Source organism: Klebsiella sp. SYXHC3 (assembly GCF_057196925.1).
In genome coordinates, this window is the sequence record NZ_JBXUNG010000001.1 from 568,883 (window position 1) to 626,553 (window position 57,671).

52 protein-coding genes (2 of these 52 running past the window's edge) are annotated in these 57,671 nt (G+C 55.6%); 17 read left to right on the plus strand and 35 right to left on the minus strand.

Annotated features, from left to right (window positions below; genetic code table 11):
• A protein-coding gene (locus AC2CGP_RS02785; protein ID WP_015366385.1) for an NAD(P)-dependent alcohol dehydrogenase crosses the window boundary here: on the plus strand, positions 1 to 814 show its 3' portion. It extends 275 nt beyond the left edge of the window; the window shows 814 of its 1,089 coding nt (coding positions 276–1,089); its start codon lies beyond the left edge, outside the window; the stop codon is at positions 812 to 814.
• 41 nt (positions 815 to 855) lie between these two features.
• On the opposite strand, the gene AC2CGP_RS02790 is transcribed toward AC2CGP_RS02785, so the two are convergent.
• Positions 856 to 1,629: an ABC transporter substrate-binding protein gene (locus AC2CGP_RS02790; RefSeq protein ID WP_015366384.1), complete on the minus strand. Its 774-nt coding sequence runs from the start codon at positions 1,627 to 1,629 to the stop codon at positions 856 to 858.
• An 11-nt stretch (positions 1,630 to 1,640) separates the two neighbouring features.
• Positions 1,641 to 2,810, minus strand: coding sequence for a pyridoxal phosphate-dependent aminotransferase (locus tag AC2CGP_RS02795; protein ID WP_015366383.1), 1,170 nt, complete (start codon positions 2,808 to 2,810; stop codon positions 1,641 to 1,643).
• A gap of 288 nt (positions 2,811 to 3,098) precedes the next feature.
• On the opposite strand from AC2CGP_RS02795, the gene AC2CGP_RS02800 reads away from it, so the two are divergent.
• Entirely contained in the window at positions 3,099 to 4,445 is a 1,347-nt protein-coding gene (locus AC2CGP_RS02800; protein WP_045366214.1) for an L-cystine transporter, read from the plus strand.
• 50 nt (positions 4,446 to 4,495) lie between these two features.
• On the opposite strand, the gene ycaC is transcribed toward AC2CGP_RS02800, so the two are convergent.
• A complete protein-coding gene (gene ycaC / locus AC2CGP_RS02805; RefSeq protein ID WP_015366381.1) occupies positions 4,496 to 5,119 on the minus strand; it encodes an isochorismate family cysteine hydrolase YcaC in 624 nt (207 codons plus the stop codon).
• A gap of 172 nt (positions 5,120 to 5,291) precedes the next feature.
• Here ycaC and AC2CGP_RS02810 point away from each other — a divergent pair, with 172 nt between their 5' ends.
• Positions 5,292 to 6,188 carry a LysR family transcriptional regulator gene (locus tag AC2CGP_RS02810; RefSeq protein WP_032723078.1) on the plus strand — a complete coding sequence of 299 codons (897 nt, stop codon included), beginning with the start codon at positions 5,292 to 5,294 and terminating at the stop codon, positions 6,186 to 6,188.
• Here AC2CGP_RS02810 and AC2CGP_RS02815 read toward each other — a convergent pair.
• Together AC2CGP_RS02815 and hglS are read right to left on the minus strand one after the other, a co-directional pair.
• A complete protein-coding gene (locus AC2CGP_RS02815) occupies positions 6,127 to 7,635 on the minus strand; it encodes a carboxylesterase/lipase family protein (RefSeq protein WP_045366217.1) in 1,509 nt (502 codons plus the stop codon). The two genes, AC2CGP_RS02810 and AC2CGP_RS02815, sit on opposite strands and share 62 nt — an antisense overlap.
• A gap of 42 nt (positions 7,636 to 7,677) precedes the next feature.
• Positions 7,678 to 9,021: a 2-oxoadipate dioxygenase/decarboxylase HglS gene (hglS, locus tag AC2CGP_RS02820; RefSeq protein WP_015705582.1), complete on the minus strand. Its 1,344-nt coding sequence runs from the start codon at positions 9,019 to 9,021 to the stop codon at positions 7,678 to 7,680.
• Between the two features lie 236 nt (positions 9,022 to 9,257).
• On the opposite strand from hglS, the gene pcaH reads away from it, so the two are divergent.
• From pcaH to AC2CGP_RS02850, 6 genes are all read left to right on the plus strand, one after another.
• Positions 9,258 to 9,998, plus strand: coding sequence for a protocatechuate 3,4-dioxygenase subunit beta (gene pcaH / locus AC2CGP_RS02825; RefSeq protein ID WP_020078656.1), 741 nt, complete (start codon positions 9,258 to 9,260; stop codon positions 9,996 to 9,998).
• A complete protein-coding gene (pcaG, locus tag AC2CGP_RS02830) occupies positions 9,995 to 10,615 on the plus strand; it encodes a protocatechuate 3,4-dioxygenase subunit alpha (protein WP_045366220.1) in 621 nt (206 codons plus the stop codon). The genes pcaH and pcaG overlap by 4 nt, the downstream gene beginning before the upstream one ends.
• A 176-nt stretch (positions 10,616 to 10,791) precedes the next feature.
• On the plus strand, positions 10,792 to 11,715 hold the full coding sequence (locus AC2CGP_RS02835; RefSeq protein ID WP_015366376.1) for a LysR substrate-binding domain-containing protein: 924 nt from the start codon (positions 10,792 to 10,794) through the stop codon (positions 11,713 to 11,715).
• 300 nt (positions 11,716 to 12,015) lie between these two features.
• The gene (locus tag AC2CGP_RS02840) at positions 12,016 to 14,388 is read left to right on the plus strand and encodes a glucose/quinate/shikimate family membrane-bound PQQ-dependent dehydrogenase (protein ID WP_047739691.1); all 2,373 of its coding nucleotides are present in this window, start codon (positions 12,016 to 12,018) and stop codon (positions 14,386 to 14,388) included.
• Positions 14,389 to 14,515: 127 nt separating this feature from the next.
• On the plus strand, positions 14,516 to 14,785 hold the full coding sequence (locus AC2CGP_RS02845) for a hypothetical protein (RefSeq protein WP_020078653.1): 270 nt from the start codon (positions 14,516 to 14,518) through the stop codon (positions 14,783 to 14,785).
• Between the two features lie 91 nt (positions 14,786 to 14,876).
• Complete coding sequence (locus tag AC2CGP_RS02850; RefSeq protein WP_015366372.1) at positions 14,877 to 15,155, plus strand: hypothetical protein; 279 nt, start codon at positions 14,877 to 14,879, stop codon at positions 15,153 to 15,155.
• A gap of 56 nt (positions 15,156 to 15,211) precedes the next feature.
• On the opposite strand, the gene AC2CGP_RS02855 is transcribed toward AC2CGP_RS02850, so the two are convergent.
• The 10 genes from AC2CGP_RS02855 to AC2CGP_RS02900 form a co-directional block, all read right to left on the minus strand.
• Positions 15,212 to 16,330 (minus strand): S-(hydroxymethyl)glutathione dehydrogenase/class III alcohol dehydrogenase, encoded by a 1,119-nt coding sequence (locus AC2CGP_RS02855; RefSeq protein WP_015366371.1) that lies wholly within the window; start codon positions 16,328 to 16,330, stop codon positions 15,212 to 15,214.
• Between the two features lie 23 nt (positions 16,331 to 16,353).
• On the minus strand, positions 16,354 to 16,629 hold the full coding sequence (locus AC2CGP_RS02860) for a metal/formaldehyde-sensitive transcriptional repressor (protein WP_015705585.1): 276 nt from the start codon (positions 16,627 to 16,629) through the stop codon (positions 16,354 to 16,356).
• Positions 16,630 to 16,733: 104 nt separating this feature from the next.
• Positions 16,734 to 17,207 carry a GNAT family N-acetyltransferase gene (locus tag AC2CGP_RS02865; protein ID WP_015705586.1) on the minus strand — a complete coding sequence of 158 codons (474 nt, stop codon included), beginning with the start codon at positions 17,205 to 17,207 and terminating at the stop codon, positions 16,734 to 16,736.
• A 19-nt stretch (positions 17,208 to 17,226) separates the two neighbouring features.
• Complete coding sequence (gene hpaX, locus AC2CGP_RS02870) at positions 17,227 to 18,609, minus strand: 4-hydroxyphenylacetate permease (RefSeq protein WP_015705587.1); 1,383 nt, start codon at positions 18,607 to 18,609, stop codon at positions 17,227 to 17,229.
• 284 nt (positions 18,610 to 18,893) lie between these two features.
• Entirely contained in the window at positions 18,894 to 19,421 is a 528-nt protein-coding gene (gene cybB / locus AC2CGP_RS02875; RefSeq protein ID WP_058676079.1) for a cytochrome b561, read from the minus strand.
• 142 nt (positions 19,422 to 19,563) lie between these two features.
• Positions 19,564 to 20,466: an endonuclease/exonuclease/phosphatase family protein gene (locus AC2CGP_RS02880; protein WP_015366366.1), complete on the minus strand. Its 903-nt coding sequence runs from the start codon at positions 20,464 to 20,466 to the stop codon at positions 19,564 to 19,566.
• Positions 20,467 to 20,734: 268 nt separating this feature from the next.
• Complete coding sequence (locus tag AC2CGP_RS02885) at positions 20,735 to 22,846, minus strand: peptidase domain-containing ABC transporter (RefSeq protein WP_015705588.1); 2,112 nt, start codon at positions 22,844 to 22,846, stop codon at positions 20,735 to 20,737.
• On the minus strand, positions 22,836 to 24,113 hold the full coding sequence (locus tag AC2CGP_RS02890) for an HlyD family secretion protein (RefSeq protein WP_484502247.1): 1,278 nt from the start codon (positions 24,111 to 24,113) through the stop codon (positions 22,836 to 22,838). Before AC2CGP_RS02890 ends, AC2CGP_RS02885 begins: the two co-directional genes overlap by 11 nt.
• 18 nt (positions 24,114 to 24,131) lie before the next feature.
• Positions 24,132 to 24,830 (minus strand): CPBP family glutamic-type intramembrane protease, encoded by a 699-nt coding sequence (locus AC2CGP_RS02895; protein ID WP_475702531.1) that lies wholly within the window; start codon positions 24,828 to 24,830, stop codon positions 24,132 to 24,134.
• Between the two features lie 177 nt (positions 24,831 to 25,007).
• Positions 25,008 to 25,325: a colicin V family bacteriocin gene (locus AC2CGP_RS02900; RefSeq protein WP_042894619.1), complete on the minus strand. Its 318-nt coding sequence runs from the start codon at positions 25,323 to 25,325 to the stop codon at positions 25,008 to 25,010.
• Positions 25,326 to 26,106: 781 nt separating this feature from the next.
• Here AC2CGP_RS02900 and gap point away from each other — a divergent pair.
• Positions 26,107 to 27,105: a type I glyceraldehyde-3-phosphate dehydrogenase gene (gap, locus tag AC2CGP_RS02905; protein WP_015366361.1), complete on the plus strand. Its 999-nt coding sequence runs from the start codon at positions 26,107 to 26,109 to the stop codon at positions 27,103 to 27,105.
• Between the two features lie 41 nt (positions 27,106 to 27,146).
• Here the strand turns inward: gap and AC2CGP_RS02910 are convergent, their stop codons facing one another.
• From AC2CGP_RS02910 to AC2CGP_RS02940, 7 genes are all read right to left on the minus strand, one after another.
• Positions 27,147 to 27,938: a YdcF family protein gene (locus AC2CGP_RS02910; protein ID WP_484502248.1), complete on the minus strand. Its 792-nt coding sequence runs from the start codon at positions 27,936 to 27,938 to the stop codon at positions 27,147 to 27,149.
• Positions 27,939 to 28,048: 110 nt separating this feature from the next.
• The gene (locus AC2CGP_RS02915) at positions 28,049 to 29,485 is read right to left on the minus strand and encodes an amino acid permease (RefSeq protein WP_045361054.1); all 1,437 of its coding nucleotides are present in this window, start codon (positions 29,483 to 29,485) and stop codon (positions 28,049 to 28,051) included.
• 10 nt (positions 29,486 to 29,495) lie between these two features.
• Positions 29,496 to 30,491: a succinylglutamate desuccinylase gene (gene astE, locus AC2CGP_RS02920; RefSeq protein ID WP_015366358.1), complete on the minus strand. Its 996-nt coding sequence runs from the start codon at positions 30,489 to 30,491 to the stop codon at positions 29,496 to 29,498.
• A 10-nt stretch (positions 30,492 to 30,501) separates the two neighbouring features.
• Positions 30,502 to 31,842, minus strand: coding sequence for an N-succinylarginine dihydrolase (gene astB / locus AC2CGP_RS02925; protein WP_047038387.1), 1,341 nt, complete (start codon positions 31,840 to 31,842; stop codon positions 30,502 to 30,504).
• Positions 31,843 to 31,864: 22 nt separating this feature from the next.
• Positions 31,865 to 33,331: a succinylglutamate-semialdehyde dehydrogenase gene (gene astD / locus AC2CGP_RS02930; protein WP_213759318.1), complete on the minus strand. Its 1,467-nt coding sequence runs from the start codon at positions 33,329 to 33,331 to the stop codon at positions 31,865 to 31,867.
• Positions 33,322 to 34,344: an arginine N-succinyltransferase gene (gene astA / locus AC2CGP_RS02935; RefSeq protein WP_161801935.1), complete on the minus strand. Its 1,023-nt coding sequence runs from the start codon at positions 34,342 to 34,344 to the stop codon at positions 33,322 to 33,324. Before astA ends, astD begins: the two co-directional genes overlap by 10 nt.
• An 18-nt stretch (positions 34,345 to 34,362) precedes the next feature.
• Entirely contained in the window at positions 34,363 to 35,568 is a 1,206-nt protein-coding gene (locus AC2CGP_RS02940; protein ID WP_042894614.1) for a bifunctional succinylornithine transaminase/acetylornithine transaminase, read from the minus strand.
• A 531-nt stretch (positions 35,569 to 36,099) separates the two neighbouring features.
• Between AC2CGP_RS02940 and AC2CGP_RS02945 the strand changes: the two genes are divergently transcribed.
• From AC2CGP_RS02945 to AC2CGP_RS02970, 6 genes are all read left to right on the plus strand, one after another.
• The gene (locus AC2CGP_RS02945; RefSeq protein ID WP_015366353.1) at positions 36,100 to 37,374 is read left to right on the plus strand and encodes a Glu/Leu/Phe/Val family dehydrogenase; all 1,275 of its coding nucleotides are present in this window, start codon (positions 36,100 to 36,102) and stop codon (positions 37,372 to 37,374) included.
• 184 nt (positions 37,375 to 37,558) lie between these two features.
• Positions 37,559 to 37,990 carry a MarR family winged helix-turn-helix transcriptional regulator gene (locus AC2CGP_RS02950; RefSeq protein ID WP_015366352.1) on the plus strand — a complete coding sequence of 144 codons (432 nt, stop codon included), beginning with the start codon at positions 37,559 to 37,561 and terminating at the stop codon, positions 37,988 to 37,990.
• Complete coding sequence (locus AC2CGP_RS02955; protein WP_015705599.1) at positions 37,990 to 39,642, plus strand: MFS transporter; 1,653 nt, start codon at positions 37,990 to 37,992, stop codon at positions 39,640 to 39,642. The genes AC2CGP_RS02950 and AC2CGP_RS02955 overlap by 1 nt, the downstream gene beginning before the upstream one ends.
• A gap of 27 nt (positions 39,643 to 39,669) precedes the next feature.
• Positions 39,670 to 40,755: an HlyD family secretion protein gene (locus AC2CGP_RS02960; RefSeq protein ID WP_015705600.1), complete on the plus strand. Its 1,086-nt coding sequence runs from the start codon at positions 39,670 to 39,672 to the stop codon at positions 40,753 to 40,755.
• On the plus strand, positions 40,752 to 42,137 hold the full coding sequence (locus tag AC2CGP_RS02965) for an efflux transporter outer membrane subunit (RefSeq protein ID WP_058676077.1): 1,386 nt from the start codon (positions 40,752 to 40,754) through the stop codon (positions 42,135 to 42,137). The genes AC2CGP_RS02960 and AC2CGP_RS02965 overlap by 4 nt, the downstream gene beginning before the upstream one ends.
• Positions 42,138 to 42,812, plus strand: a complete 675-nt coding sequence (locus AC2CGP_RS02970) for an O-methyltransferase (RefSeq protein ID WP_213759320.1) — start codon at positions 42,138 to 42,140, stop codon at positions 42,810 to 42,812.
• A 47-nt stretch (positions 42,813 to 42,859) separates the two neighbouring features.
• Here the strand turns inward: AC2CGP_RS02970 and hrpA are convergent, their stop codons facing one another.
• Entirely contained in the window at positions 42,860 to 46,762 is a 3,903-nt protein-coding gene (gene hrpA / locus AC2CGP_RS02975) for an ATP-dependent RNA helicase HrpA (protein ID WP_213759332.1), read from the minus strand.
• A 201-nt stretch (positions 46,763 to 46,963) separates the two neighbouring features.
• Here hrpA and azoR point away from each other — a divergent pair, with 201 nt between their 5' ends.
• Positions 46,964 to 47,569 (plus strand): FMN-dependent NADH-azoreductase, encoded by a 606-nt coding sequence (azoR, locus tag AC2CGP_RS02980; RefSeq protein ID WP_015366346.1) that lies wholly within the window; start codon positions 46,964 to 46,966, stop codon positions 47,567 to 47,569.
• Between the two features lie 36 nt (positions 47,570 to 47,605).
• Here azoR and AC2CGP_RS02985 read toward each other — a convergent pair whose 3' ends face one another.
• From AC2CGP_RS02985 to paaC, 12 genes are all read right to left on the minus strand, one after another.
• Positions 47,606 to 48,016 carry a GFA family protein gene (locus AC2CGP_RS02985; RefSeq protein WP_087867673.1) on the minus strand — a complete coding sequence of 137 codons (411 nt, stop codon included), beginning with the start codon at positions 48,014 to 48,016 and terminating at the stop codon, positions 47,606 to 47,608.
• Positions 48,017 to 48,031: 15 nt separating this feature from the next.
• Positions 48,032 to 48,622, minus strand: a complete 591-nt coding sequence (paaY, locus tag AC2CGP_RS02990; protein ID WP_032711763.1) for a phenylacetic acid degradation protein PaaY — start codon at positions 48,620 to 48,622, stop codon at positions 48,032 to 48,034.
• Positions 48,623 to 48,631: 9 nt separating this feature from the next.
• Complete coding sequence (paaX, locus tag AC2CGP_RS02995) at positions 48,632 to 49,558, minus strand: phenylacetic acid degradation operon negative regulatory protein PaaX (protein WP_026612287.1); 927 nt, start codon at positions 49,556 to 49,558, stop codon at positions 48,632 to 48,634.
• Positions 49,559 to 49,657: 99 nt separating this feature from the next.
• Complete coding sequence (gene paaK, locus AC2CGP_RS03000; protein ID WP_004224503.1) at positions 49,658 to 50,974, minus strand: phenylacetate--CoA ligase PaaK; 1,317 nt, start codon at positions 50,972 to 50,974, stop codon at positions 49,658 to 49,660.
• Positions 50,975 to 51,000: 26 nt separating this feature from the next.
• The gene (gene pcaF / locus AC2CGP_RS03005) at positions 51,001 to 52,206 is read right to left on the minus strand and encodes a 3-oxoadipyl-CoA thiolase (protein ID WP_015366342.1); all 1,206 of its coding nucleotides are present in this window, start codon (positions 52,204 to 52,206) and stop codon (positions 51,001 to 51,003) included.
• On the minus strand, positions 52,206 to 52,628 hold the full coding sequence (paaI, locus tag AC2CGP_RS03010; RefSeq protein ID WP_015366341.1) for a hydroxyphenylacetyl-CoA thioesterase PaaI: 423 nt from the start codon (positions 52,626 to 52,628) through the stop codon (positions 52,206 to 52,208). Before paaI ends, pcaF begins: the two co-directional genes overlap by 1 nt.
• Complete coding sequence (paaH, locus tag AC2CGP_RS03015; RefSeq protein ID WP_126028038.1) at positions 52,618 to 54,039, minus strand: 3-hydroxyacyl-CoA dehydrogenase PaaH; 1,422 nt, start codon at positions 54,037 to 54,039, stop codon at positions 52,618 to 52,620. Before paaH ends, paaI begins: the two co-directional genes overlap by 11 nt.
• A 3-nt stretch (positions 54,040 to 54,042) precedes the next feature.
• The gene (gene paaG / locus AC2CGP_RS03020; protein ID WP_015366339.1) at positions 54,043 to 54,831 is read right to left on the minus strand and encodes a 2-(1,2-epoxy-1,2-dihydrophenyl)acetyl-CoA isomerase PaaG; all 789 of its coding nucleotides are present in this window, start codon (positions 54,829 to 54,831) and stop codon (positions 54,043 to 54,045) included.
• Between the two features lie 2 nt (positions 54,832 to 54,833).
• A complete protein-coding gene (gene paaF, locus AC2CGP_RS03025; protein WP_015366338.1) occupies positions 54,834 to 55,601 on the minus strand; it encodes a 2,3-dehydroadipyl-CoA hydratase PaaF in 768 nt (255 codons plus the stop codon).
• Positions 55,598 to 56,668 carry a 1,2-phenylacetyl-CoA epoxidase subunit PaaE gene (gene paaE / locus AC2CGP_RS03030; protein WP_015366337.1) on the minus strand — a complete coding sequence of 357 codons (1,071 nt, stop codon included), beginning with the start codon at positions 56,666 to 56,668 and terminating at the stop codon, positions 55,598 to 55,600. The genes paaF and paaE overlap by 4 nt, the downstream gene beginning before the upstream one ends.
• 7 nt (positions 56,669 to 56,675) lie before the next feature.
• Entirely contained in the window at positions 56,676 to 57,173 is a 498-nt protein-coding gene (gene paaD / locus AC2CGP_RS03035) for a 1,2-phenylacetyl-CoA epoxidase subunit PaaD (RefSeq protein WP_004224495.1), read from the minus strand.
• An 11-nt stretch (positions 57,174 to 57,184) separates the two neighbouring features.
• Positions 57,185 to 57,671 carry the 3' portion of a 1,2-phenylacetyl-CoA epoxidase subunit PaaC gene (paaC, locus tag AC2CGP_RS03040; protein WP_015366335.1) on the minus strand. The gene runs 269 nt beyond the window's last position, so the window shows 487 of its 756 coding nt (coding positions 270–756); the start codon falls outside the window, past its right edge; it ends in the stop codon at positions 57,185 to 57,187.

Here is a 57,671-nt window from a genome sequence, read left to right on the forward strand (position 1 = left end):
CTGTGAAAACTGCCTCACCAACCATCCTTCCGCGTGCGAAAGTTTCAATGACTTAAACTTTGGTGGACGCTTAGACGATGGCACCACCCCTTATCGTCTGGATGATCAAGAATTATCCGTCTTCTTCGGCCAATCTTCGTTTAGTCAGTATGTGGTCACCAAAGCGACGAATGCTATTGTTGTCGACCGTGATGTCGAACTTTCGCTTCTTGGTCCGCTGGGTTGCGGAATTCAAACCGGGAGCGGCACGGTGTTAAATCGACTAAAACCGGTGGCCGGGGAATCGTTAGTGGTATTCGGCTGCGGCGCGGTTGGTTTAAGCGCCATTATGGCTGCAAAGCTCACCGGCTGTAGCCAAATCATCGCCGTCGATATTCACGCGAACCGCCTTGAGCTGGCACGTGAACTCGGCGCAACCCACGTGATCAATGGCAAACAGGAAGATAGCGTTGCGGTTATTCGCCAACTGACCGGTAAAGGGGCGCACTACGCCATCGAAACGACCGGCGTCGCCGCCATCGTTCTGCAGGCGATCCACGCGATTAAGCCGTTAGGCACGGTGGCGGTCGTCGGCTTTACCGGCGATATCACCTTTAATGTGCAAAACGATCTGATGGCGGAAGGTAAATCATTGATAGGGGTAATTGAAGGCGACGCCGTACCGCAGCTGTTTATCCCACAGCTGGTACAGTTTTATAAACAAGGGAAATTCCCCATTGATAAGCTTATCGAGTTCTATCCGCTCGAAGAGATTAATCAGGCTTTCGCAGATTCAGCTTCCGGTAAAGTCATCAAACCGGTGGTGCTGATGTAATGCGGGCGGCTCTTTGCGCAGCAAAGAGCCGCAAATAAAGATTATTTCACACTGACATCGATACCGGGGAAGTACTTCGCCGCCAGACGGGTGATAGTGCCGTCAGCGCGCACTTTATCAATTGCCGCGTCGAGCTGTTTTTTGGTCGCCTCATCGCCCTTGCGCAAGCCGTAGCCAATACCGCTGCCCAGAATCGTATCATCAGCCACCGGCTTACCGATAAAACCGAATCCTTTACCCTGCGGCTTACTGAGGAACCCGGCCTGCCCGGCCGCGGACATCACCAGCGAGGCGTCGATACGGCCGTTAAGCAGATCGGCCCATGCCATGTTCTGGTCTTTGTAGGAAACTACCGTGACGCCGTGTTTTTCCCAGTGTTCTTTGGCAAAGGTCTCCTGAATCGAGCCCTGTAGCACGCCGATGGTTTTGCCCTTCAGCCCCTCCGGCGTCGCCTGCATACCGCTGTCGGCCTTGCCCACCAGCTGTGAAGGAATACGGTAGATCGGCTGGGTGAAATCAATACTCTTGCGACGTTGCTCGGTAATGTTCATCGCCGAGTTAATCGCATCAAATTTCTTCGCCACCAGTCCCGGAATGAGCGCATCAAAGGAGGTTTCGACCCAGCTGCATTTCAACTGCGCGGCCTGACAAATCGCGTTGCCGAGATCAATATCAAAACCCTGCAGCTCTCCTGCCGGGTTGCGGCTTTCGAACGGCGGATATTCCGCTTCCACGCCGTAGCGCAACTCGCTGGCGGCAAAGCTTGATACGGTACACAGCATTCCCAAAGCTAGAGTTAGGGCTTTTATTTTCATCGTCTGGCTCCTTAACGCGGCTTAACGCGGCACAGCGCCTGCGCGCCAGCCCGCAATGTGGCTTCATCTTTGGCAAAAGAGAGCCGAATCAGTTTGTTATCAGTACCATCGGTATAAAATGCCGATAGCGGAATCGTGGCGACGCCGTATTCGGTAATCAGCCGCTTAACCATCTCGCTGTCATGCTCATCGCTGAAATGGCGATAGTCCGCCAGCATGAAGAAAGAGCCGGCGCTCGGCAATAAGCGGAACGGCGAGTCTTGCAGCAGTTGCTGGAGCAAATCACGCTTTTGCTGATAAAAAGCGGCCAGCGACAGCCATGAAGCCGGGTTCTGCATATGCTCTGCAAAAGCGTACTGCATCGGCGTATCGGCAGAAAACATGAGGAACTGATGTACCTTGCAGATCTCATCCATTAGCGCTGCTGGCGCCACGCAGTAGCCAACGCGCCAGCCGGTCACATGGTAGGTCTTGCCGAAGGAAGAGATAATCACGCTGCGTTCCGCCAGCTGCGGATGGGTCGCCATGCCGTGATGCTTTTCGCCGTCGAAGACTACGTGCTCGTAGACTTCGTCGGACAAAACCACAATATCGGTATTGCGGATCAGCATCGCCAGTTGATTAAGGTCATCGGCGGATAATACCTGGCCGCTTGGGTTATGTGGCGTATTAATGATGATCATCCGCGTCCGCGGGGTAATCGCGGCGCGTACCTCGTCCCAGTTAATAGCGAAATCCGGCACGGTTAGCTTAATCGCCACCGGGGTCGCGCCTTGCAGACGCACGATCGGCGCATAGCTATCAAACGATGGCTCAAAGTAAATCACCTCGTCGCCAGCATGTACCAGCCCGCCAATGGCGGAATAAATCCCCTGGCTGGCGCTGGCGGTGACCAACACTTCACTATCGACATCATATTGCGTGCCGTACAACGTGGCGATTTTATCAGCAATACGCTCCTTTAAGGCCCGCAGGCCGGTCATCGGCGCGTATTGGTTATGTCCGGCGGTCATCGCCTGCGTCACGCCGGCCACCAGCTGTGGGTCGCAGGCAAAGTTAGGCGCGCCCTGAGAAAGATTAATCGCGTTATGCTGCGCGGAGAGCTGACCGATAACGGTAAAAATCGTGGTGCCGACATCCGGCAATTTCGAGCGGGTGGTGACCGAAGCACTAAGAGCCATGATTAATCCTTTCTCGTTTTATTTGCATATCCATTCAAACTAAAGCGCCTTCAGGCGACAAGCGAATTGTTATCATAAGAGCTATGCATTTCGATCATGGCTCCCAGGGCTCCTGCTGAAATATGACAGGGCTAACACTCAGGACATAAACCACAATTTTTGTATGCCTTATGCTATTCAATTCTTTATAATCCCCATCGGTTCTAAGGCTACTCACCGTCTTAGAGAAATTTAGAATATATCTCTTTCCGGCATTTCAGGTGCTGAATGGGGCAAGAGGCAAATCTTATGTTTATTACGCCAGCGTATATCGCGTTATTTTTAATCGCATCATGGGGACTTTTTAAACTCGAGCAAAAAAGCCACTCGTTATCAAAAAGCGTTTTTATCGCCATCTTTCTCGGCGCCCTTCTCGGATTATCACTCCATTTCATTGCCAACGAACCGCGAAAAACGGTCATTGATTGGTACAGTATCGTCGGCAACGGCTATGTTAATTTGCTGAAACTTGTCGCGGTTCCGCTGATTTTCATTTCAATTCTGTCAGCGATTAATAAACTCGAAAATAGTGCCGGTATTGGCCGAATGTCCTTAACCATTGTTGCCTGCATGCTATGTCTGGTGATGGTGGCAGGCTGGGTCGGACTGTTTACCGCTGATTTACTCGGCCTTAACGCCAGCGCTTTTAGCCATATGCAATCGACGCTGACCGCCGAAGACGTCAGCAAAACCGCAGCCGTTTCGTTACCCCAACTGGTCACTTCGCTGATCCCGACAAATATTTTTCTCGACCTGACCGGCGCGCGCAGCGTATCGGTTATCGGCATCGTCATTTTCACCCTGCTGGCCGGAGTCGCATTATTGAAGGTGAAAAAAGAGGCGCCGGAGGAAGGTCAAAAATTAAGTAGTGGGATTAACGCGATTCAAATTTGGGTGATGAAGATGGTGCGTATCGTGATAGCGCTGACGCCATACGGCGTCCTCGCATTAATGGCAAAAGTCTTTTCGACCTATCAGCTAGCGCAATTCACCAGCCTGCTTGGCTTTATCGCCGCCTGTTATCTGGCAGTCGCCATGATGTTTATCGTGCATGCGATTCTGCTGACTATTAGCGGTCAAAATCCTCTGCGCTACTTTAAAACGGTGTGGCCGGTGCTTACCTTCGCTTTTGTTTCCCGCAGCAGCGCGGCTTCGATTCCATTAGCCATTACCGCACAGGAAAAATTCGGCGTGCCGAATACCATCGCCAATATTGCCGCCTCTTTTGGTTCCAGTATGGGGCAAAACGGCTGCGCCGGGATCTATCCGGCTATCATGGTGGCCATGATTGCGCCAACGCTGGGTATCGACCCACTGTCCTTCTCGTTTTTAGCCAGCTTACTTCCTGCTATCGCGCTGGGCTCAATTGGCGTCGCAGGCGTCGGCGGCGGTGGGACATTTGCGGCGTTGATTGTCCTGTCTACGCTCAACTTCCCGGTGGCGCTGGTCGGCATTTTTATCGCCATCGAGCCAATTGTCGATATGGCGCGTACCGCGCTGAATGTGAATGGGTCGATGATGTCGGGCGTACTGGCATCGCGGCTATTGAAACATCAAAATGCAAAGTCGCACCATGTCGCCTCAATAAGTGAATAATTCCGTCTGATTGAAACGGCGGCCAGGCCTGAAAACTGGCCGCCAGCTGTTTATTTCTTGCTCAGCAGGTTAAAGCTGGTCATCAGGTTACGGTAATCCGGAATGTGGTTGGAGAACAGGGTGCCCAATCCTTCAATATCATTGCGCCAGTCGCGGTGCAGCTCACAGGCCACGCCAAACCACGACATTAACTGCACGCCCGCTTGCGACATACGATCCCACGCCGCATCACGGGTGATCGGGTTAAAGGTACCGGACGCATCGGTCACCACAAAGACGTCGAATCCCTCTTCAATCGCCGACAGCGCCGGGAAGGCCACGCACACTTCAGTGACGACACCGGCAATAATCAGCTGTTTCTTACCGGTGGCTTTTACCGCGTTAACGAAATCTTCGTTATCCCAGGCGTTAATATTGCCGGGACGAGCTATATAAGGGGCGTCGGGGAACTGTTCTTTTAGTTCCGGCACCAGCGGGCCGTTAGGGCCATTCTCAAAACTGGTGGTCAGAATAGTCGGTAGTTTAAAGTATTTAGCCAGATCGCTGAGGGCAAGGACGTTGTTCTTGAATTTATCCGGCTCGATATCACGAACCAGTGAGAGCAAGCCGGTCTGATGGTCAACCAGTAATACTGCCGCATCATTTTTATCCAGACGAACGTAAGGTTTAGACATGGTGGCTCCTTTTATACACATCAACTAATCGGTGAGAAACGTTGTATCAACGAGATTAATAATAGTGTAAGCAGCGGATGACGATTAGATGGCAAAAACGGAACGCATCGTCCCAATTTCGCAACGAGGCGTGGCATACTGCCCATGATCAAAATGCATAGCTGGAGCCAACATGTCGCGTAGCGCCCTGCCTTTTCATACCGTAGAAACGTTTCTGATAACCGCGAGGCATCTCAACCTAACCCATGCCGCACAGGAGCTATGCCTGACGCAGGGGGCGGTCAGCCGGCAGATCGCCGCGCTGGAAAACTGGTTCGGCTTCCCGCTATTTGAACGCCACGCCCGGGGCCTGCGACTGTCGCCGCAGGGCAGCGCGCTTTATCCTGAGCTGCAGTCGGCATTCGGCCGCCTGATAACGGTGGCCGAGCAGGCGCGCCAGCAGCAAACCGTCGTGCGCCTGAAAGCGCCTACCTGCGCGATCCGCTGGCTGGTGCCGAAACTGCTGGAGATAGAACGACGTTATCCGGAATTGCAGGTGGCGTTGACCACCACCACCGAGCATAGCGTCAACTTTAAGACTGAACCCTACGACGCGGCGATTATCTTCGGCACCCATCAAAGCGCCGGCGACTTGCTGTTTGAGGAGGCCCTCACGCCGGTGGCCAGTCCCGATACGCCGTGCGATCCCCAGCTATCAGGCACTACATTTCTCCATCCGACACGCGATAAAACCGACTGGCTGCTGTGGCTTGCGCACTTCCCGCATGAAACTGCGCTAAAAATGCATAAAAACCAATATTTCGACACCATGGATCTGGCGATCACCGCCGCGATGCAGGGGCTCGGCGTGGCCATGGCGGACGAAACACTGGTTGCCGGGGATCTGCGAACCGGGCGACTATGTCGCCCCTTCTCGCTTAGCGTCAAAACCGGCGCCAGCTACCGGCTGGTTGTTCGCCGCTCGCAAAGCAAGGCCGACGGGCTGGCGCGCTTTCGCGCCGCGCTGGTTAATCCAGCGTCACATGATGCTTCATCACCCGACGAAACAGCGCCAGCCGCGCGCGCATAAAGCGGTTCTCGACTTTAAAGCCCGCGCGCTTGTTGAGGCCGATACGCAATAAACGGTCCCGTCCGCGCTGGCAGGCAGGCCAGCGCACCGGGCCGGTTAACTCACTGCACTGATTGCCCGCCTGACGGGCAAAATTAGCCCAGTAGTCGGCGACCTGCGCGGCGAAGGCTTGATCCGCTTCACTGGCATACTGACATACCGGCTCGGCGCGGGTCAGGTTGTCAAAAACGTAAACCACTTCGTTGCCATGCCAGGCGCCATGGAGATAAGTTTCATGTTCCGCTTCGGCCACATAGTCAAACCAGTAGCGCCAGCACGGTTGCCCGAGACGCTGCTGCGCCTGCATGACAACATACCCCAAAGTCGTGAACGCCATATCGCGACACACTTCCCGCCCTAACGCCTCATCGCCTTTAACGCCGGGATACAGTAGTTTAATCAGCCCAAGGCCAAAACGGCGTTCGCGACGCAGTTTTTGAATCTGACCGGCAATATCGACGCCAAATACCGCCATCACGCTGGCCTCATCGCTATTGGAGCCAATCATCACCGGCATCGCATGCTGACGGCCCTTAAAGAACGTGTCGAGCATGGGCTCCGGCAGCACCGCATCGCCGACAATCGGCGCCGGGCCGATATTCAGCGGCGCAGTCAGCGCCCAAAAGGCATCAGCGGGGATTGCCCGCAGCTGTTCCGCACTGGCATCGGCAAGAGAAAAATGTTCCGCCAGCAGCTTTCCCTTGGCCAGCGCCTTTTCCCGCGGTAAATCCGGTAAGGTATAACCGCTTTGCACGATCGCTTTATGGAACAATCCCTTCGCTTTCGGCGACGCCATTAACGACAGGACGCTGCGCGCCCCCGCGGATTCGCCGAACAAGGTGACATTGGCGGCATCGCCGCCGAAGGCGTGGATATTATCCTGCACCCAGCGCAGCGCGGCTATCTGATCGAGCAGTGCAAAATTATACAACCGTTCGCCCTCTTCGCCTTCCAACGCTGGATGGGCGAAAAAGCCGAGGTGTCCAAGACGATAGTTCACGGTGACCACCACCACCTCGCGGCTGGCCAACGCGCTACCGTCGTAGGGCGGCAGACTGCCGGCGCCGATGGTGTAGCCGCCGCCGTGCAGCCAGACCATCACCGGGAGCGGCTGCGAACGGGCGGCGGGCGCCCACACGTTGAGATAGAGACAGTCTTCGGAAAAACGGCCAGGATCGCCGCCGCCCAGTTCACGACAATATTCGATATCCTGCCAGCTGGCGGCGGAAAAGGTATCGGCCTGACGCACGCCCTGCCAGCGCTCTGGAGGCTGCGGGGAACGCCAACGCAGCTCGCCCACCGGCGGCTGCGCGTAAGGAATACCGCGCCAGATATGGATCCCCTGTTCACGGGTGCCGGATAACGTGCCCTGCCGCGTTTTTACCAGCGGCGTAGATGAATTCTGCATAACAACGTCCTTTTGCAAGTTATGCCATGCAGAGTACCGATTTTAGAGCAGACCGCAACGGCGTTTACTCCGCTCCTCCGCCTGTTGGTATAACTCGAACTCATCGAGGACCTCGCAGCCTAACGCCGCTTCAAAAGCTTCACGGCTGGCGTTACCGTGACTGCGGGCCTGCGTTTCGTTGCCCAGATTCGATTGGAAGATCCCCGCCGCGCTCACCGGTAAAAAATCTTCATAAACAATCGGCTGCGCGACTACCCAACCACGTTCGATCAGCGGTTGCGGATCGTCGCCGGGGCCAAAAGCATGGCGATGCGCTTCCCCCGCAGGCGTCAGGCGATAGCGAAACCACGCCAGCCCCTGCTGACGCAGCAGAAATTCGCTGTCAGGAAATTCGCTAAAGACCTCCTGCAAATGGCGCTGATGGTTAAGGTTGTCTTTACCGACCCCGGCCTCATTCAGTAAGCGGTCATAGAGCGCTCGTCCTTTCGGCGTCAACGCGACGCCGCGTTGCTCAATTTCGCCAAAGCGCGCGCTGTGTGTGCCTTTATGTTCACCAGCAAACATCACCGGTTCTTCCAGCGCTTTAAAACTGGTTTGCCGCAGTAAAATCGGCACCTCGCGGCGCGGCGGCCCCTCAATGAGCGCTTTCGGTTCGATACCGCATTGCGGCATCAGCGCCTGAACCCGATCGATATCAAGAGTGCGCGGCGTCAGATGGTTAATGTGGCAACCAGGGAAACAGACCACATCGGCAATCAACCGGTGCTCATTATGCAGCGCGTGATAGGTTTGCTCGTCAACGGTGGCATGACGGTGCCAACGGAAAGTTTCCAACGCTTCGGTGACGAATTCACGCGCTTCTGCAGCCGTGAATTCTCCTCGATCTTCGTGTAACGCAATGAGTTCACGGCAGCGAGGCGTAAAGATATCGCGACGGGCGAGAATATCCGCCGCTCGCTGGCGCAGCGCCTCGTTGCCGATCAGTTCAAGGCGCAGCAATGAGGTGAAAACGCGAAACGGGTTACGCGCCAGCGCCGCGTCATCGACCGGGCGAAATGCGGTGGAGTGAACCGGTACCCCAGCCTGCGACAGATCGTAATAGCTAACGGGATACATCCCCATAATGGCAAACATGCGACGCAGGGTCGCCAGTTCTTCCGCCGTTCCCACGCGGATCGCGCCGTGGCGCTCAACGTTCAGCCGTGCCAGCTCGTCGGCATTAGCCAATTGTTCATGTAATTTCGGGTTATGTTCCAGGACCGCCAGATTCACATCCGCCACCAACTCCAGGAGGGTTCCATATTGCGGAACTTCCTGCTGGTACATTGCCGACATAGCCTGTGAAAAGTTCTCCCGAATCTCATCAGCCGTGATGGTGTTCGCCATGATGTCTTACCTCCAGTGAATACTTCCTGGAGTGTAGGAAAGCGCGTTAAGAGTGGCGGGAAGAATTTACAAACTGTGATGCGGATAACCTGCTACCGCGTTTCGCCTGCACAAATCATAACCAAGGGTTATGAAAGATTAGATTTAATTTCACTTTAAATTAACAAAGCATTTACAGAGACTGTTTCTGGCGACATTACAACAACATGCCTCTCTTCCGATTAATGGAGTACCCTATGAATAATAAATGGTCACCGCGCGAGGTTGTACATCGCGATTACAATAGCCATCCGCCGGCGCTGGCGCCGGGATATAAAACTAGTGTGCTGCGCTCGCCGCGTAATGCCCTCATCTCCCTGCAAAATTCACTTTCTGAAATTACCGGTCCGGTGTTCAGCAGCGACGACCTTGGCCCGCTGGATAACGATCTCATCCTCAACTACGCCAAAGACGGCCTGCCGATTGGCGAGCGAATTATTGTTCACGGTTACGTGCGCGACGGCTTTGGCCGACCAATGAAAAATACGCTGGTGGAAGTGTGGCAGGCCAATGCCGGCGGCCGCTACCGTCATAAGAAAGACCAGTATCTGGCACCGATTGACCCCAACTTCGGCGGCTGTGGACGGGTGCTGACCGATGAAAACGGTTATTACTGTTTTCGCACAATCAAACCCGGCCCCTATCCGTGGCGTAATCAGGTTAGCGACTGGCGCCCGGCGCATATTCACTTTTCGCTCTCCGGCGATGCCTGGGCGCAGCGGCTGATTACCCAAATGTACTTTGAAGGCGATCCGCTTATTAAACAGTGTCCGATTGTCAGAACCATCAATAACGATGATGCCGTGCGTACCCTGATTGCCGAGCTGGATACCCACGCCGCCGTGCCGCTCGACAGCCTGGCCTATCGTTTTGATCTTGTGCTGCGCGGGCATCGCGCCACGCTGTTCGAAAATCGTACTCAGGGGGCCGCCCAATGAAAGACTATTTAGCTGAAACCGCCTCGCAGACTGCCGGGCCTTATGTGCATATTGGTCTGGCGCCGGACGCTGCAGGGTTTCATATTTTCGAAAAAAACTTCGGCCCCAACTTAGTGAGCGCGGAAACCAAAGGCCAACGTATTACGATTGAAGGCCGGGTTTTCGATGGTTCCGGAACGCCGGTACGCGACGTGCTGCTGGAACTCTGGCAAGCTAACGCCGACGGGCGTTATAACCATCCCGACGACCGTCAGCAGAGTAAGGCTCTGGACCCGAACTTCCGCGGCTGGGGGCGCACGTGTTCAGACTTTGCATCCGGCGTCTGGCGCTTTCAAACCATCAAACCCGGCGCGGTCGTCGGCCGTGATGGACGCATGATGGCGCCGCACCTCAATCTGTGGGTGGTGGCGCGGGGTATCAACATCGGCCTGAATACGCGGATGTATTTTGCTGATGAGCAGGCGGCAAATGAACAGGATCCGGTATTGAATCTGATTGAATGGGAAGTTCGCCGCCAGACGCTTATCGCGCAACGTGAAGTGCGTGGAGATGAAGTCGTCTACCGCTTTGATATTTATTTACAGGGCGATAAAGAGACCGTGTTCTTCGATATTTAATTTCCCACCAAAACATCCCTTTTTTCCAGCCCCGCCGAGTGCGGGGCTTTTTATCGCGCCTGACAGAAATGACTTGTAAGACAATAAGATCAAATGTTAATAATATTTTGCTAACTAGTTATCAAAATTAAACAACTTCGCTTGCTACCGAGACAGCTCTGTTTTTAACATCGATTATGGAAAAAAATGGTCTCTTCAGTCAGCGCATTCGCTTGCGCCATTTACATACTTTCGTCGCCGTCGCACAACAGGGAACCCTGGGGCGGGCGGCAGAAACCCTGAATCTTAGCCAACCTGCGCTATCAAAAACGCTCAACGAGCTGGAGCAGTTGACCGGTACCCGTCTCTTTGAGCGCGGGCGGCTTGGCGCGCAGTTGACGCTGGTTGGCGAACAGTTTCTTACCCACGCGGTTAAGGTGCTGGATGCCCTCAATACCGCAGGCCAGGCTCTCAATCGTAAAGAAGGCATGAATAGCGATGTGGTGCGGATTGGCGCCCTGCCAACCGCGGCGCTCGGTATTTTACCTACGGTGATTGGTCAATTTCATAAACAGCAAAAAGACATCACCTTACAGGTCGCCACCATGAATAACACCATGCTGCTGGCGGGGCTAAAATCCGGCGATGTCGATATTGGTATCGGGCGCATGTCTGATCCGGAACTGATGAGCGGCCTCAACTATGAACTGCTGTTTCTTGAATCGCTAAAGCTGGTCGTCCGCCCCGGCCACCCGCTGCTGCAGGAGACGGTAACGCTCAGCCGGGTGATGGAATGGCCGGTGGTGGTCTCACCGAAAGGGACAATTCCGCGGCAGAACGCGGAAACGCTACTGCAAAGCCAGGGTTGTAAAATTCCCCCCGGCTGTATTGAAACGCTGTCGGCCTCGCTTTCACGCCAGCTCACCGTCGATTACGACTATGTCTGGTTCGTCCCTTCCGGCGCGGTGAAAGACGACCTGCGTCGCGGTTTGTTAACCTCATTACCTATCGCCACCGAAGGCGCCGGCGAGCCGATCGGTATTCTTACCCGGGTGGACGCCAGCCTGTCGCAGGGGGCGCAAACTCTACTGAGCGCGATACGCAAATCCATGCCAGGCTGACTCTCAGTGGCCGTTACCCCGAATCAGCACATTGAGGTAACGGCACCGCTACGTTCATTCTTCTGCCACTTAATATATACATCGCGCTAATCAATTAGTGCGAAATCATTCATTAACATTTGCACTCATTTCATTAACAGATTTATCATAGCCATGATTTCACCATTTGGTTCATGTGAAATGAATTCATCTTTTGAAATCACATTTATGAAGCTTTAAACAGCTTCACTCAAAAGCAATTTCAATTTGCACTTGATTCATTTGGTACACGCCTGGCAAGGGGTGGTATAAGGAGACAACATGGCTACGGGCAACGTGCCGCGCGGATTCCCCCGGATCCTGCAGTGGCTACTCGCCGGACTGATGTTAATCATCGGTCTGGCAATCGGCATTTTAGGCGCCAAACTGGCAAGCGTCGGCGGCACCTGGTATTTCGCCATTATGGGACTGGTGATGGTTATCGCCTCCCTGCTTATTTTCCGCAATCGGCGCGGCGGCATCGTTCTTTATGCCGTCGCCTTCGCGGCTTCCATTGTTTGGGCTATCAGCGACGCCGGCTGGACCTACTGGCCGCTGTTCTCACGCCTGTTTGCGCTTGGCGTTCTGGCTTTTCTGTGCGCCATTGTTTGGCCTTTTCTTTCCAGCGCACCGGCAAAAAAAGGCGCGGCCTTCGCCCTCGCGGGCGTGCTGGCCGTGGCACTGCTGGTCAGTTTTGGTTGGATGTTTAAATCCCAGCCGCTGGTCAGCGCCAGCGAAGCGGTGCCGGTAAAACCGGTACAGCCAGGGGAAGAACAAAAGAACTGGCAGCACTGGGGTAATACCACTCACGGCGACCGTTTCGCCGCGTTGGATCAGATCAATAAAAACAATATCAACCAGCTACAGGTTGCCTGGATTGCCCATACCGGCGATATTCCGCAGAGTAACGGTTCCGGTGCGGAAGACCAGAATACGCCGCTACAGATTGGCGATACGCTGTATGTATGTACGCCATATAGCAAAGTCCTGGCGCTGGATGTCGATAGCGGCAAAGAAAAATGGCGCTATGACTCAAAAGCGACGGCGCCGAACTGGCAACGTTGCCGCGGTTTAGGCTACTACGAAGATAGCCAGGCACAGGCTAATGCCGTGGCCGGGACTCAGCCTGCCGCCTGTGCCCGCCGCCTGTTCCTGCCGACTACCGATGCGCGCCTGATCGCAATCGATGCCGATACCGGTAAAGCCTGTGAAGCATTTGGTGAACACGGTACCGTCGATCTCAGCGTCGGCATGGGGGAAATCAAACCTGGTTATTATCAGCAGACCTCTACCCCGCTGGTGGCCGGTAACCTTGTTGTCGTTGGTGGTCGCATCGCGGATAACTACTCCACCGGTGAACCGCCGGGTGTAGTTCGCGCTTTTGACGTGCATACCGGTAAACTGGCCTGGGCCTGGGATCCGGGTAACCCGCAGCTGACCGGCGTACCGCCGGAAGGACAAACCTACACGCGCGGGACGCCGAACGTTTGGTCCGCGATGTCCTACGATGCCAAACTGAATCTCATTTATCTGCCAACCGGTAACGCCACGCCAGATTTCTTCGGCGGCGAACGTACGGCGCTGGATGATAAATACAGCTCATCAATCGTTGCGGTCGATGCCGCCACCGGTAAAGTGCGTTGGCATTTCCAGACCACCCATCACGATCTGTGGGATTTCGACCTGCCTTCGCAACCACTGCTGTACGATCTGCCGGACGGTAAAGGCGGTACGACGCCGGTACTGGTGCAAACCAGCAAGCAGGGCATGATCTTCATGCTTAACCGCGCGACGGGTGAACCGGTGGCGAAAGTGGAAGAACGCCCTGTCCCGGCCGGCAACGTCAAAGGTGAACGCTACTCGCCGACGCAGCCCTACTCCGTCGGCATGCCGATGATCGGCAACGAAACGTTGAAAGAATCGGATATGTGGGGCGCCACCCCGGTTGACCTGCTGCTGTGCCGTATTCAGTTCAAAGAGATGCGCCATCAGGGGGTCTTTACACCGCCGGGTGAAGACCGCTCCTTGCAGTATCCGGGCTCGCTTGGCGGAATGAACTGGGGCAGCGTGTCGGTCGATCCGAATAACGGCCTGATGTTCGTCAATGACATGCGCCTTGGACTGGCTAACTACATGGTACCGCGAGCGAAAGTGGCTAAAGATGCCAGCGGTATCGAAATGGGTATCGTGCCGATGGAAGGTACGCCGTATGGCGCGATGCGCGAACGTTTCCTGTCGCCGCTGGGTATCCCCTGCCAGAAGCCGCCGTTCGGCACCATGTCGGCGGTTGATCTGAAAAGCGGTAAGCTGGTCTGGCAGGTTCCGGTAGGTACGGTAGAAGATACCGGTCCGCTGGGTATCCGCATGCATATGCCGATCCCTATCGGCATGCCAACGCTGGGAGCTTCGCTGTCTACCCAGTCTGGCCTGCTGTTCTTCGCCGGCACCCAGGATTTCTATCTGCGCGCCTTTGATACCGCCAACGGCAAAGAGATTTGGAAATCTCGCCTGCCGGTGGGCAGCCAATCCGGCCCGATGACCTACGTTTCACCGAAAACCGGTAAGCAGTACATCATTATCAACGCTGGCGGCGCGCGCCAGTCTCCGGACCGCGGCGATTACATCATCGCCTACGCGTTACCCGATAAAAAATAAAACCAGGGCCCCGTTCAGGGGCCTTTTTTTCTTCACCGCTTTCAGATTCCATTTAGGTGCCGATCCGCACGCCTTTGTTACACTAGCGTCTTATATTTCCGGCTCGATAATCAGGGAAGAAGCCATAATGTCTTTAATGAAAGGCGCTGCCGCGTTGATTTTTCTCCTGTTGCTGCAAGGTTGTACGCATCACCAGCCTCAGCAACTTTATCGCCATGATTTTGTAATTAAACATCCTTTGACTGGCAAACCTATTCCGTATCTGCCCTACCAAATCACCACGCCAGACGGCAAAATATTCAAGGGCAGAACCGATAAAAACGGTTTAACCGTAGAGGCGATTTCCACTATGCCGGGGGAATTCAAGCTCAATGTGATCCCTGCGTCAGCACTATAAGTGCCTTCGGCAGGCTCTAATTTTAGAATGTTCTATTGCGTTATGTTATTATTGCGAATGGTTATCAATAACAACATAACAAGGATAAAAGATGAAAGGAGCCCTCCATCACCTGCCGATCGGCGCACTCTTATTAGCCGCAACCACCTCAGCCCAGGCGCTGAAAGCGCCAGAAGTGGATTTACGCGATCCAAAGCTGTGGGAAGAGAAAAAGGTCAATCCGCTAAACGATATCTCCGCCCCCTGCGAAGTGGCAAGCGGCCCGGATTGCCCAGTCTGGGAAGATCAAAAGTCCGATATTCAGCGTGAAAGAGAACGGCGAGAGCAACGTCGTTGGCAAACCGGCTATGAGCACTGGCGCAAGTATTAACGCGGCCAGAAGTCAACCCGGGCGATAAATGGCCCGGGTTTCGCTATCAGCAATACTTAGTTATCACCGAAGTGAATAACCGTACGAATCGATTTACCTTCATGCATCAGATCGAAGGCTTCGTTGATCTGATCGAGCGGTAACCGGTGGGTGATAAACGGATCGAGGCGAATCTTACCCGCCATCGCGTCTTCAACCATCCCCGGCAGCTGGCTACGCCCTTTCACGCCGCCGAAGGCGGAACCACGCCATACCCGGCCGGTGACCAACTGGAACGGACGGGTTTTAATTTCCTGGCCGGCGCCAGCAACGCCGATGATAACGCTCTCACCCCAACCTTTATGGCAGCACTCCAGCGCCGCGCGCATGACGTTGACGTTACCAATACATTCGAAACTGAAATCAACGCCGCCATCGGTTAGCTCGACAATCACGTCCTGAATCGGTTTATCGTAGTCGTTCGGGTTGATGAAGTCGGTAGCACCCATCTCCCTGGCGAGGGTAAATTTATCCGGATTAGTGTCGACCGCCAGAATACGTCCAGCCTTCGCCTGCACCGCCCCCTGAATCACCGCCAGGCCAATACCGCCCAGCCCGAACACCGCGACGCTGTCGCCCTCTTTCACCTTCGCCGTGTTATGTACTGCGCCGATACCGGTGGTGACGCCGCAGCCCAACAGACATACTTTTTCCAGCGGCGCCTGCGGGTTTACTTTTGCCAGCGAAATCTCGGCGCAGACGGTGTATTCGCTGAAGGTGCTGGTGCCCATATAGTGATAAATCGGCTCGCCGTTATAGGAGAATCGCGTAGTGCCATCCGGCATCAGACCTTTCCCTTGGGTGGCGCGGACCGCCTGGCAGAGGTTAGTTTTGCCAGACTTGCAGAATTTACATTCGCCGCACTCGGCGGTATACAGCGGAATAACGTGATCGCCAGGTTTCAGGCTGGTCACGCCCTCGCCGACTTCAACGACGATACCGCCGCCTTCATGGCCCAAAACCGCCGGGAACACGCCTTCCGGGTCGTCGCCAGAGAGAGTAAAAGCATCGGTGTGGCAAACACCGGTGTGGGTGATTTTGACCAGGACTTCGCCTTTCTTTGGCGGCGCGACGTCAATCTCCACGATTTTTAACGGCTGGCCGGGGCCAAAGGCAACTGCTGCACGTGATTTCATACTGTCCATTCCTCGTCGTGATTTTACTTTAAATAGGATCGTAGCAGGTGACCGACTTCCGCCATGCGGGCGGCGCGTTGGTCCGGGGTGGTATCGCCGCTAACCAGTTCATCCTGCAGATGCATCTCCACCAACTCGCCCATCAAACCGTTGGCGGCGCCGCGAATGGAGGCAATCTGTTGCAGGATAGTCATGCAGGGTTCGCCGGACTCCAGCGCACGTTCCAGCGCTTCAACCTGCCCGCGAATACGGCGTACGCGGCTAAGCGCACGCTTCTTGTCTTCTGGTGAATGTGGCACGAGAGGCCCTCCATATCATATAGGGGGGTATACTATATTTATTTAACTAAAGTGGCAAATTGAAACGCCGTTAACAACCATAGCATAGCGGCGCAAGTTTACCGTTAATCGAGAGTGAGGCTCATGGCTATACAGCGTAGCTCGGCGTTGGCCATTTTCGAATAATGACTCTTTTCTCCTTGTGAAACAAAGCCATGGCGTAGATAAAAGCCCGCCGCATTGGGGGTCGCCTCAAGCGTAATCGTTTCGAGCCCCCGTCGGCGAGCTTCGGCAATAACCGCCCTCATGATCAAATCCGCGCATCCCTGCCCGCCCCACTCCGGCAGCGTAAAGATCGCTTCCACGCTTAAGGACTCAATATCGAGATAGCCGGTAGCGACGGGTTGGCCCAGCCTATTTTCCACGATATAAAACGGATTATCGGCAACGGCGTGACGATACCCTTCGGGCATCTGTTCCGGCGTCCAGGCGTGAATCACTTCAGCGCCATAGCTTTGACGACAGCCATGGCGAATCGCCTGATTACGGATATTCCACAACGCAGGGGCTTCATCAGGTACCGCGCGTCTCACTCTCATCACTACTTCTTTATCTTTTTTATGGCGTCGCTCGTGGACGGCTGGCCTTCATCGGGATGCGCGATACCACCAGCGCCCCCAATACCAGGAACCCGGCCACGAGGTAAAAGCCGGCGTTAAAGCTGCCGGTTAAATCCTTCAGCCAGCCGAATAACAGCGGACTCATGGCCGATCCCATATTACCCGTCGCGTTAATCACCGCAATGCCGATCGCTCGTGAGCGCAGGCTGATGGACTGATCTGGCGTGGTCCAGAAAATCACCATCGCCGCATAGGCCCCTGCCGAGGCCATAATTACCCCCAACAGTTGCATGATGCTATTTGATCCGTGCGCCGCCAGCATCCAGCCCGCGGCGGCAAACAGGTAGGGCAATAACGTGTGCAGCTTACGTTCCTGTAAGCGGTCAGAACGTTTACTCCACCAAATCATCGCCACAATGGTACAGATATGCGGTACGGCGCTAAGCAAGCCGATGGCGATATTGCTGCTGCCCTGGTTAAAGCTTTTGAGAATTAGAGGCGTCCAGACGCTGAGCGCGCTTAAGGTATTACAGAGAAAGAAATAGGCCAGCGTATACATCAACACCACCGGGGTGAAGACGTCGCGCCAGAGGCTGCCTTTCCCCTGCTGCAGGGCGCTCAGGCTGGCGCTACCGTTCGGTTGCACTAGCCGTAGTTTGTCCTTCTCCATCATCTCGCTAAGGCAACGTTTGTCCTCATCGGTGAGCCATTTGGCCTTTTGCGGACTGTCGTCAAGATAGAACCAGACTACCGCCCCCAACAACACCGATGGGAATCCTTCCAGCAGGAATAACCACTGCCAGCCTTTAAGCGCCAGCATGCCATCCATACTGAGAATATAGCCGGAGACCAGCGAGCCCAACGCCATCGTCACCGGCATAGCAATCATAAACAGCGCATTGGCGCGCGCCCGGTAGTAGGCCGGAAACCAGTAGGTTAAGTAGAGCAGAAGCCCCGGAAGAAAACCGGCTTCGGCAATCCCCACCAGCATGCGCAGCAGATACAGGCTGTTTGGCCCAGTCGCGAACATGGTCGCTGTCGATGCGATTCCCCACACCACCATAATGCTCGCAATCCAGCGGCGCGCGCCAACGATCCCCAGCATGATGTTACTGGGAATACCAAAGATGACGTACATCGCGTAGAACAACGTCGTCGCGAGGCCGAACATAGTGCTACTCAGCCCCAAATCCTGGCTCATGGTGAGCCCGGCAAAGCCGATATTGATACGGTCAAGAAACGAAAAGATAAAAAGCAGAAACAGAAAAGGAATTAAGCGGCGGAACAATTTATTGATCACCACCTGCTCGCGCGGGCTCAGGCGTTCAGCGCCCCCCACATCGGCGACAGGGGGAGAAGCGGCCGGTATATTATCGGTCATGTCAGGTTTTCCTTTTGCTCATCGGTATTGAAAAAGCAGGCGTTTTAGCCAATGACGCTGCGGATACCGCTGAACGTGCCTGGGTGTCGTTTCGACGGCCTCCCGGCTGGATTCAATCCACCGCACTGAGATTCTTATAGAACCTTTCGTTTCGATTAGACATTTTTATTTACATATTCGATACAAATTTGCAGCATAAGTAACATTTTGCGAATCATTTATTGGCGAGTTACGGAAACAAAAAACCCGCCGGTGGGCGGGTTCAGGAGTGCCGGGCGTGATACTCAGCGCTTGCGCGGCATCATGCGCAGCAGCGTATTATCTTTCCATAAATAGTGATGCAGCAGCGCCGCCAGCGCGTGCAGGCCAATCACGAAATAGCCGATATTGGCAAGTAAGCCGTGCAGCCCCTTAAGGCTGTCGACCAAAGCGAAGTTGCTTTGCGCCGCAAAGGGCATCGCCAGGCCGAAAGCAAACCACGGGTTACCGCGGTAATACATCATTACCATGCCAATCGCCGGTAGCGCGATAAACAACAGATAGATCACCAGATGGCCAAGATGGGCGAAACCGGTCATCATCGGCGAGGGTTTAGGAACAATCGGCGGCGCCGGAGACTTCAGGCGCACCAGCAGGCGTGCGATCATCAGGACAAAAATGGAAATACCGCAGGAGACGTGGATCATGTTTATCACCGGACGGTCGCTGCGCGGAAAGAAGCCGCGCAGTTCCATCGCCGCGTAGGCGACGACAACCAGTAAAAAGACCAGCCAGTGTATTCCTATCTGCAGGCCAGAATATTTATCGCGCATGAACAAACCTTAATGGAAGTGTGATGTTGTTAACATAACCGCCTTCCCTTAAATTTTCATTAACCTTTACCGAGGCTTAAAAAACTGCGTTAGCGCGAATTGAATAGCATCAGGGCTCTTTTGCAAAGAGCCCTGGGCAATGTTACTGCTCGGTGAGTTGCAGTTCAGCAATGACCGGCAGATGGTCACTGGCCGCTGACCAGTTAAATTCCGGCGAGTTATGCGGGATCTCCAGCTTCTTCACATCCCACTTTTGTCCTTTGAAGGTGAAAATGTGGTCGATATCAATGGCCGGGTTAACGGCAGGCCAGCTACGCGTATCCGTCCCCTGCTTCGACACTTCGTTAAAGAAATAACCGATCTCTTTCACCGGCTGTTCTTCACGGGTTGAATTGAAATCGCCGGCCAGGATCTTAATTGAAGAGGCGATATCTTTAAAATCAGACGCCGCATCGCCAATACTCAAATCAAGAAGATAGCGAGCCTGTTCGGTACGCATGGTGGGATCTTTTTGCCAGTCGAGATGGGTCACCATAATAATCGGCGCGGAATCAAAACCCGGTACATCAACCTGCGCCAGTAGCGCCACGCGCTGTTCCGCATTGCCTGACGGCAGCTTCACCACCTGAGAATGCAGGATTTTATATTTTGACAGCAGCCCCAGTCCGTATTCGCCACCGTCGAAATCTAACGCTTTACCAAAGGCATAATGCATATTGTTAGCATCGGCAATCGTCTTAAGCTGATCGATTTTCTGGCTGCGCTGAGTTTTGTGATCGACTTCCGGGACGGCAATAATATCGGCGTTAATTTTTTTAATCGCTGAATTAAGTGCCGTAAAATCGGCCACATTATCAGACGCTTCATTCTTGCCGATATTATAGGTTGCTATACGTAATTTCGGCTGATGTTGGGTATAGACTTTATCCGGCACCCCGCCTTTCTGTACGGCAAGTATTTCATTACCAGCAAGTTTCTCTGCTGCCTGGACGTTAGCCGCCAGGCAGGCCAGCGCCACCATCGTCAGTGCAATGCTCTTTTTCATTGGTATGCTATTCCCCTTGTTTAAGTATTCTTATATTAAGGGTACCGAGTGAAGACATTGATTATCGTGATGTATAGCGCAAACTTATAACGCAGAGTGAATTAAGTATCCCGAAAGATTTGAGGTTATCCACAAAACGAGTCGGTATCAGATCGCATAGTTTGTGGATAACTCACTGCAGGCCCTGCCACTCCTGCCATTCCGCTTTGTGTTCATTATTCAACCGCATCGCAAACCAAATGGCCGCAGTGGATTAGGATATTGGCTGTTAATTGGATTCGCCGAGGGTGATGATCCTGTCCGCGGTTTGCAGGGTCGTTTCACGGTGAGCAATAATTATTCGGGTTATATTCAACTTTTTCATTGCCAGACTGACGTCTTTTTCACACTCTGCGTCCAGTGCGCTGGTGGCTTCATCCATGAATAATATATCCGGACGGCGATAAAGCGCCCGGGCAATAAAAATCCTCTGTTTCTGACCCCCAGATAGCCCCTCCCCCAGTTCTCCGATTAACGTCTCATACCCCATTGGCAGAGCCAATATCACGTCATGAATACGGCTTGTCCGGGCACATTCTCTCATCCAGGCATCATCAATATTTTCAGTGAATCCGCAGATATTCTCCCGAATTGAGCCAGAAAACAGCCGGTCATCCTGCATTACGCAGGCAATCAAGCGATGATAGTTATTTATCCCCAGTTGCCTGATATCCGTACCATTCATTAAGACAGTCCCTGATATCGGTTCAGACAAGCCGCACAGTACTTTGAGCAGCGTGGTTTTCCCCGAACCTGAGGGCCCGGTAATGGCCACACTCTCGCCGGCTCGGATCCTGAAACTAAGGCCGCTAAAGACGGGTGCTGACTGGCTGTCGTAACGGAAGCTTAGCGCTTTAATCTCCAGACTAGCCGGAGACATGGTTGCCTTTAATCCTAAATCCGGTTTTCTTTCTTCCTTTTCATTCAAAGCGATATCCGAAATCCTTTCGTTGTGCAGGCTCATCATACGCAGCTGTAATAAGAAGTTGACCAGCGATCCTACCCGGTCAGAAAACTGCGCGCGGAATGCGCCAAATGCCACAAACATGCCGATAGTCATTTGGTTCTCCATAACCAGACTGATGCCCAGCCACAGAATAGTCACCTGATCGCACGTCGCCACAAACGTGTTAATGCCGCCGAAGAACATATCAAGTCGGCTGAGTCTGATACCGGTATTGATGGCATCAATCTTCAGGTTCAGCCAGTGGCTCCCACGCCGTTCTGCCATTCCCTGCATTTTAACCGTAGCTATTCCGTAGAGTGTTTCCATAAAATATGAACCAGCACGGGCTCCGGCGATTAACGCTTCTTCCGACAGCTGGCGGTACCGGCTATAGGTCAATATACGAATGAAGACATATACCGCTGTAAAGCCCAGTACAAAAACCGTCAATTTTCCACCGTACAGGATAAGCATCAACAAGAGACCGGCAACCATGATGCTGTCCATCATTGCCCCCACCACACAGGTTGTAAACGTGGCGCGAAGCGCATCCAACGAGCTGAAGCGGGAGTGAATATCGCCCATCTTTCGTCGCTCAAAATAGGTCAACGGCAACTGAAGCAGATGACGGAATAGCCCCGACTGCCATTGCACATTTATCAATGACTCCATCGCAAGGGATGACCATGCGCGGATCACGCTAACCAAAGTACGCCCCAAAATAAAAAACATCAGGACTCCACAGATAAGCATGAGCAGTCCCCGGTCATTCGCAGGAATAGCATGATCCATCACCAATTGCGTACCGACAGGCATCACCAGGCCGATAGCTTCAATAATCAGCGACAGACAGAAAATTTTGCTCAGTACGCCCCGGATACCCTGCACGCTGCTGATTAACGCCCGAATTCCGATTCGGCTCTTCATCGTTTCCTGCACAAATGTACTGCCGGGCCAGACCTCCAGCGCCACGCCGGTGAAGCACTGTGACATTTCATCACTCCCGACAGTTCTTCGCCCCCTCGCAGGGTCATGAAGCACGAACCGATTCTTACGTACGCTAACGAGCACCACGAAATGATTAAAATTCCAGTGCAGGATACAGGGCATTCTGAGAGCATTAAGTTCATGGAGATCCAGTGACAATGCCCGGCTTTCCATCCCTAACTCAATCCCGGTTTGCTGAACACTGGCAAGCGAGGCTCCACGGGCAGACAGATTTATTTGGCGACGTAGGGCGATCATGTCGATATTACGACCATAATGTCCGCATATCATCGCCAGACAGGCCAGTCCACATTCTGACGTTTCTGTCTGATGAACGACCGGGACTCGCCGCCGAAATTTCAGATCCAATTTCTCCTCGATGGATGATATGAAGTGGTTACGGTTCATGAATCGGCCCCGTAACGCTGCGCTTCATATCGTAGAATGGCGAGAGCATCCACTGATAGATTTTACGTTTTTCCAGAAATAACGTGCTCTGTGCCTTCATGCCATTTTCCAGAGGCAGACGCTTGCCGGCGTAGCTGACAGCCTGCTTTTCTGGACTAATCACAACTTTGTAGTAAGCAGCCGCACCTGCCGTAGAGTTAATCGGGGCGGTCGTATAGGTCTGCTTTTCACGGTAGGAGGCTGGCGTCCGGGAAATGAGTGTGACTTTCGCCGAGAACTGACCAAACTTTTCAGCCGGAAAGGCTTCGTAGCGGATATTCACCCTATCACCGACTGAAATATATGGAACGGCTTCATTGAGTACCCAAAGAACCAAATAATAGCGTTGTATTTTTTCTGGAATTATCTGCAGCAGACTGTCGCCTTCGCTGACCATCTGACCTGGGGTGACGCTTAATGAATCAATTTTGCCGTCTGATGAGGCACGAATGATAATATCGCCTCCCGCATCAGTATTAATCCGCTCTTTCTGTAGCTCATAACGCTGCAGTTCCATCTGATAAACCCGATTGTCAAATTCCGCCGCCTGCGTCTGAATTTGACTTTCCAGATTGGTTAACTGTAGAGCATTTTGTTCATGCTGCGCGCTCAGGCTAAGCAAACTATTATGCTGCTGGTAGTACAAGGCCACCAGACTGGTTAACTGGTCTTTATTAATCAACCCCTGCTGCTGGTACCGTCGGTAATTATCCATATTATTTTTCATTAATTTTATTCCCTCCTCAGCGCGCCTGACAATGCCTGCCGAGCGTTCAAAAGAGGCGCTATACTGTATTTTCTGTTGCTCAAGCATCCGCAAAGTGGTTTCCTTACTCTCTCTAAGGCGAGTGATAATCTCGGCGATGCACTTCAATTGGTTTTCGATATCCTGTCGTTGAGTCTCATTGACCACGCCTCTACGTGTACTTTTACTGACATCAATTTGATAAACAGGATCACCCTTTTTTACAGGGTCCCCTTCCCGGACGAACTGTGTCGCGACAAATCCCTGGACACCGGAATAGACATTAACCGGTCTCGGCCAGGTGGTAACTTCACCTTGCACGCTAATACGTCGTGTATAAGTGCCGGTGCTAATTAAAACAATGAAGCAGACGAAAAAAAGCGCGCTGGTAATTATAACCAGCCGAGAGGAGATTCCCGGTAGTAATACTGCTTTGCCACACCATGTTTTATCCCTGTTTTCGAGCGCTTCCTTACGAAACATATTTCATTCCCGCTATGGCTAAGCCTCTCCGGAATACTGGAGGAATGACACATACTGAATACCAATTACGACCGCGTTCATCAGCGCATGAAGAATAATTGGCATCAGTATTCCGCCGGTTTTTATTCTCCCGATAACCAGCATCAGCGAAACCAGAAATAATATCAGGAACGATCGCCAGTCTATGTACTGTAAATGATAGGCTGAAAATACTACAGACACAGCGACAGCCGCCGCATAATTGTTATTCCCGAGCCAGTATTTAAACACACTGAAAAGGCAGCCGCGGAAGACCATCTCTTCATAAGCAGGAACCAATAGAATCATCACAATGGCATTTAGCCAGAATACATGCCTATCCAGTCGCATCTGAGAAGCTGACCAGTTTTCAGTCTGATAGCCTGCAGTGACAAAAGGCAACAGAAATTGGATCAACAGAATACACAGGAAAAGTATAATAAAAATGCCGAAATGAAAATTTCCTCTCCCCATACCCTCGCGTTTGTAGAAATAGAGATAATAAAGGGGGGCAATTGCCAGGAACTCTAGTCCGAAAAGTAGTGGATAGAGATATCCCGTTATCATAAGGTCTTTGCTGCCCTCGAAAAAAAGCGGCAAACATGTGATGCCAAAAAATAGCGCAAACATGGCAAAACAGCCGGTTACGGCTTTGTTTCTTGCAATATTGTACTCGCGGTTATATCCGTCAACGTTCATTTTTTATTCCATCGGCGCCAAAAGGCGTGGACGACTCCCACTCGACTGAAAAACTTCAATTATGGCTAGTTTTAAAGGTTAAGAGATGGAAGAGCTGATAACATGCTCTTCCATACGCTGACAGCTATCCTTATTGGCTTTTAGACTGGTTTATACCCGTACGCCAATCAGCATCTGTCAGTAACAAATATCGTTGAGGTTATTCGGACTCCAGTAGCATTCTCTGCCTGCTGCTGCATTCCACGCTTCGGATGGAAGGTTAGCGGGTTTTTGTTTGAGCGTTCCGCCCAGACCAGATGGGGACATCGCTGGGTCCGGTGTTTTTGTTGCAGCCCAGTCATAAACCTGTCCCCCTGCGATCCCACCGGTTATGGCACCAGGAGTTCCGCCTACAAATGTGCCAGCCCCAGCGCCGATTCCCTGAGCAATTTCCCGCCCAATATCCCCCCCTGCACCGGAGACCATACCCAACTGTTTATTTGTCAGCTCTTTCATCTTTCATATTCCTTATGTAATTCAACAGCCAAAAATAAGCATTGCTCAGAAAATATATACATCCAATAGCAAACACAGACAGTAGTGCTCTGGGTGCCAATAAAATATCTGCATCATCAACAAAACATCGCACAACGAGAAAACAGAATATAAGACAGAAAAGAGAATGCTCCCGGCAAGGATAATATCTTTAAACACCCGCATTATGATTTACCCTGCAGATTTTCCTTCCCGCATTTCATGCCAGCAGGATGGAATTTCGGCATGATTTTTAAATTTTTAAGTTATGGGTTGATAATTATTCCTCAGGCCGCAATCCATTTTCTATTCATCCCTGTATTATTCCTAATGCAAGGTTACATTAATATGACCAGATGTCAATGAATGATATTCATTCTCATTATCAATGTTGTGCTGAACCACCGCTATAGTTATCAATACAACCTCGATGTAGCTATATCCTTCTGCGCTTTTTCTAATTTCTGTTATTGTGATGTAGATCATATTTACCACTCAACGCCGCATGAAATAGCGAACAATGGTAGGCACTCTTTTTGTTGTGCTGTCGCGGTAAGAACATTGGAACCACCTCCGACCCGGCGTTATACTTCCTTCGCACCATCTGGCTCCATGTGACAGTTACTGAAGACGCTTCAGGCAGGTAACTTAGCAATAGAAACACCGCAGGTGCACTGCTAAGCCGCTGAAAGTAAATAGTTTACTCTCCCCGCTCTGCCTGAAGAAGTTTTAACGTATCAACTTCACCACCAGGAGAATATCCATGAGCAAACTTGGGATTAATGGATTTGGTCGTATAGGACGTTTAGTACTTCGCCGCCTGTTAGAAGTAAATAGCCCGCTGGAGGTCGTGGCCATCAACGATCTCACCTCACCGAAAGTCTTAGCCTACCTGCTTAAACATGACTCTAACTACGGTCCTTTCCCATGGAGCGTTGATTTTACAGAAGATGCGCTGATCGTTAATGGTAAAAAAATCACCGTTTATGCGGAAAAAGAGGCTCAGCATATTCCGTGGAAAGCCGCAGGCGCTGAGGTGATTGTTGAATGTACCGGTTTCTATACGTCGGCGGAAAAATCGCAGGCGCACCTGACCGCCGGCGCGAAGAAAGTGCTGATTTCCGCCCCTGCCGGCGAGATGAAAACCATCGTTTATCACGTTAACGACGACACCATGAGCCCGGATGATACCATCATTTCGGTTGCATCCTGCACCACCAACTGTCTGGCGCCAATGGCTAAAGTGCTCAACGATGCTTTCGGCATTACCGTGGGCACCATGACCACTATTCACGCTTATACCGGTACGCAATCGCTGGTGGACGGGCCGCGTGGCAAAGACCTGCGCGCCTCGCGAGCGGCGGCGGAAAACATTATTCCGCACACCACCGGCGCGGCAAAAGCCATTGGTCTGGTGATTCCGGAACTCAGCGGGAAACTGAAAGGTCACGCCCAGCGCGTGCCGACTAAAACCGGCTCAGTGACGGAACTGGTTTCCGTATTGGCGAAGAAAGTCACCGCTGAAGAGGTTAATCAGGCCATGAAAAATGCGGCGGCGAACAATGAATCTTTTGGCTACACCGAAGAGGAAATTGTCTCCTCCGACATTATTGGCAGCCATTTCGGCTCAATCTATGATGCGACTCAACTGGAGATCATGGAAGCCGGCGGCGTACAGCTCGTGAAAACCGTGGCCTGGTACGATAACGAGTACGGCTTTGTTACCCAGCTTGTCCGCGTACTGGATAAATTCGCGAAGTAAACTCAGAACCAGCGGATAGCTGCGGCTATCCGCCTTTCTCCCTACCCCAGCGTTCTGGCGTTCAGCGCCTCGCTCAATAGCGTATCTTCACGCAAGCATCGCCACGCCGCGCTAACATCGTGTGGGAAATCGACGTGGGTAATAAACCCTTTACCGTTGGGGCCATAACCCTGCGCGTTATCCAGCAGACGCGGCAGCTCGCCAAGCAGCAGCGCCAGATAACGCCCCACCGGCCACAATCCACTATCGTCTCCGCTGAATCTCAGGCCAGCAGCGCTGTTTTCAAGCCGCGGCGAACAACCGGGATAGCTCCACCACTGCGGCTGCGCCGGTGCCTCCTGCCAGACGCGGGCAAAGGTCGCCATCGTCCGACGCCGCATCGTCGGATCCTGAATCACCACGCCAGAGGAATGATCCAGCCCACGCTCTTCCAGTAACCGGCGGGTAAACCACGCGTTTTCGCCGCAGTTGGTTGAACGGTCTTCCACCACAATGCGATCGCGCGGAATTTGCCAGAATTGTTCGGCGATGTCCGCCAGGATATGCGATTCCGGACGCCCCTCTACCTGCAGCGCCTGATAGTGCGGATGCTTTTGTACGGCGTCGTAAAGAAAGGTCGTCGAATGACCAATACCGCCGCTTATCAATAGTGGAATCTGCCTCTGAGCCGCGAGCCGACAGGCGGCGTCAATGGTCGGGATCACCGCGTTACCGGCCAACACCGCAATCTGCGGCTGCGCATTCTGCGGCAAATCATCCTGCGCCAACCAGTCGCCGATGAGATTGGCCGCCGCTAACGTGTCGTGTGAAAGCGCCGGGAAATGCTCTGTCATACCCTTTCCTTCTTCTGTCCTGATCCAACAATGAAGTGTCGGGCGACATCATAAACCGCGCTACGGCGAAAAGGAAAATCCGGCAGCCACGCTTCAGCTGCCGGGTATCATCAGGCGCTGGCGTTATCCAATGCCAGTTGCCCTTCGCGCTTCTGTTTCACTTTCCAGAAGCACCATAGCGCGATAAACCACAGCGGCGAGGCCATCAGCGCCAGCAGCGTATCCGGGTCGAAAATCATAATGAAGATTGAGAAGGCGAAAAATAGCAGGCTCAGCCAGCACATCACCACTCCCGCCGGCATTTTGAATTTCGACCGCGCGTGCAGGTCCGGGCGTTTATGGCGATACACCAGGTACGCCACGAGGATCATACCCCAGCTGAAAACCACCATGATCGCCGCCAGCGTTGAAACGATGGTGAACAACGTCATCACGTTTGGCACCAGGAACAGCAGTAACGTACCGCTTAGCATGCAGAAGCAGGAGAACAGCAGGCTACGTACCGGAATGCGGGTATTACGCGATAGTATACGGAACTGCCAGTGCGCATGTTTTTCCACCGACAGGCCGTACAGCATGCGGGTACTGGAATAAACGCCGCTGTTCGCCGACGACATTGCCGACGTCAAGGCGACAAAGTTTATCACCGCGGCGGCGGCAGGTAGCCCGGCCTTGGCGAACAGGGTCACGAACGGACTGGCATCCGGCGAGACGCCCGGCCATGAAGCCACGGCAATAATCACCACCATCGACAGCAGATAGAAAATAATGATGCGCAGCGGCAGCGCGTTAATCGCCTTCGGCAGGATGCGCTCAGGATCGCGCGTTTCCGCCGTCATGGTGCCGAGCAGCTCAATACCGGTGAAGGAGAAGATCGCTATCTGGAAACCGGCGAAGAAACCGGTCACCCCGTGCGGCATAAAGGCCGTCGGGTCGGTGAGATGGCCTAACGAAGCCTTCACGCCGTCCGGCGAAGTCCAGCCGATAGCAATCATCCACGCGCCGGTTAAAATCAGCGCAATAATGGTGATGACCTTAATCAGCGCAAACCAGAATTCGGCCTCGCCGAACATTTTTACCGACAACAAATTAAACAAGAACAGAATCCCAAGCGTACTCAACGCGGGCATCCACGCCGACATCTCCGGAAACCAGTACTGCATATAGCTGCCGCATACCACCACGTCGGCGATACAGGTCACCACCCAGCTAAGCCAGTAGGTCCAGCCCAGATAGAAACTGGCCTGCGGGCCAAGATAGTCGCCGACGAAATCCGCAAACGAACGGTAATCCAGGCGGGTCAGCAACAGCTCCCCCATCGCCCGCATCACCATATAGGTAAAGAAACCTACCAGTAGATAGATAAGCAGAATGGATGTTCCGGCGACGGCGATGTTTCTGCCCGCCCCCATAAACAGTCCGGTGCCGATAGCGCCGCCCAGCGCAATCATCTGAATGTGCCGGGCGCCAAGGCCGCGTTTGAGCTGCGACGGGCACTCCCCGTCGGTGGCAGGATGAACCTGCCCCTCACGTTGATGTTCAGTCATGTTGATTCCTTCAAGCAGGCATGGAAAGGCTTGGCGCGGTAGCGGTCAGCAACAGCCCGGCGCGTTGACCGGCGGCGACGCCCGCATTCGGAAACAGGATGTAGGGGGCGTCGGCATTGACCACCCAGGTTTTCTGTGCCTGACGGGCGATTTCATAGCCTGCCGGCAGCGCGGTAAAGTTTTCAATTTTCGGGTCGAGATTAAGGGTAAAACCGTTCTCGCTCTTGATGATGCTCTGCTGCACCACAAAGTATTCGACCGGCGCTTTGCTCCGCGGCGGCATGATGCCGTCGGCGATCAGCGCGCCGATCGCCAGTTCGGTGGCGGCAAACAAGCGCAAATCATTTTCACCGAATGGCATCACTTTCCCCAGTTCCAGCGTGGCGCTTTGCGCGCCGAACTTCTCGCTGGTGAAGTGGGTAAAGGTGCCGCCCGGTTCGGTATGGCGCACGATGGCGTCCATACCACTGGCCTGCAACAGCTGATAAAAATCCGCGCTGTAGTCGCCATCATGAGCGGGGAGCAGCGCGAACTGCCGATATTTTGACCCGCGAATGGCGGTATGCAGATCGAGATGCGTGCGCGGCACCTTGCCGTGGGCATCGGCGCTACGGAAGAAGGCCTGTACGGCCATCTCCAGTTCAAAAGCGCGACGCGACTCGTTACCTGGCATCGCCGCCAGATGGCGGCCGCCAAACAGCCGGTTGAGATCGTTATGCAGATAGCGACGGCCGGCGCGAATGGCGGGCAGATTGCCGAACACCACCAGCAGCGCGTGGGTCAGCGGCTGCTCGCCCAGGCTTAATCCCTGCAGGATCTGCAGCAACATTTCAATCGGCGCGGTTTCGTTACCGTGCACCCCGGCGGAAAGCACCGTCGCCTGTCGCCATGACGTTTTTGGCAGCAGTTGCAGAATGCCATCGCCTAACCAACTGGCTTCGATAGTTGGCGGAAAGGTCCATGTCTGCAGTTTACAATGCAGTAAATCGTTGACGTTTTGTTCCATTCCCGGCCCCTTATCGCTGGAAGTCATAAATCGCGCCCAGATGTAAAATCTGCGTCAGCTCATCCAGCGCCTGATAAACCTCGCGCAGCAGCTGCGGGTCGGCGAGATCGCTGGCATGCAGGCGATCGCGATAATGCTTTTCAACCCACGCCGTCAGTTGCTGGTAGCGTTCGTCATTCATCAGGCTGTGAGTGTTGACCGCCGCACGCTCGGCATCGTTAAGCACCACCCGCAGACGTAAACAGGCCGGGCCGCCGCCGTTGCGCATGCTTTCACGTAGATCGAATGCCGCCACTTCATCGATAGGCGATGCGCTATCGGCGGCAAGAGCGGAGAGATAACGCCAGACGTTTTCACGCTGACGGCACTCTTCCGGCACCACGATCAGCATTTTGCCATCGGCTTTGCTCAGTAACTGGCTGTTGAACAGATAAGAGGCCACCGCGTCATCGAGGCTAACCTGCTCGTCAGGGACTTCAACGCTGGTGAATGGAATATTCAGCCTGGCGTTGCTCTCCTTCAGCGTTGCCAGCACCTCCCGCTGCTGCAGGAAGGCGTGCTGATGATGGAACAGCACGTGGCGGTTGCTGACGGCGATAACATCATTGTGGAATACGCCATGGTCGATAGCCTGCGGACTTTGCTGAGCGAATACGGTGTACTGCGGGTCGAGCTGATGCAGACGCGCCACCGCTTCGCTGGCCTCCAGCGTCTGGCGTGCGGGGTATTTAGCTGGCGCAATGCCGCCGCTGGCTCGCTTACCGTAGACAAAAAACTGCACGCCCTGGCGATCATAATCCCCACAGAAACGGTTATGGTTCGCCGCCCCTTCATCACCTAAATCGCCATGCTGCGGCAGCGCCGCGTGATGCGCGAAGTAACGCTCATCGGCGAAGGTGGCCCTGAGGATAGCCGAGGTGATCGGCGCTTCCTGCATGCGGTGCAGCTTATTGTTGAGGTTCGCCACCGTAAAATGCACTTTTCCATCAGCGCTATCGGCCGACGGCGACACGGTAGCGGCGTTGGCGGTCCACATCGAGGAAGCGGAGCTAAAAGCCGATAATAACTGCGGGGCCTCTTTGGCCGCACGCTGGATCACCTGCTCATCGCTGCCCTGAAAACCAATGCTGCGCAGCATCGTCATATTTGGCCGCGGCTGCGGCGGCAGAATGCCCTGTACAAAGCCACGATCGGCCAGGGTCTTCATCTTATAAAGCCCTTGCAGCGCCGCCTTCTTCGGGTTAGATAAACCGTCACGGTTGTTTTGTGACGCTTCGTTGCCTACCGACAACCCGGCGTAGTGGTGCGTTGGCCCCACCAGGCCGTCAAAATTCGCTTCAAATCCAGACATAGTGTCCTCACAAAAACGGTTATCAGAATGGCAGACCTGGCGACGTCGTCGCCGGAAGCGTCAGCGTTTCGCTGACCAGAGAAGCCATCGGCCAGGCGCAATAATCGGCGGCATACCACGCCGAAGCGCGATGGTTGCCGGAGGCGCCGACACCGCCGAATGGCGCTTTGCTGGAGGCTCCGGTGAGCGGTTTGTTCCAGTTAACAATCCCGGCGCGCGCTTCATCGGCCAGCTTGTCGAACAGCGCCTGGTCGGCGGAAATCAGCCCCACCGCCAGACCGTAGCGGGTGTTATTGGCGATCGCGATCGCCTCATCGAACTGGTCATAACGAATCACGGTCAGCAGCGGGCCGAAGTACTCTTCATCCGGCACCGCGATCCCGGTAACATCGATAATTCCCGGCGTCAGCACGGTTGAGCGCGGATCAGGCTGGCTCATGCGCAGCAGCACTTTGCCGCCTAGTGCTTCCAGCTTCGACTGCGCCGCCAGCATGCCCTGCGCGGCGGTTTGCGAAATTACCCCGCCCATAAACGGCTGCGGTTCGGCGTCCCATTTACCGGCGCGGATCTGCCGGCTGGCAGCAATCAGTTGTTCAAGTAGCGCATCGCCCTGTTGGCCGCGCGGGACCAGTAAACGACGCGCGCAGGTGCAGCGCTGCCCGGCGGAGATAAAGGCCGATTGAATAATCACGTTCAGCGCCGCAACTCTATCGACAACGTCGGCCACGATCAGCGAGTTATTGCCGCCCATCTCCAGCGCCAACATTTTCTCCGGCTGGCCGCCGAGGTAGCGGTGGAAATGGAAGCCAGCGGCGGCACTCCCGGTAAACAGCACCCCGTCGATATCGCGGTTTTCCAGCAGCGCCTGGCCGGTATCTTTCGCCCCCTGCACCAGGTTTAGCACCCCATCCGGAATCCCGGCCTGCTGCCATAGCTGAACGGTGAGTTCCGCGGTCGCGGGCGTCAATTCGCTCGGTTTAAATACCACGGTGTTACCGGCGATCAGCGCCGGGATAATATGGCCATTCGGCAGATGCCCCGGGAAGTTGTAAGGGCCAAACACCGCCATCACGCCGTGCGGCTTATGGCGCAGCAGCGCTTTGCCGTCCGGCATAGCGGACTCGCGATAACCGGTACGTTCGGCGTAGGCATCAATGGAAATCCCGGCTTTGCCGATCATCGCTTGTACTTCGGTGCGGGTTTCCCACAGCGGCTTGCTGGTTTCACGGGAAATTAACGTCGCCAGCGCCTCTTTATTCTCTTCCAGCAGCGCCGCGAAACGCTGAACCACGGCAATGCGTTCGCTTAATGGGCGATGCGACCAGCCATAAAACGCCTCGCGCGCGGCAGTACAGGCGGCCTGCACGTCGGCCGCGCCGGCGCTGCTCGCCTGCCATAAAATAGACTGGTCTTCCGGCGCCAGCTTGGTTAACGGCGCGCCTGCGCCCTGCTGCCACTTACCTGCTATAAACTGTGCGTTTACCGCCATGATCTGTTTTCCTCTGGATTGAGTGTCACCGCGTGAACCCGGTCGGTGGCATTGACCTGCAGGGCGTCCAGCGCCTGCTGATCGAGTGCTCCCGGCGTCTCTTGCGCGATGAGGACCGCGCGGAAATTATCAAACTGTCCGTTGGCGACGATGGTTGGCGTCGCCTGCGGCGTCATGAGTTGCAGCGCCGGCAGCGAATAGCTCTCTCTGATAGCACGAATATTATCGGTTTCAGCTTCCAGTACCGGGCCGGCATCGAAGATGTCGACGGACCCGCGCCAGCTAAACCCCTCTTTTTCGAGAATAGCCCGCGCCGGCGCGGTGTTAGCATGAACCTGGCCTATCACCTCGCGGGCATCATCCGGCAGCAGCGAGATGTAAATCGGGTAGGCCGGCATCAGTTCGGCGATAAAGGTTTTCATTCCTGTACCGGTGAGGCGGTCGGCATCGGCGAAAGGAATGTCGAAAAAGTGGTGCCCCAACGCATCCCAGAACGGCGAATTCCCCTGCTCGTCGCTGCGCCCGCGCAGCTCGGCGAACAGATGCGGTGAAAACCACTCGCGGAACGCGGCAATAAAGACAAACCGCGCTTTGGAGAGCAACAGGCCGTTGCGGTTCTTCTGGTACTCCGGGTCAAGAAACAGGGTACAGAGTTCGCTGTGGCCGGTATGGTCGTAGCTTAAATTGAGCAATTCCTGATGCTTGTAAACCCCAAGCTCTTTGGATGCCCGTACCGTCTTCTGAATACGAAAATTGTAGAACGGTTCGTCGAGCCCCACCGCGACCTCAATGGCGCTGACGCCGACAACCCGGCTCAGTTCGGTATCTTCCAGAACAAACAGAAACCCCTGTTCGCCGCGCGTCAGCTTGCCGGCAAAGGTCTCCACGCTGCGTTTGATCCGTGCGGCGAGGCGCACGGCATCATTCGGCAGCGAAGTCATTCCCACGCCCGCCCGGGAGGCCAGGCGGACAATATCATCGAGGTCGTTTTCCCGTACGGGACGAAATAACATCATAGGCCGTCTCCCGGATTAGCTGGTTAAGCGGGCGACGGCGCGCTCAAGGCGCACAAAGGCTTCATCAATATCCGCCAGTGGAATATTGAGCGCCGGGGCGAAACGCAGTACGTCCGGCCCGGCTATCAGCGCGATCAACCCCTCTTCCGCCGCCAGATTGGTCAGCGCTTTGGCTTTGCCGCGCAGATGGCTTGCCAGTTCGGCGCCAATCAGCAGCCCCATTCCGCGCACGGCGCTAAAGACATCATATTTGGCGTTCAGCGCATTGAGTTTATCGACGATAAGGGTATGGCGTTCGCCCACGCCCGCCAGCAGCGCACTATCTATTTGCGCCAGCACGCTATTAGCGACGGTCGCCGCCAGCGGGTTGCCGCCGAAAGTCGTGCCGTGAGTACCCGGCTGGAACACCTGCGCCCAGGCCTCTTTCGCCAGCATCGCGCCAATTGGGAAGCCGCCGCCCAGCCCTTTCGCGCTGGTGAGAATATCCGGAACCACGTTGTAATGCTGGTAAGCATACAGTTGGCCGGTACGCCCGGCGCCGGTCTGCACTTCATCAAAAATCAGCGTTGCTTCATGCTTATCGCACAGCTCGCGCAGCACCTGCAGGAATTGCGGATCCGCCGGCATGACGCCACCTTCGCCGATAATCGGCTCGACGATGACCGCGCAGGTGCGGGAAGAGAACGCCGCTTTCACCGCGTCGATGTCGTTATACGGCAGATGGGTGATGTCCTGCGGTAATGGCGCATAGTCGCTGGAATACTTCGGCTGTCCTCCCACGGTGACGGTAAACAGAGTGCGGCCATGGAAAGAGTTTTTGAAGGCGATAATTTCGCTCTTGTCAGCGCCGAATTTGTCGTGCGCATACTTGCGCGCCAGCTTCAGCGCGGCTTCGTTGGCTTCAGCACCGGAGTTACAGAAGAAAATTTTATCGGCGAAGGTCGACTCCACCAGGGTTTTCGCCAGCTGCAGCACCGGTTCGTTGGTATAGCCGTTGCCGATGTGCCACAGCTTATCCAGCTGCGCTTTCAGCGCGTTAGCCAGCGCCGGATTCGCATGACCCAGCGCGTTAACCGCAATGCCGCCAGCCACGTCAATGTACTCTTTACCCTGCTGGTCCCAGACGCGGGAGCCCGCCGCTTTCACCGGGATAAACGGCGCGGGAGCGAAACACGGAACCATATAAGCATCAAAATCTTCGCGAGTGATACTGCCTGACATAACAATTCTCCGGAACGAGGATCGGCGGCATAAATTGGCCAATCGTGAATAGTCGAATTTAACAATTTCCCTTTAGCCGTTTTCAGGGCGCACACGTCCCGCTGCGATGACAAATATTTTCACCACAACTGAAATAAGCCATTTTATTTGTATGGATATATGTTAATTCACGGTTAATACCTTGTGTATTGCGTGAGCTAATGCTGGGCCCTGACGAGCAACAAAGTCAATACAACCATGAATCATTTTATTCACTTTTAGAGGATCATCAAGATAATGAAAAATATGAAAAAATTATTTCTATATTCACTTATCTGCATAAAATATGCATATCAATGCATGACATGCAGGCACCTGGTCGTGCTTATTTATTCAAATGCAACCCCAAAAAACTAACAAAAATGTAAAATTCGGAATAGCCGTCAAATACTGGTTTATAAAATTGGTGATAACATTCATCACACAGATTTTACTGCTGTACCTATTCCACGGTTTTACACGACACAAATAACATTGAGATACAGGACTCTTATGGAAAAGTTATCTTACGCATCTGAAAGTAGTACATCTCCATGGACCACTTACCTGCGCCAGATCGACCGCGTCGCGCCGTATCTGGGCGACCTCGCCTACTGGGTGGAAACTCTGCGTCACCCGAAACGCGCGCTGATCGTTGATATTCCAGTACAGATGGATGATGGCACCATCCGCCATTTCGAAGGCTATCGCGTACAGCACAATCTATCGCGTGGACCGGGTAAAGGTGGTGTTCGCTACCATCCGGATGTCGATCTTAACGAGGTAATGGCGCTTTCTGCCTGGATGACCATTAAGTGCGCCGCGGTCAATATTCCTTACGGCGGAGCCAAAGGCGGCATCCGCGTCGACCCGTTCTCACTGTCTGAAGGCGAGCTGGAACGTCTGACTCGTCGCTATACAAGTGAAATCGGCATTATCATTGGGCCACAGAAAGATATCCCGGCGCCGGACGTTGGCACCAACGGTAAAGTGATGGCGTGGATGATGGACACCTACTCCATGAATCACGGCACCACTATCACCGGCGTGGTTACCGGTAAGCCGATTCATCTCGGCGGTTCGCTGGGCCGTGAAAAAGCCACCGGCCGCGGCGTCTTCGTCACCGGTCGTGAAGTGGCTCGTCGCAACGGGATCGAAATCGAAGGCGCGAAAGTGGCGCTGCAAGGTTTTGGTAACGTCGGCAGCGAAGCCGCTCGTCTGTTTGCAGACGTTGGCGCGCGCATTGTCGTGATCCAGGACCATACCGCGACCCTGTTCAACGAAGGCGGCATCGACATGCAGGCGCTGACCGCATGGCAGGCCGAGAACAAGAAGATTGCTGGTTTCCCGGGCGCGCGTGAAATCGCCAAAGAAGATTTCTGGACCACCGAGATGGATATCCTGATCCCGGCGGCGCTGGAAGGCCAAATCACCCGTGAACGCGCGGAAAAAATCAGCTGTAAGCTGATCCTCGAAGGCGCCAACGGCCCGACCTATCCGGACGCCGACGACGTGCTGGCCGACCGCGGGGTGATCGTGGTTCCGGACGTTATCTGTAACGCCGGCGGCGTGACCGTCAGCTACTTCGAATGGGTGCAGGACATGGCGAGCTTCTTCTGGAGCGAAGAAGAGATCAACGCCAAGATGGACCGCATCATGACCGATGCTATTGTTCACGTCTGTGATAAAGCCGCCGAGAAAGCGTGTTCTCTGCGTACCGCGGCCTACATCGTCGCCTGCGAGCGCATTCTGCTGGCGCGTAAAGATCGCGGCATCTATCCGGGCTAATGTCCAGGTAATCCATATACGAAACCCGGGCTCGCCCGGGTTTTTTATTTTTTTCTCCACGTGCCAGCCTGCCTTTCCCACAAAAAACGCACATTGCGTTAACCTATTTTTATCTTCGTGACTTGAAATCAGTAAATCCCCGCGCCTAAAATCATTAGAGCTCTAATGATTTTGCAGGCGGAACATGGATAACCGACAGCTTAACTTTTCCCATCTCTTATACTTAACCGCGCATCACTGGCGGCTGGCGGTTAACCGGCGGTTAAAAAATCTAGGCATGAGCCAGGCGTCATGGGTGGCGGTGTCAGCCATTGCCCGCAACGAGCAGCCCCTCTCGCAAAGCGAACTGGCGCAGGAACTGGGTGTCGAAAGCGCCACCATCGTCCCGCTCATTAACCGCCTGGTCGAACTTGAACTGGTGGAGCGCGTTAAGCCTGACAGCGATAAACGTAAGCGTCTGTTGGTTGCCACCGCCAAAGGGATGGCGCTTTTCCATCAGGTGAAAGCGGTCGCCGACGACCTGCGCGAGGAGATCCTCACCGCCATTACTCCGGAAGAGCGTGAGCAAACCCACCGGGTACTGGAAAAGCTGCTGCACGAGGTGGAAAAGAAATAATGCCTCGTCGCGAAGCTAATCCTTATGTGCCCCACGACTGGGCGCCGCATGAAAAACCGGCGATGCTCGGTTCGCCGTCGACGCCGATCCACAGTACGCCGAAACGCGTCGCTTATGGCATCGTCGGGCTGCTGGTGTGCCTGACCGGCGCGCTGGGTAACGCCGTCGTTACCGCCAACCTGCAGCTGCTGCAGGGCACTTTTGCCGCCTGGTCGACGGAAATCGCATGGCTGCCGGCGGTCTACGTTATGACTAACGTTTCCATCAACCTGCTGCTGGTGAAATTTCGCCAACAGTTTGGCCTGCGCGCCTTTACCGAAGGCTTCCTGGTACTGTATGTACTGGTCACTTTCTTCCACCTGTTCGTCAACGACCTCAGCTCGGCAATGATGGTGCGCGCGGCGCACGGCATGGTGGCAGCGGCGTTGAGTTCACTGGGAATTTACTATCAGGTGCAGGCCTGGCCGGCGCGCCACCGCCTGAAGGCGTTGACCATCGGTATCACCGGATCGTCGCTGGCGATCCCGCTGGCGCGTCTGTTCTCGACCGAACTGCTGCAGATTGACGAATGGCGCGGGCTCTACTTCTTTGAGCTCGGCCTGGCGCTGGTGTCGCTGGCCTGCGTCATCGCGCTGAAACTGCCGCCAAGCGACCGCAAAAAGGTGTTTGAGAAGAAGGACTTTATTACCTTCTTCCTGCTGGCGCCCGGTATGGCTTTAGTCTGCGCGGTCCTGTCGCTGGGCCGTCTGGACTGGTGGTTTGAGGCGCCGTGGCTTGGCTGGTCGCTGGCGGGAGCGGTGGTGCTGATCGTTTCGGCTATCGCCTTCGAGCATAATCGCACTAACCCGCTGCTTAACACCAAATGGCTTTCCAGCGGCAGTATCCTTCGTCTGGGACTGATTATGTTGCTGATTCGCATCGTGCTGGCGGAACAGAATACCGGGGTCATCGGTTGGCTGCAGTACGTCGGCTTGCAAAACGAGCAGATGACCAACCTGGCATGGTCGATTTTCGCCGGTATCGTCTGCGGTATCGTCGCCAGTTGCCTGACGCTTAACCCGCAGCGCCTCTACTGGCCCACCGCGACCGCGCTGGCGTTGATTATGATTGCCTCCTTGCTTGATAGTCAGTCCACTGCCCTGACCCGTCCGGAACAGTTGATGTTCAGCCAGTTTTTACTAGGCTTCGGCAGCGCCTTCTTCCTTGCGCCGGCCATGCTGGCGGGAATTGGCGGGGTGATTGCCGACCAGCGGAATCTGGTCAGCTTCTCGGTACTGTTTGGCATGAGCCAAAATATCGGCGGCCTGCTCGGCTCAGCTATCCTCGGTACTTTTCAGACCTGGCGCGAAAAATTTCATTCCAGCCAGTTGGCCGATCAGATAACCACGCTAAACCCGCTGATCGTCGAGCGACTGCAGCAGTATAGCCAGATGTACCAAAGCCAGATTGGCGACAGCACGCTATTGAACGTGCAGGCTACCACGCTGCTGCAAAACGCCTCGACGCTACAGGCCAATATTCTCGCCTACAATGACACTTATCTCCTGACGGCGGCGATCTCTGCCGCAACGCTGGTGTGGATTTTCTGGCGCTTAATCAGATTGCGAATCACCGCCCGTATCGCGTTAAAACGCGCAACCGGCAACAAATAATAAGATAATTTTTACTCTGGAGTGGTTATGAGTCAGCAGGACGCGGCCAGGCAACAGGCCAATACCCGAAACAACATCCGCGTGGTGTCTATTTTTACCGCCGCGGCGATCGGCATCGTCGGCGTATTGGTTATTCTTTACGCCTGGCAGTTGCCCCCTTTCACCCGGCATAGTCAGTTTACCGATAACGCTTACGTGCGCGGTCAGACGACGTTTATCAGTCCGCAGGTTAACGGGTATATCACCGCGGTGAACGTCAAAGATTTCGATACCGTTCAGCCGGGACAGGTGCTGTTCCAGATTGACGATCGCATCTATAAACAGCGGGTGCACCAGGCGCAGGCAACGTTGGCGATGAAACAGGCGGCGCTGAAAAACAATCAGCAGCAGCGGAAAAGCGCCGAAGCGACCATCGTCAAAAACGAGGCCGCCTTGCAAAACGCCCGCGCGCAGAATCAGAAAACCCAAGCCGATTTAAAACGCGTACAGGAACTCACCGCGGACGGTTCGTTATCCATTCGCGAACGCGACTCTGCGCGGGCCAGCGCGGCTCAAGGCGCAGCCGATATCGAACAGGCGAAAGCCACACTGGAGATGTCGCGCCAGGATCTGCAGTCCACTATCGTCAATCGCGATTCGCTGGAGGCCGATGTGGCCAGCGCCAAAGCGGCGCTGGAGCTTGCCGAAATCGACCTGCAGAATACGCGGATTATCGCCCCGACGGCCGGGCAACTGGGGCAGATCTCCGTACGCCTCGGCGCCTATGTCAGCGCCGGTACGCATTTGACCTCGCTGGTACCGCCTCAGCACTGGGTTATCGCCAACCTGAAAGAGACACAGCTCGCCGAGGTGCGCGTCGGCCAGCCGGTCACCTTCTCGGTCGATGCGTTGAACAGCGAAACCTTCCACGGCAAAGTACAAAGTATTTCGCCAGCGACCGGCGTCGAATTCAGCGCGATCTCGCCGGATAACGCGACCGGCAACTTTGTCAAAATCGCCCAGCGGATCCCTGTCCGTATCGCGGTCGATGAGGGGCAGAAAAACAGCTATCGTCTGCGTCCGGGGATGTCGGTGCAGGTGACGATTGATACCCGCGCGGAGAATAAACAATGATCCGCCCGTTAACCCTTGCCGTGGCGCTGGCGCTGGCGCTGGTCGGTTGTCAGTCTGCCGATGTCCCACGTGCGGAGCCTACGCTAGCGATCCCTGCCGCCTGGCGTGCCGATGTGGGTCCTTCCAGCCCGGTGGAAGGCGTGTGGTGGCGCAATTTTCACGATAGCGCGCTTAATCAGTATGTCGATCGGGCGTTGCGCTACAACAGCGACGTCCTGATCGCCCGCGAGCGAGTTAACGAGTATCAGGCGCGTGCCTACGCCGCTGATAGCAGCTTATTCCCCTCGCTTGATGCCAGCCTGACCGGTACCCGCGCTCGCGCACAGTCCGCCGCGACTGGTCTGCCCATCCACAGCACGCTGTACAAAGGCGGCCTGACCGCCAGCTATGACGTCGATATTTGGGGGGCCAACCGCAACGCCGCCAGCGCAGCCGAAGCCAGCCTTGAAGCGCAGAAAGCCGCTGCCGCCGCCGCTAATCTGACCGTGGCGACATCGGTCGCCGTCGGCTACGTCACCTTGTTGTCATTAGACGAGCAGTTGCGGGTCACCCGCCAAACGCTGAAATCGCGAGAAGATGCGTGGAATCTGGCTAAACGGCAGTATGAAACCGGCTATACCTCGCGCCTGGAGCTCATGCAGGCGGATTCCGAACTGCGCTCGACGCGGGCGCAGATCCCGCCATTGCAGCATCAAATCGCGCAACAAGAGAACGCCCTGAGCGTTCTCTTGGGCGACAATCCCGGTGCGGTAAAACGTAACGAGTTCGCACAACTTAGCCCGCTACGCCTGCCCTCACAGTTACCCTCGACGCTAATGAGCCGCCGTCCGGACATTGTGCAGGCTCAACGCCAACTGGTGGCCGCTGATGCCACCCTCGCGTCGTCGCAGGCGCAGTTGCTGCCTTCCATCAACCTTACCGCCACCGGCAGCCTGCAGGACAGAACGCTACCGGATCTGCTCGACAACCCGCTGCGATTATGGAGCCTTGGCGGCAGTATTCTGGCGCCGTTACTCAACCGCCAGGCGCTAAATGCGCAGGTTGATGTCTCGATGGCCCAGCGCAATCAGGCGTTATACGGATATGAGAAAACCGTACGCGGCGCGTTCAAAGAGGTGAACGATAGCCTGGATGCCATCAGCCGCTACAGCGAACAGTTAAGCGAGCTCCAGGAGCAGGAATCGGTCGCCGCAGAGACGTTGCGTATCGCGCAGAACCGCTATCGTAACGGCTACTCTTCCTATCTGGACGTGTTGGATGCGCAACGTACGTTATTCTCCACTCAGTTGAGCGTGGTGCAGGTGAAAAATAACCTGCTGCTGGCGCAGATTGATTTGTACCGGGCGCTGGGAGGCGGCTGGTCTGACTCATCAGGGAGCTAAATGGGGAAGCGTCATATGCAACAACAGTGGTCGGCAGTAGACAATTATTTGATTGAGGCCTTAATCCCCGGCGATCCTGTGCTCGATCGGGTACTGGAAAACAACCATCGAGCCGGGCTGCCGGCACACGATGTCGCCGCCAATCAGGGGCAGTTTCTCGCCCTGCTGGTACGGCTTACCCAGGCTAAGCGGATACTGGAGATCGGTACTCTCGGCGGCTATAGCACCATCTGGATGGCGCGCGAGCTTCCTGCCGACGGCCAACTACTCACGCTGGAGGCCGACGCGCATCATGCCCAGGTGGCGCGGGAGAATCTGCTGCTGGCGGGCGTTGACCAGCGGGTCACGCTGCGAGAGGGGCCGGCGCTACAGTCTCTGGAGGCGCTTGGCGAATGTCCCGCTTTCGACCTGATCTTCATCGATGCCGATAAGCCGAATAATCCCCATTATCTACGCTGGGCGCTACGTTATTCCCGCCCAGGAACCTTAATTATTGGCGATAACGTGGTACGCGACGGTGAAGTGGTCAACCCACAGAGCGCCGACGAGCGCGTTCAGGGCGTGCGTCAATTCATTGAGATGATGGGCGCCGAGCCACGGTTGACGGCAACGGCGCTGCAGACCGTGGGCACTAAAGGCTGGGACGGCTTTACTCTGGCGTGGGTAAACGCTTAAGCGAGTAGCCCCGGTAAGCGCAGCGCCACCGGGGACAACCAGCCAGGTTACGGCGTAATTTGCTCCATCGCCTGCAACACGCGTTTGTCCGAGATTGGATACGGAGTACCCAACTGCTGAGCAAAGAAGCTGACGCGCAGCTCTTCGATCATCCAGCGGATCTCCTGTACGTCGTCGTCATCGCGGCGATTCGGCGGCAGCTTATTCAACCACTGCTGCCACGCCTGTTGCACGCTCTCGACTTTTAGCATCTGCGCGCGGTCACGATGCGGGTCGATTGCCAGCTTCTCAAGACGCTTTTCAATTGCCTGCAGATAACGCAGCGTATCGCCGAGGCGGCGGAAACCGTTGCCGGTAACAAAGCCGCGATAAACCAGACCCGCCATCTGCGCTTTAATATCCGACAGCCCCAGGGCCATCGTCATATCTACCCGCCCTTTCAGACGCTTATTGATGTTAAATACCGCCGTCAGGATCTGCTCGACCTGCTTCGCGATATCGACCACCGTGTCGTTCAGTTCGGCGCGCACTTTATCTTGCAGTTTACTAAAGCCCTCTTCGGTCCACACCGGGCCGCCGGCTTCATCGATAAGCTTGTCAACACCACAGGAGATGCAGTCGTCAATCAAATCCAGCACCTTGCCATAAGGGTTGAAATAGAGTCCCAGTTTGGCTTTGTTGGGCAGTTTCTCGTGCAGATACTTAATCGGCGACGGAATATTGAGCAACAGTAAACGGCGCAGACCACGCCACATCGCCTGCTGCTGTTCCTGTGGATTATCAAACAGTTTGATGGCAACGCTGTCACGCTCGTCCACCAGCGCCGGCCAGGCTTTCACCTTATAATTACCGCGCTTCTGTTCGTAACTCTCCGCCAGGGTGCCGAAACTCCAGATATGCAGCCCGCTCTGTTCAATACCATCGTCGGCCACCGCCGATAACGTCTCCTGAACTTTACCTTTAAGCGCGTCTTTTAAGAACTGCAGAGAGCGTCCTTCCAGCAGTTTCTTATTTTTGTCATCCACCACCCGGAAAGTGATTTTCAGGTGATCGGGCACCTGATCCCACTGCCAGGATTCGCGGTCGATGGTCACGCCGGTCATTTTACGCAGCTCACGCTCCAGCGAATCCAGTAGCGGCAACGCCAGCGGCGTCGCGCGGCCTAAAAACGCCTCGGCGTAATTAGGCGCCGGGACGAAATTACGCCGAACGGGTTTCGGCAACGATTTAATTAATGCGATGACCAGCTCGCGACGCAGGCCAGGGATCTGCCATTCAAACCCGGCTTCCTCTACCTGGTTGAGCAGCGGCAGCGGAATATGAACCGTTACGCCATCGGCATCCGCACCAGGTTCAAACTGATAGCTAAGACGCAGTTTAAGATTGCCCTGATGCCAGAAATTCGGGTAGTCCAGTTTACTGACCTGCTCCGCCCCCTCTTTAATCAGCATGCTCTTTTCAAAATTGAGCAAGTCTGGCGTTTCGCGGCTGGCCTGCTTCCACCACTTATCAAAGTGGCGAGCGGAGATAACATCGTGGCTAATGCGCTGGTCATAAAACTCGAACATCGTCTCGTCATCCACCAGGATGTCGCGACGGCGCGACTTATGCTCCAGCTCTTCGATTTCAGCGCGCAGCTTCAGGTTATCGCGGAAGAAAGCATGCCGCGTCTGCCAGTCGCCCTCTACCAGCGCGTGGCGGATGAACAGCTCACGACACAGCGCCGGGTCAATCTGGCTATAGTTGACCTTACGCGCGGCGACGATTGGCAGACCGTAGACGGTGACCTTTTCTGTCGCCATTACCGCGCCCTGCGACCGCTCCCAGTGCGGTTCACTATATGAACGTTTAATCAGATGCTGGGCCACCGGCTCGACCCACTCCGGCTCAATGCGGGCGGCAATGCGCCCCCACAGGCGGCTGGTCTCCACCAGTTCCGCAACCATCGTCCACTTCGGCGGCTTCTTGAATAGACCAGAGCCGGGGAAGATAGAGAACCGCGCATTACGGGCGCCGGTATACTCCTGTTTATCGGAGTCCTTCATCCCGATATGCGACAACAAACCGGTCAGCAGCGCGGTATGAATTTCACGGTACTCCGCTGGCTCGCTGTTGATCGGCAGGCCGAGTTCTTTCACGACCTGGCGCAGTTGGGTGTAAATATCCTGCCATTCACGCACGCGTAAATAGTTGAGGAAATCCACCCGGCACTGGCGGCGGAACTGATTCGAAGAGAGCGCCTTTTGTTGTTCGCCGAGATAGTTCCACAAATTGACAAACGCAAGGAAATCAGACTCTTTATCGTGGAAGCGACGATGCTTTTCATCGGATGCCTGCTGCTTGTCCATGGGGCGCTCGCGCGGATCCTGAATCGACAGCGCGGAAGTGATGATCATCACTTCACGCACGCAGCCATGTTTCTGCGCTTCCAGCACCATCCGCGCCAGACGCGGATCCACCGGTAGCTGGCTGAGCTGGCGGCCCAGCGGGGTCAGCTTATAGGCCGTTGCCTGCTCATCGGTGGTGATGGCGCCAAGCTCTTCCAGCAGACGAACGCCATCCTGGATGTTGCGCTTATCCGGCGCTTCGACAAACGGAAACGCGGCGATATCGCCCAGCCCCAGAGCGGTCATTTGCAGAATGACCGAGGCCAGGTTGGTACGCAGAATTTCCGGGTCGGTAAATTCCGGCCGCGACAGGAAATCGTCTTCCGAGTAAAGACGAATACAGATGCCTTCAGACACACGTCCGCAACGGCCTTTACGCTGATTAGCGGAGGCCTGTGATACTGGCTCGATAGGCAGGCGCTGCACTTTTGTACGGTAGCTGTAGCGACTGATGCGAGCGGTACCCGGATCGATAACGTATTTGATGCCCGGAACCGTCAACGAGGTTTCGGCAACGTTGGTTGCCAGGACAATACGCCGCCCGCTATGGGACTGGAAGACCCGGTTTTGCTCACTATTGGATAAACGAGCATACAGCGGCAGCACTTCGGTGTGACGCAGATTGAGCTTATTCAACGCCTCGGCGGTATCGCGGATTTCCCGCTCGCCGCTCATAAAGATCAGGATATCGCCGGGCCCTTCGCGCCCCAGTTCGTCAACCGCATCAAAAATCGCCTGTAGCTGATCGCGCTCGGTATCGTCTGCCTCTTCCACTATCGGCCGATAGCGCACTTCCACCGGGTAAGTCCGCCCGGAGACTTCGATAATCGGCGCATTATTGAAATGCTTTGAGAAACGTTCCGGGTCGATGGTCGCCGAAGTAATGATAATTTTCAGGTCCGGGCGGCGCGGCAGGAGCTCTTTCAGATAGCCCAGCAGAAAATCAATGTTCAGACTGCGCTCGTGCGCCTCATCAATAATGATGGTGTCATACTGCATCAGCAGACGATCCTGCTGGATTTCCGCCAGCAGGATACCGTCGGTCATCAGCTTAACCATGGTGTTTTCGCTGACGTGGTCGCTGAAGCGGACTTTATAACCGATACAGCCACCCGGCTCGCTCTGCAGCTCTTCGGCAATACGGTTAGCGACGGTGCGCGCCGCCAGTCGACGCGGCTGGGTGTGGCCAATCAGGCCTTTCAGGCCGCGCCCCAGCTCCATGCAGATTTTGGGTAGCTGAGTGGTTTTACCAGAACCGGTCTCACCGGCGACGATCACCACCTGGTGATCGCGCACCGCTTCGAGAATCTCTTGTTTTTTCTGGCTAACCGGCAGGTTTTCCGGATAGGTGATTGCCGGACGCGCGGCTTCGCGTAGCAGGACTTTCCCTGCTGCCTGCTCTATCTCCCGCGCCATCTCGTGCAGAATGGCCTGCTGGGCATCAGGATTTTTAACCTTCTTTGCGCCATGCAGGCGGCGGCTATAGCGCGATTTATCGCGCAGCATCAGGCCATCGAGCCGTTCATAGAGCTGCGAGAAAGTGAATTTTTGTTGTTCTGTCATAATGTTATCGGGCAGCGCTCTGCCGGAAAAATCTCTCATGAAATATTCCTGTAGATTACCACATCTGTGGAACTCATGCCTTGTTCAAAAAAATTGAACATAGGATTCGATATATTGCGCTATCTCTGCGGCATGATTGTGAATACAGTGTCAACAAGCACCAGGGCATTGACCCGTCAATCACATTAAAAGGAAACACCCATGAGCAAAGTATTAGTTCTGAAGTCCAGTATTCTTGCAGGGTACTCGCAATCCGGCCAACTGTCCGACTATTTTGTTGAACAATGGCGTGAAAAACACGCAGGCGACGTTATCACCGTGCGCGATCTGGCGGCAAACCCGATTCCGGTTCTGGATGGTGAACTGGTTGGCGCGCTGCGTCCGAGTGATGCACAGTTGACCGCACGTCAACAGGAAGCGCTGGCACTGTCCGATGAACTGATAGCTGAACTGAAAGCTAACGATGTGATTGTTATCGCCGCGCCGATGTATAACTTCAACATCCCGACTCAGCTGAAAAACTATTTCGACCTGGTTGCCCGCGCAGGCGTCACCTTCCGTTACACCGAGAAAGGTCCGGAAGGCCTGGTCACCGGTAAACGTGCGGTAGTACTGACCAGCCGCGGTGGTATTCATAAAGATACGCCGACCGATCTGGTTACGCCGTATCTGACCACCTTCCTTGGCTTTATCGGCATCACCGACGTGAACTTCGTGTTTGCAGAGGGTATTGCTTATGGTCCAGAAGTTGCGGCCAAAGCGCAGTCCGATGCCAAAGCGGCTATCGACAGCGTAGTTGCAGCCTAATATTTGACTCCTCTCGCTGCCTGCGGGAGGAGAGTTTTACTTTTTCTCGTAGTGCAAATACCCCACCACGCCTCCGCCGCCATCTTTTGGATGATTCACGCCGTCGTTGACCTCCACGCAAGCAAAATCGAAAGGCGAAACGCCATCAATGCAGGCCACATTTACCCCATACTGCTGCGGGTTTGATCGCCGTTGATGAAAGGTGTAGATCCCGCATACCGAGCAGAAAAAGTGCACGGCTTCCCCCGTATTAAAGCGATACTCTGTGAGCTTATCCCTTCCGCGTACCACCTCTATTCCTGAACGCGGCGAAGAGACCGCGACTGCCCCACGCATTCGACAATATGAACAGTTACAGCGACGAACGGTGTTGAAGCCATCGCTGAGCTCAACGGTAAATGCCACCGCACCGCAGTGACAGTGAGCGGATAATTTCTCTGCCATTATAGTTACCCCTCAGGTTTAGGATTTTGGCCGCAGGTTTTCGTCAAATTCCAGACGCTTGCGCCCGGCCTCCATCTCTTTTAATGGCTCCACCTGATGCAGCGTCTGCTTACAACGTTCGACCAGCACCTGGTATTCACGGGTACCATGTATTTTCCACTCCAGTTCCTGTTCGCTCAGCGTACGAATCGCTTTTGCCGGGCTGCCGATGATCAAATGGTTAGCGGGCATTTCCGCTTTCGCTTTTACGAAAGCTGAAGCGCCGACAATACTATTTTCGCCAATTACCGCCCCGTCGATAATCACCGCGCTCATTCCCACCAGCGCGTTGCGGCCAATCACACAGCCGTGCAGGATAGCGCCGTGGCCGATGTGACCGTCCTCTTCCACCACGGTATCCTGGCCGGGGAAGCCGTGCATGACGCAGTTATCCTGAATATTGGCTCCGTCTTTTACTACAATACGGCCGAAGTCGCCGCGCAGGCTGGCATTAGGCCCAACATAGACCCCTTTTCCCAGGATCACGTCGCCAATGAGTACCGCCGTCGGATGAACATAGCTCTCATCCGGCACCACTGGCGTCAGCCCATCAATCTGATAAATCGGCATGCAACCTCCTTAGACGCCCGGCAAACCGCCAAAGCGTTGAAAATAAAGCGGACCCGGGGCGGGAAGCTCGCCAACTGAGCTTTCCCCTTTTTCGCCGACGAAGGCCAGCGCGCCTGGCGTCACGCGTTGATAAATATTGATGCACAGCTGCCGCGCGGTTTGCCCGGCCCAATGCGCCGGCAGGAGCTCTTCCGGCAGCAGCGGGTCTTTTAATACCACCCGGCGATAGAAATGGATAAGGAGCAGTTGGATCTGGAAACAGCGCTCCGGCGTCAACTCTGACGGCTCGCTGTCGCGTAGCAGCGGCAGTAATGGTCGGAACAATGCGATAAACGCCTCGTACATCTCATTTTGTTCGGTGAGGTGCCAGCACTCCTCTACGCGGTCGCGCAGCGCCGCCCTTGAGAGCGCCAGCGGCGAATGGGCTTCAAAACAGATGACGTTTTCGGCAACGCCCGCTTCATGTAGCAGCGATTGGACATCGGCCAGTTTTTGCGACGGCGAGGCCAGCAGGCTCGGCGCCAGCGCGCCAAATCCCTGCCATAACAGTTGCTTTTTGACTTCCGCCAGAACCGTTTTTTCTAACCCTTCCGACAATAGCAGCAGCCAGGTTCCGTCCCATTCCGGGGCGTTCGCCCGATAAATTTTATGTTCCGCGCGCCGGGTCAGACGTAGCCCTTTATCGCTCAGGCGATAGAAGCTGCGCCGGCCGATACGCACGACATCGAGCCACTCTTCTTTATTGAGACGGAATAGCGCAGTGCGGACAAAGCGCTCGCCAAATCCTAATCCTTCCAGCAGCGCCGCGACGCTACCCAGCCACACTTCCCCACCGCGTTGTAATAAAGCGTCGCCATACAGCGAGGCAATCAATGACGTACCGCTGATCGGCATCGCCGTCACCGCTTGTTGAATAAAGGCGTCGAGTTTACTCATCTGATTCATTCTGTTGTTATATTTTTCCTTTATGAATCATAGCACAGGAAATTCCCGGCTTACGGCGTAAAGGCCTCAGCCGGGTTATCGGGGAGAGAATTAACCGCTGACCACCGCTTTACGCAGGTCGAATACCCGACAGGCTTTCCCTTCAGAGCGAGGAATGCTGCCGCAGTTGACGATAGTAATATCGGTGGAGATCCCGACCATCGACTTAATGCGGTGACGCAACTGATGGCAAATCTGGCAGCGTTGTTCATGACTTAATGCCAGCCCGCTCTCTTTCAGCTCAACGCGTACCGCCAGCGAATCAAGATGACCGCGGCGATTGACCTCTAACTGATAGTGCGGCGCCAGGTGTTCAAACTTGAGGATCTCCTCTTCCAGCTGCGATGGGAAGACGTTAACCCCGCGGATAATCAGCATATCGTCGCTGCGTCCACTGATGCGATCCATGCGGCGCATGGTCCGCGCGGTTCCCGGCAGCAAGCGAGTCAGATCGCGGGTACGATAGCGGATCACCGGCAGCGCTTCTTTGGTCAACGTGGTAAACAGCAGTTCGCCATGCTCGCCATCTTCCAGCGGCGTACCGTCGTCCGGGTTGACGATTTCCGGGAAGAAGTGGTCTTCCCAGATGGTCGGGCCGTCAACGGTTTCCAGGCACTCCATTGCCACCCCAGGCCCCATCACCTCTGACAGACCGTAAATATCCAGTGCGGTAATACCCAGGCGGCGCTCGATTTCCGCGCGCATCGCCAGCGTCCACGGCTCGGCGCCAAAGACGCCGACCCGCAATGAACAGCCGCGGGCATCGCCGCCCATCTGGCGCTCCAGCTCTTCAATCAGATTCAGACAATAAGACGGCGTCACCATGATCATATCCGGCTGGAAGTCGCGGATCAGTTGCGCCTGTTTTTCGGTCTGTCCGCCGGACATCGGGATCACCGTAGCGCCTAAACGCTCCGCGCCGTAGTGCGCGCCAAGGCCGCCGGTAAACAAGCCGTAGCCGTAGGCGACGTGAATTTTATCTTTTGCTGAACCACCGGCCGCGCGCAGCGAACGGGCGACAATATTGGCCCAGTTATCAATATCGTTTTGCGTATATCCCACCACCGTCGGTTTGCCGGTGGTGCCGGAAGAGGCGTGAATGCGCACCACCTGCTCCATCGGCACCGCAAAGGTATCGAAGGGATAGTTGTCGCGCAGATCTTGTTTAGTGGTACAGGGGAATTTTTTCAGATCGTTTAATTCCCGAAAGTCGTCAGGGTGTACGCCGGCGGCGTCGAATTTGCGGCGATACATCGGCACATTTTCATACGCATGCTTCAGCGTCCATTTCAGGCGCTGGGTTTGCAGAGCCTGCAGTTCATCACGCGATGCGGTTTCAATCGGATCTAATTTTGTAGTAGTTATCATTGTAGGGTACTCGCAGGTAAATTAGCTCACACTCGCTCGAGGATCATGGCAATGCCCTGACCCACGCCAATACACATCGTACACAGCGCATAACGCCCGCCCCGGCGTTGCAGCTCAAGGCTGGCGCTCAGCGCCAGTCGCGCGCCGCTCATGCCCAGCGGATGACCTAACGCGATGGCGCCGCCGTTGGGATTCACGTGCGCCGCATCATCCGGCACGCCGAGTTGTCTGAGCACCCCCAGCGCCTGCGCGGCGAAGGCCTCATTCAGCTCTATCAGATCCATATCGTTAATATTGAGTCCGGCTCGCTCCAGCACTTTACGCACTGCCGGTACCGGCCCCAGCCCCATCAGGCGCGGTTCAACACCCGCCGTCGCCATCGCCACGATACGCGCGCGCGGCGTGAGCCCCTGTACGCTGGCCTGCTGTTCACTGGCGATAATCAGCGCCGCTGCGCCATCGTTAACGCCAGAAGCATTTCCAGCCGTAATGACTCCACCTTTACGGAACGGCGCTTTTAATAGTGCGAGTTGCTCAAGCGTGGTTTCCGGGCGGGGATGCTCATCATCGCGTACCGCGCTGACCGCCCCTTTCTTGCCGATGATCTGCACCGGCACGATTTCCTGCGCCAGAATGCCATCGCGCTGGGCCTGCGCCGTGCGCTGCTGGCTACGCCAGGCGAAAGCGTCCTGGTCGGCCCGGCTGATATTTAACAATTCAGCTACATTCTCTGCCGTTTCCGGCATGCTGTCAGTTCCGAATTGTTGCGCCATGAGCGGGTTCACAAAACGCCAGCCAATCGTGGTATCAAAGAGTTCCGCCTGACGCTGATACGGCGTGCTGGCTTTTCCCATCACGAACGGCGCGCGCGACATCGATTCCACGCCGCCAGCAATCAGCAGATCGGCATCGCCGGCTTTGATCGCCCTGGCGGCAAAACCGATCGCATCCAGACCCGATCCGCACAAGCGGTTAATCGTGGTGCCCGGCACGGTATGCGGGTAACCTGCCAACAGCGTCGCCATGTGCGCCACGTTGCGGTTATCCTCACCGGCCTGGTTCGCACAGCCGAAAATCACATCATCAATCGCTGCCGGGTCGAGCCCGGGGTTACGGCTCAGCAACTCACGTAGCGGGATCGCCGCCAGATCGTCGGCGCGGACGCCGGCCAGCGCTCCGCCGTAGCGGCCAATCGGCGTGCGGATCCCGTCACAAATAAAGGCGTCGCGCATTACACTTCTCCCGTGATTGTGCCGCCGATACGGTGCGATTTGCCGCGGAACAGGGCCACAATCTTTTGCTGTTGATTAACAATTTCGATGTCGTAGACGCCGGTCAGCTTGCCCTGCTGTTTGACTCTTGCGGTGGCGACCAGCCTGTCGCCGGCAAACGCCGGACGAAGAAAATCAATATTTGCCGCCGAAGCCACCGCCGCCAGCCCCTGGCTGTTACAGGCGTAAGCGAAAGCGGTATCGGCGAGCGTAAATAGCTGGCCGCCGTGACAGGTCTGATGGCCGTTAAGCATGTCCGCCGAGACGGTCATGCTCATCTGCGCAAAACCGTCGTCCATTTCGATAAGTTCAATCCCCATCTTTCTGGCGCAAGTATCTTTTTCGTACATCACGCGCGCGTTGCGCCACGGATCATTGCTCATGGTGCTTCTCCATCAGCGCCTTCTGGCGCAACAGGGAACTGGGGCGATAGCGCTCCTCGCCATAATGGTGTTGCAGGTTCTCCAGCAGTTGCAGCACCCGCCGCCAGCCAAGGCGTTCTCCCCACGCCAGCGGGCCGTGCGGATAATTGACACCAAGGCGCATCGCGGTATCAATATCATGCGGGCTGGCGATCCCTTTTTGCACCGCATCCAGCGCTTCGTTAATCAGCATCGCCACCGTGCGCCACACCAGCAGGCCGGGATAATCGGCAATACGCAGAACTTTCTTGCCCTGCTGTTGGAAGTAATGCACGGCCTTATCAGTGGCCGCAGGCGCGTTGGTCGCCGCTGCTGCCAGCACCACCGTATCGCTGGCGCACAGGTCATATACCACCACCGGGCGGTGATGCTTAACGCTTAGCGCCAGCGCGGTCTCGCCTTCGGTCTCCAGCAATAAGAGCTCATCGAGCTCTGTGACACTGTCACTTATAGCTGTAATGGATTGAGCGCCAATAGATACCGTCGGCAGCGCCGCGTCCGGCTGCGTCTCCGCGGGCCAGCGATAGACGCCGTGGCCGCTCTTTTTACCCAGCCGCCCGGCCAGCGCCAGCTCTTGCTGGAGTAGCGATGGCAGGTAGCGGCGGTCCTGCCAGAAAGCGTTAAACACCGAACAGGTCACGGCGAAGTTGACGTCCTGGCCAATCAGGTCAGTCAGCGCCAGCGGTCCCATCGGAAAACCGCCGCCGTCACGCAAAGCGGCATCGATAACCTCAGGAGCGGCAACCTGTTCTTCCAGCGCGCGCCAGGCCTCAGCGTAGAACGGACGCGCTACGCGGTTAACGATAAATCCCGGCGTTGAGCGGCAGCGTACCGGCTGTTTCCCCCAGCCGCTTACGCACTGGCACAGCTGCTCTACCACCTCTGCAGACGTCTCCAGGCCACTCACCACCTCGACCAGCTTCATCACCGGCGCCGGATTAAAAAAGTGCAGCCCGGCCACCCGCTCCGGGTTTTTGACCCCGGCGGCGATGGCGGTAATCGAAATAGACGAAGTGTTACTGGTCAACAACGTTGACGGCGCGCAGATCTCCGCCAGCTGCGCGAACAGCGCCGTTTTGACCTCCAAGCGTTCAGAGGCCGCTTCAATTACTAAATCCGCGTCGGCAAGCGCGGCTAAATCGTGGGCCGGATGCAGGCGCGCCAGCAGCGCGTCGGCCTGCTCTGACGCCAGTTTGCCGCGCTCGACCCGCGATGCCAGACGCATAGCAATGCCGTCGATCGCCTGGGCAATCGCGGTTTGATTAATATCGAAAATACGCACCGGATGTCCGGCGGCAGCGGCTACTTCAGCAATACCGGCTCCCATGGTGCCGCTGCCAATCACCGCCACGGTGGCTAAGGATGTTGTCATGGCCTATTTCCCGCTGAACTGTGGTGGCCGCTTGGCCAGAAACGCGCTGACCCCTTCGCGGTAATCATCGCTGCGCCCGGCCAGGCGCTGATAATCGCGCTCAAGATCCAGCTGCGCATCAAGACTGTTGGTTTCAGAAGCCAGCAGCGCCTTTTTAATCAGCCCAAGACCAAACGTCGGTTGCGCCGCCAGATGGCGCGCCAGTTGCAGACTGGTATCCGCCAGTTCTGAATCGTCCACCAGTTGCCAGATAATCCCCCACTGCGCGGCCTGTTCCGCGCTGAGGCTATCGCCCAGCAGCGCCAGCCCCATCGCGCGAGCGCGGCCGGCCACCCGCGGCAGGAACCAGCTACCGCCGCAGTCCGGCACCAGGCCGAGCTTGCTGAACGCCATCACAAATTTGGCCGAACGCGCGGCCAGCACGATATCGCAGCCCAGCGCCAGGGTGGCGCCAGCGCCGGCGGCAACGCCGTTGACCGCGCAGATAACCGGCTTCGGCAGCGCCGCCAGACGGCGCACTAACGGGTTGTAAAAGCGTTCTACCGACATGCCGAGATCCGGCGGCGGGCCGCTGGGGTCGACATTGCGGTCGTTCAAATCCTGGCCGGCGCAAAAGCCGCGGCCGGCGCCGGTGATCAGCAGGCAGCGTACGCCATCATCGCGCTCGGCCTGCTTCAGACATTCCGCCAGCTGTTGATGCATCAGATCGTTAAAACTGTTGAGACGGTCCGGGCGATTGAGGGTAATGGTCATGACGCCCTGTTCCACTGCGCTGAGAATGAAAGCTTCCACGATTAGCGTCCTTTAAATTCCGGTGTACGTTTTTGTAAGAAGGCGTCGATGCCTTCGCGGCGGTCCTCGGTGGCGCTCAGCAGGCTAAACAGCTGGCGCTCCTGTTGCAGACCGGCCTGCAGGCTGACTTCCTGCGACAGGCGCAGCGACTGTTTTGCCGCCCGTAGCGCCAGCGGCGAATGGCGGGCAATGGTGGTTGCCAGTTTCAGGGCATACTCATCGGTTAAAGCCGCCGGATGGATATCGCTAACCAGCCCGGCCTGTTGCGCCTGGCGGGCGTCAATACTCTCGCCGCTCAGCACCATCCGGCTGGCCAGCGCCTTGCCAACGCTGCGGATCAGCCGCTGGGTGCCGCCAGCGCCCGGCATAATGCCGAGGGTAATTTCCGGCAGGCCAAAGCGGGCGTTGTCGCCGGCGACAATCAGGTCGCACAGCAGAGCCAGCTCGCAGCCGGCGCCGAGCGCGTAGCCGTTGACCGAAGCGATGAGCGGTTTAGTAAAGGCATCGATTCGCGCCCATAACCGTGGGCGAATATCATCAAGGGTGGCAGGCAGATCTTTTTCCGCCATTTCATTGAGGTCAGCCCCGGCGGCGAAAAAACGCGCGTTACCGCTGATAACGCAGACGCCGACGCTGTCATCAACTGCCGCGGCCTCCAGCACCTCGGCAATCTGGGTTAATAAGGCATTGTTCAGCGCGTTGCGGGCCTGCGGGCGGTTCAGCGTCAACTGAAGCGCCCGGCCATGACGGTGGATCAGCAGGTCACTCATGCCATCCCCCGCGCGTCAAAGTCGACCACTACATCGCCGCTGGTCGGCAACGACTGGCAGCTCAGCACGTAGCCCGCCGCCAGCTCATCCGCTTCCAGGCTGTAATTGGCGGCCATCGCCACTTCACCGCGTAGCACTTTGCATTTACAGGTGGCGCATACCCCGCCCTTACAGGCGAACGGCAGATCGGCGCCCTGACGCAATGCGGCATCCAGGATGCTGTCGTCTTCGGCGCTGAGGGCGATAAGCCGATCGCGCCCGTCCTGACGGATGGTCACCGTGCGCCCTTCCGCCTGCACTCCAGCGGCCCGCTTCACATTGCCGCCTGGGGTATTAAAGCGTTCGAGATGAATCGATTTCTCCGCTACGCCAAGTTCACGTAACGTCGCTTCCGCCTCGTCCATCATCACCGCCGGCCCGCAGATAAAGGCCTCGTCGAAACGGCTGAAATCCAGCAGATGGTCAGCGAGCTGGCGCAGTTTGTCGCCGTCAATGCGCCCCTGTAGCAGATCGCTGTCCATCGACTCCTGGCTAAACAGGTGTATCACCTGCAGGCGCTGCGGATAGCGGTCTTTTAAATCGGCCAGCGCCTGGCGGAACATCATGCTATGGCTGCTGCGGTTGCCGTAGATCAGCGTAAAGCGGCTTTGCGACTCGGTCGCCAGCGTCGCGCTAATGATCGCCATCATCGGCGTGATCCCGGAACCGGCGGCAATCGCCAGATACTCACCCTGCCGTTCGGCCTGCGGTTGATAACCGAAATGCCCCTGCGGCACCATCACTTCCAGCTCCATACCCTGCTGGATATCGTGCTGGGCGTAGCGCGAGAAGCGCCCGCCGTCGATGGCTTTGACCGCGACGCTAATTTCGCCTGGCGTGCGGCTGCGACAAATGGAGTAACAGCGGCGCAGTTCTTCGCCGCCCAGACGGGCTTTTAGCGTCAGATGCTGGCCCGGGCGAAAACAGTATTCCGCCTGCAGGGCTTGCGGAATCGCAAAAGTGATGGTCACCGCATCGCGGGTTTCCGGCTCGACTCTCGCCACCTTAAGCGAATGGAACGTCGTCATGGCAACCTCAAATACATTTAAAGTAATCAAAAGGTTCCCGGCAGCTGTCGCAGCGATAGAGCGCTTTGCAGGCCGTGGAACCGAATTCGCTAATCAGCGAAGTATGGGTGCTGCCGCAGCGCGGACAGCTCACCTCAGCGGGCATGTCCGCATGGCAGGCGTGCCCCTGGGGCGGGCTGATGCCGTACTGGCGCAGGCGCTCGCGAGCATCCTGACTCATCCAGTCGGTGGTCCACGGCGGATCCAGCTGCAGGACGATATGCACCGGCAGAAAGCCATGCTCGCTCATGACCGTACGGATCTCGCCCAGCAGATGCTCCGTCGCCGGACAGCCCGAATAGGTCGGGGTAAAGCCAATCACCCAGCCGTCGCCATGGCGCGCGACGCTGCGTACCATACCGAGGTCGGTGATGGTGAGTACCGGCACTTCCGGATCCGGGATCGCGCTTAATAACCCCCAGATGGTGCGAACCTCTGCAGGAGCGATATCGGCAAGACGTTGCATAGTCACCTCACTTACCACTGCAGTCCGGGATGCGAACGCTGCAGATATTGCATCTCCGCCAGCAGCGGGCCGAGATGTTCACTGTGCAGCCCCTGTTTGCCGCCGCTGCGGAAGGCCGCTTCCTGCGGGATTTGTAAGCCGGAGTCGAGCAGCGCCGTGTGTACCGCGCTTTGCCATTCGGCCTGAAGCTCGCGCGGATCAACCGCAATGCCCTGCTCAACCAGGCTGAGCTCCACTTCATCGGCAAGGAACAGTTCGCCGGTGAAGCGCCAAAGATTGTCGACCGCCTGCTGCATTTTGCGATTTGATAACTCGGTGCCGTTACCCAGACGCTCCAGCCAGCCGCGGCTAAAGCGCTGGTGGTAACGCACCTCTTTCAGCCCTTTAGCGGCAATGGCCGCCAGCTGCGTGTCGCGGCTGTTCACCAGGCGGCTGAACAGAGCGACGTGCCAGACATCGATAAAGAACTGGCGGGCGATAGTGTCGGCAAAATTGCCG

Coding starts and splice junctions, on each gene's coding strand:
- AC2CGP_RS02790 (WP_015366384.1), bottom strand. CDS start 1,629: ATGAAAATAAAAGCCCTAACTCTAGCTTTGGGAATGCTGTGTACCGTA.
- AC2CGP_RS02795 (WP_015366383.1), bottom strand. CDS start 2,810: ATGGCTCTTAGTGCTTCGGTCACCACCCGCTCGAAATTGCCGGATGTC.
- AC2CGP_RS02800 (WP_045366214.1), top strand. CDS start 3,099: ATGTTTATTACGCCAGCGTATATCGCGTTATTTTTAATCGCATCATGG.
- ycaC (WP_015366381.1), bottom strand. CDS start 5,119: ATGTCTAAACCTTACGTTCGTCTGGATAAAAATGATGCGGCAGTATTA.
- AC2CGP_RS02810 (WP_032723078.1), top strand. CDS start 5,292: ATGTCGCGTAGCGCCCTGCCTTTTCATACCGTAGAAACGTTTCTGATA.
- AC2CGP_RS02815 (WP_045366217.1), bottom strand. CDS start 7,635: ATGCAGAATTCATCTACGCCGCTGGTAAAAACGCGGCAGGGCACGTTA.
- hglS (WP_015705582.1), bottom strand. CDS start 9,021: ATGGCGAACACCATCACGGCTGATGAGATTCGGGAGAACTTTTCACAG.
- pcaH (WP_020078656.1), top strand. CDS start 9,258: ATGAATAATAAATGGTCACCGCGCGAGGTTGTACATCGCGATTACAAT.
- pcaG (WP_045366220.1), top strand. CDS start 9,995: ATGAAAGACTATTTAGCTGAAACCGCCTCGCAGACTGCCGGGCCTTAT.
- AC2CGP_RS02835 (WP_015366376.1), top strand. CDS start 10,792: ATGGAAAAAAATGGTCTCTTCAGTCAGCGCATTCGCTTGCGCCATTTA.
- AC2CGP_RS02840 (WP_047739691.1), top strand. CDS start 12,016: ATGGCTACGGGCAACGTGCCGCGCGGATTCCCCCGGATCCTGCAGTGG.
- AC2CGP_RS02845 (WP_020078653.1), top strand. CDS start 14,516: ATGTCTTTAATGAAAGGCGCTGCCGCGTTGATTTTTCTCCTGTTGCTG.
- AC2CGP_RS02850 (WP_015366372.1), top strand. CDS start 14,877: ATGAAAGGAGCCCTCCATCACCTGCCGATCGGCGCACTCTTATTAGCC.
- AC2CGP_RS02855 (WP_015366371.1), bottom strand. CDS start 16,330: ATGAAATCACGTGCAGCAGTTGCCTTTGGCCCCGGCCAGCCGTTAAAA.
- AC2CGP_RS02865 (WP_015705586.1), bottom strand. CDS start 17,207: ATGAGAGTGAGACGCGCGGTACCTGATGAAGCCCCTGCGTTGTGGAAT.
- hpaX (WP_015705587.1), bottom strand. CDS start 18,609: ATGACCGATAATATACCGGCCGCTTCTCCCCCTGTCGCCGATGTGGGG.
- cybB (WP_058676079.1), bottom strand. CDS start 19,421: ATGCGCGATAAATATTCTGGCCTGCAGATAGGAATACACTGGCTGGTC.
- AC2CGP_RS02880 (WP_015366366.1), bottom strand. CDS start 20,466: ATGAAAAAGAGCATTGCACTGACGATGGTGGCGCTGGCCTGCCTGGCG.
- AC2CGP_RS02885 (WP_015705588.1), bottom strand. CDS start 22,846: ATGAACCGTAACCACTTCATATCATCCATCGAGGAGAAATTGGATCTG.
- AC2CGP_RS02890 (WP_484502247.1), bottom strand. CDS start 24,113: ATGTTTCGTAAGGAAGCGCTCGAAAACAGGGATAAAACATGGTGTGGC.
- AC2CGP_RS02895 (WP_475702531.1), bottom strand. CDS start 24,830: ATGAACGTTGACGGATATAACCGCGAGTACAATATTGCAAGAAACAAA.
- AC2CGP_RS02900 (WP_042894619.1), bottom strand. CDS start 25,325: ATGAAAGAGCTGACAAATAAACAGTTGGGTATGGTCTCCGGTGCAGGG.
- gap (WP_015366361.1), top strand. CDS start 26,107: ATGAGCAAACTTGGGATTAATGGATTTGGTCGTATAGGACGTTTAGTA.
- AC2CGP_RS02910 (WP_484502248.1), bottom strand. CDS start 27,938: ATGACAGAGCATTTCCCGGCGCTTTCACACGACACGTTAGCGGCGGCC.
- AC2CGP_RS02915 (WP_045361054.1), bottom strand. CDS start 29,485: ATGACTGAACATCAACGTGAGGGGCAGGTTCATCCTGCCACCGACGGG.
- astE (WP_015366358.1), bottom strand. CDS start 30,491: ATGGAACAAAACGTCAACGATTTACTGCATTGTAAACTGCAGACATGG.
- astB (WP_047038387.1), bottom strand. CDS start 31,842: ATGTCTGGATTTGAAGCGAATTTTGACGGCCTGGTGGGGCCAACGCAC.
- astD (WP_213759318.1), bottom strand. CDS start 33,331: ATGGCGGTAAACGCACAGTTTATAGCAGGTAAGTGGCAGCAGGGCGCA.
- astA (WP_161801935.1), bottom strand. CDS start 34,344: ATGTTATTTCGTCCCGTACGGGAAAACGACCTCGATGATATTGTCCGC.
- AC2CGP_RS02940 (WP_042894614.1), bottom strand. CDS start 35,568: ATGTCAGGCAGTATCACTCGCGAAGATTTTGATGCTTATATGGTTCCG.
- AC2CGP_RS02945 (WP_015366353.1), top strand. CDS start 36,100: ATGGAAAAGTTATCTTACGCATCTGAAAGTAGTACATCTCCATGGACC.
- AC2CGP_RS02950 (WP_015366352.1), top strand. CDS start 37,559: ATGGATAACCGACAGCTTAACTTTTCCCATCTCTTATACTTAACCGCG.
- AC2CGP_RS02955 (WP_015705599.1), top strand. CDS start 37,990: ATGCCTCGTCGCGAAGCTAATCCTTATGTGCCCCACGACTGGGCGCCG.
- AC2CGP_RS02960 (WP_015705600.1), top strand. CDS start 39,670: ATGAGTCAGCAGGACGCGGCCAGGCAACAGGCCAATACCCGAAACAAC.
- AC2CGP_RS02965 (WP_058676077.1), top strand. CDS start 40,752: ATGATCCGCCCGTTAACCCTTGCCGTGGCGCTGGCGCTGGCGCTGGTC.
- AC2CGP_RS02970 (WP_213759320.1), top strand. CDS start 42,138: ATGGGGAAGCGTCATATGCAACAACAGTGGTCGGCAGTAGACAATTAT.
- hrpA (WP_213759332.1), bottom strand. CDS start 46,762: ATGACAGAACAACAAAAATTCACTTTCTCGCAGCTCTATGAACGGCTC.
- azoR (WP_015366346.1), top strand. CDS start 46,964: ATGAGCAAAGTATTAGTTCTGAAGTCCAGTATTCTTGCAGGGTACTCG.
- paaY (WP_032711763.1), bottom strand. CDS start 48,622: ATGCCGATTTATCAGATTGATGGGCTGACGCCAGTGGTGCCGGATGAG.
- paaX (WP_026612287.1), bottom strand. CDS start 49,558: ATGAGTAAACTCGACGCCTTTATTCAACAAGCGGTGACGGCGATGCCG.
- paaK (WP_004224503.1), bottom strand. CDS start 50,974: ATGATAACTACTACAAAATTAGATCCGATTGAAACCGCATCGCGTGAT.
- pcaF (WP_015366342.1), bottom strand. CDS start 52,206: ATGCGCGACGCCTTTATTTGTGACGGGATCCGCACGCCGATTGGCCGC.
- paaI (WP_015366341.1), bottom strand. CDS start 52,628: ATGAGCAATGATCCGTGGCGCAACGCGCGCGTGATGTACGAAAAAGAT.
- paaH (WP_126028038.1), bottom strand. CDS start 54,039: ATGACAACATCCTTAGCCACCGTGGCGGTGATTGGCAGCGGCACCATG.
- paaF (WP_015366338.1), bottom strand. CDS start 55,601: ATGAGTGACCTGCTGATCCACCGTCATGGCCGGGCGCTTCAGTTGACG.
- paaE (WP_015366337.1), bottom strand. CDS start 56,668: ATGACGACGTTCCATTCGCTTAAGGTGGCGAGAGTCGAGCCGGAAACC.
- paaD (WP_004224495.1), bottom strand. CDS start 57,173: ATGCAACGTCTTGCCGATATCGCTCCTGCAGAGGTTCGCACCATCTGG.